This is a genomic window from Xanthobacter autotrophicus ATCC 700552 (assembly GCF_043194565.1).
Classification (GTDB): domain Bacteria; phylum Pseudomonadota; class Alphaproteobacteria; order Rhizobiales; family Xanthobacteraceae; genus Xanthobacter; species Xanthobacter autotrophicus_F.
Genome location: NZ_JBAFVS010000004.1, coordinates 51,416 through 107,788 on the forward strand (window position 1 = coordinate 51,416; position 56,373 = coordinate 107,788).

General features: G+C 68.0%; 52 protein-coding genes (2 of these 52 only partly in view). 42 read left to right on the forward strand and 10 right to left on the reverse strand.

What is annotated here, in order from left to right; genetic code table 11:
* From V5F48_RS05435 to V5F48_RS05520, 18 genes are all read left to right on the forward strand, one after another.
* Positions 1-120, forward strand: the 3' end of a protein-coding gene (locus V5F48_RS05435) for a phage tail tube protein (RefSeq protein ID WP_394257872.1). Its footprint begins 1,344 nt before the window's first position; 120 of the gene's 1,464 nt are visible here — the last part of the coding sequence; the start codon falls outside the window, past its left edge; its stop codon occupies positions 118-120.
* An 11-nt stretch (positions 121-131) separates the two neighbouring features.
* On the forward strand, positions 132-545 hold the full coding sequence (locus tag V5F48_RS05440; RefSeq protein WP_394257873.1) for a hypothetical protein: 414 nt from the start codon (positions 132-134) through the stop codon (positions 543-545).
* Positions 546-625: 80 nt separating this feature from the next.
* A complete protein-coding gene (locus V5F48_RS05445) occupies positions 626-883 on the forward strand; it encodes a phage tail assembly chaperone (protein WP_394257874.1) in 258 nt (85 codons plus the stop codon).
* A gap of 1 nt (position 884) precedes the next feature.
* Positions 885-3,698, forward strand: a complete 2,814-nt coding sequence (locus V5F48_RS05450) for a phage tail length tape measure family protein (protein ID WP_394257875.1) — start codon at positions 885-887, stop codon at positions 3,696-3,698.
* A gap of 3 nt (positions 3,699-3,701) precedes the next feature.
* The gene (locus tag V5F48_RS05455; RefSeq protein ID WP_394257876.1) at positions 3,702-5,816 is read left to right on the forward strand and encodes a phage head spike fiber domain-containing protein; all 2,115 of its coding nucleotides are present in this window, start codon (positions 3,702-3,704) and stop codon (positions 5,814-5,816) included.
* An 8-nt stretch (positions 5,817-5,824) separates the two neighbouring features.
* The gene (locus V5F48_RS05460; protein WP_394257877.1) at positions 5,825-6,160 is read left to right on the forward strand and encodes a hypothetical protein; all 336 of its coding nucleotides are present in this window, start codon (positions 5,825-5,827) and stop codon (positions 6,158-6,160) included.
* A gap of 11 nt (positions 6,161-6,171) precedes the next feature.
* Complete coding sequence (locus tag V5F48_RS05465; RefSeq protein WP_394257878.1) at positions 6,172-6,708, forward strand: DUF1833 family protein; 537 nt, start codon at positions 6,172-6,174, stop codon at positions 6,706-6,708.
* Complete coding sequence (locus V5F48_RS05470; RefSeq protein WP_394257879.1) at positions 6,705-7,115, forward strand: hypothetical protein; 411 nt, start codon at positions 6,705-6,707, stop codon at positions 7,113-7,115. The genes V5F48_RS05465 and V5F48_RS05470 overlap by 4 nt, the downstream gene beginning before the upstream one ends.
* A gap of 3 nt (positions 7,116-7,118) precedes the next feature.
* Entirely contained in the window at positions 7,119-10,403 is a 3,285-nt protein-coding gene (locus tag V5F48_RS05475) for a host specificity factor TipJ family phage tail protein (RefSeq protein ID WP_394257880.1), read from the forward strand.
* A 1-nt stretch (position 10,404) separates the two neighbouring features.
* On the forward strand, positions 10,405-12,435 hold the full coding sequence (locus V5F48_RS05480; protein WP_394257881.1) for a hypothetical protein: 2,031 nt from the start codon (positions 10,405-10,407) through the stop codon (positions 12,433-12,435).
* Between the two features lie 15 nt (positions 12,436-12,450).
* Positions 12,451-14,889, forward strand: a complete 2,439-nt coding sequence (locus V5F48_RS05485) for a DUF2793 domain-containing protein (RefSeq protein WP_394257882.1) — start codon at positions 12,451-12,453, stop codon at positions 14,887-14,889.
* Entirely contained in the window at positions 14,886-15,203 is a 318-nt protein-coding gene (locus tag V5F48_RS05490; protein WP_394257883.1) for a hypothetical protein, read from the forward strand. Before V5F48_RS05485 ends, V5F48_RS05490 begins: the two co-directional genes overlap by 4 nt.
* Positions 15,204-15,225: 22 nt before the next feature.
* Positions 15,226-16,698 (forward strand): SGNH/GDSL hydrolase family protein, encoded by a 1,473-nt coding sequence (locus tag V5F48_RS05495; protein ID WP_394257884.1) that lies wholly within the window; start codon positions 15,226-15,228, stop codon positions 16,696-16,698.
* Positions 16,699-16,782: 84 nt separating this feature from the next.
* The gene (locus V5F48_RS05500) at positions 16,783-17,970 is read left to right on the forward strand and encodes a glycosyl hydrolase 108 family protein (RefSeq protein WP_394257885.1); all 1,188 of its coding nucleotides are present in this window, start codon (positions 16,783-16,785) and stop codon (positions 17,968-17,970) included.
* Complete coding sequence (locus V5F48_RS05505) at positions 17,967-18,341, forward strand: hypothetical protein (protein ID WP_394257886.1); 375 nt, start codon at positions 17,967-17,969, stop codon at positions 18,339-18,341. Before V5F48_RS05500 ends, V5F48_RS05505 begins: the two co-directional genes overlap by 4 nt.
* A gap of 114 nt (positions 18,342-18,455) precedes the next feature.
* A complete protein-coding gene (locus V5F48_RS05510) occupies positions 18,456-18,893 on the forward strand; it encodes a hypothetical protein (RefSeq protein ID WP_394257887.1) in 438 nt (145 codons plus the stop codon).
* Between the two features lie 3 nt (positions 18,894-18,896).
* On the forward strand, positions 18,897-19,136 hold the full coding sequence (locus V5F48_RS05515) for a hypothetical protein (RefSeq protein WP_394257888.1): 240 nt from the start codon (positions 18,897-18,899) through the stop codon (positions 19,134-19,136).
* A gap of 441 nt (positions 19,137-19,577) precedes the next feature.
* Positions 19,578-20,264, forward strand: coding sequence for a hypothetical protein (locus V5F48_RS05520; protein WP_394257889.1), 687 nt, complete (start codon positions 19,578-19,580; stop codon positions 20,262-20,264).
* A gap of 484 nt (positions 20,265-20,748) precedes the next feature.
* On the opposite strand, the gene V5F48_RS05525 is transcribed toward V5F48_RS05520, so the two are convergent.
* A complete protein-coding gene (locus tag V5F48_RS05525; RefSeq protein ID WP_394257890.1) occupies positions 20,749-21,402 on the reverse strand; it encodes an SOS response-associated peptidase in 654 nt (217 codons plus the stop codon).
* 144 nt (positions 21,403-21,546) lie between these two features.
* Between V5F48_RS05525 and V5F48_RS05530 the strand changes: the two genes are divergently transcribed.
* The 6 genes from V5F48_RS05530 (at position 21,547) to V5F48_RS05555 (ending at position 25,793) form a co-directional block, all read left to right on the forward strand.
* Entirely contained in the window at positions 21,547-22,482 is a 936-nt protein-coding gene (locus tag V5F48_RS05530; protein ID WP_394257891.1) for a S1/P1 nuclease, read from the forward strand.
* A 109-nt stretch (positions 22,483-22,591) separates the two neighbouring features.
* On the forward strand, positions 22,592-22,801 hold the full coding sequence (locus V5F48_RS05535) for a hypothetical protein (RefSeq protein ID WP_394257892.1): 210 nt from the start codon (positions 22,592-22,594) through the stop codon (positions 22,799-22,801).
* Position 22,802: 1 nt separating this feature from the next.
* On the forward strand, positions 22,803-23,027 hold the full coding sequence (locus V5F48_RS05540; RefSeq protein WP_394257893.1) for a hypothetical protein: 225 nt from the start codon (positions 22,803-22,805) through the stop codon (positions 23,025-23,027).
* A 250-nt stretch (positions 23,028-23,277) separates the two neighbouring features.
* Positions 23,278-23,763: a thermonuclease family protein gene (locus V5F48_RS05545; protein ID WP_394257894.1), complete on the forward strand. Its 486-nt coding sequence runs from the start codon at positions 23,278-23,280 to the stop codon at positions 23,761-23,763.
* A 309-nt stretch (positions 23,764-24,072) separates the two neighbouring features.
* Complete coding sequence (locus V5F48_RS05550) at positions 24,073-24,549, forward strand: PEGA domain-containing protein (RefSeq protein WP_394257895.1); 477 nt, start codon at positions 24,073-24,075, stop codon at positions 24,547-24,549.
* 323 nt (positions 24,550-24,872) lie between these two features.
* On the forward strand, positions 24,873-25,793 hold the full coding sequence (locus tag V5F48_RS05555) for an SGNH/GDSL hydrolase family protein (RefSeq protein WP_394257896.1): 921 nt from the start codon (positions 24,873-24,875) through the stop codon (positions 25,791-25,793).
* 6 nt (positions 25,794-25,799) lie between these two features.
* Here V5F48_RS05555 and V5F48_RS05560 read toward each other — a convergent pair whose 3' ends face one another.
* Together V5F48_RS05560 and V5F48_RS05565 are read right to left on the reverse strand one after the other, a co-directional pair.
* Positions 25,800-26,444: an alpha/beta hydrolase gene (locus V5F48_RS05560; RefSeq protein ID WP_394257897.1), complete on the reverse strand. Its 645-nt coding sequence runs from the start codon at positions 26,442-26,444 to the stop codon at positions 25,800-25,802.
* Between the two features lie 102 nt (positions 26,445-26,546).
* A complete protein-coding gene (locus V5F48_RS05565; RefSeq protein ID WP_394257898.1) occupies positions 26,547-27,491 on the reverse strand; it encodes a ring-cleaving dioxygenase in 945 nt (314 codons plus the stop codon).
* A gap of 319 nt (positions 27,492-27,810) precedes the next feature.
* On the opposite strand from V5F48_RS05565, the gene V5F48_RS05570 reads away from it, so the two are divergent.
* The 3 genes from V5F48_RS05570 to V5F48_RS05580 all read left to right on the forward strand — a co-directional run bounded on the left by V5F48_RS05570 (position 27,811) and on the right by V5F48_RS05580 (position 30,810).
* Complete coding sequence (locus V5F48_RS05570) at positions 27,811-28,086, forward strand: hypothetical protein (protein ID WP_394107615.1); 276 nt, start codon at positions 27,811-27,813, stop codon at positions 28,084-28,086.
* Between the two features lie 348 nt (positions 28,087-28,434).
* Positions 28,435-29,799: a tetratricopeptide repeat protein gene (locus V5F48_RS05575; RefSeq protein WP_394257899.1), complete on the forward strand. Its 1,365-nt coding sequence runs from the start codon at positions 28,435-28,437 to the stop codon at positions 29,797-29,799.
* 12 nt (positions 29,800-29,811) lie between these two features.
* Positions 29,812-30,810: a FecR family protein gene (locus V5F48_RS05580; protein WP_394257900.1), complete on the forward strand. Its 999-nt coding sequence runs from the start codon at positions 29,812-29,814 to the stop codon at positions 30,808-30,810.
* 184 nt (positions 30,811-30,994) lie between these two features.
* Here V5F48_RS05580 and V5F48_RS05585 read toward each other — a convergent pair whose 3' ends face one another.
* Complete coding sequence (locus tag V5F48_RS05585) at positions 30,995-32,173, reverse strand: glycosyltransferase (protein WP_394257901.1); 1,179 nt, start codon at positions 32,171-32,173, stop codon at positions 30,995-30,997.
* A gap of 360 nt (positions 32,174-32,533) precedes the next feature.
* Here V5F48_RS05585 and V5F48_RS05590 point away from each other — a divergent pair, with 360 nt between their 5' ends.
* The 7 genes from V5F48_RS05590 (at position 32,534) to V5F48_RS05620 (ending at position 40,168) form a co-directional block, all read left to right on the forward strand.
* Positions 32,534-33,541 (forward strand): ABC transporter substrate-binding protein, encoded by a 1,008-nt coding sequence (locus tag V5F48_RS05590; RefSeq protein ID WP_394257902.1) that lies wholly within the window; start codon positions 32,534-32,536, stop codon positions 33,539-33,541.
* A 22-nt stretch (positions 33,542-33,563) separates the two neighbouring features.
* Positions 33,564-34,190: a glutathione S-transferase family protein gene (locus V5F48_RS05595; RefSeq protein ID WP_394257903.1), complete on the forward strand. Its 627-nt coding sequence runs from the start codon at positions 33,564-33,566 to the stop codon at positions 34,188-34,190.
* 42 nt (positions 34,191-34,232) lie between these two features.
* Complete coding sequence (locus V5F48_RS05600) at positions 34,233-35,015, forward strand: ABC transporter ATP-binding protein (RefSeq protein WP_394257904.1); 783 nt, start codon at positions 34,233-34,235, stop codon at positions 35,013-35,015.
* 7 nt (positions 35,016-35,022) lie between these two features.
* Entirely contained in the window at positions 35,023-35,793 is a 771-nt protein-coding gene (locus V5F48_RS05605) for an ABC transporter permease (protein WP_394107953.1), read from the forward strand.
* A 4-nt stretch (positions 35,794-35,797) separates the two neighbouring features.
* Positions 35,798-37,201 carry a xanthine dehydrogenase small subunit gene (xdhA, locus tag V5F48_RS05610; protein WP_394257905.1) on the forward strand — a complete coding sequence of 468 codons (1,404 nt, stop codon included), beginning with the start codon at positions 35,798-35,800 and terminating at the stop codon, positions 37,199-37,201.
* Positions 37,198-39,492: a xanthine dehydrogenase molybdopterin binding subunit gene (gene xdhB, locus V5F48_RS05615; RefSeq protein WP_394257906.1), complete on the forward strand. Its 2,295-nt coding sequence runs from the start codon at positions 37,198-37,200 to the stop codon at positions 39,490-39,492. Before xdhA ends, xdhB begins: the two co-directional genes overlap by 4 nt.
* A gap of 124 nt (positions 39,493-39,616) precedes the next feature.
* Positions 39,617-40,168, forward strand: coding sequence for an invasion associated locus B family protein (locus tag V5F48_RS05620; protein WP_394107607.1), 552 nt, complete (start codon positions 39,617-39,619; stop codon positions 40,166-40,168).
* A 94-nt stretch (positions 40,169-40,262) separates the two neighbouring features.
* Here V5F48_RS05620 and V5F48_RS05625 read toward each other — a convergent pair whose 3' ends face one another.
* The 6 genes from V5F48_RS05625 to V5F48_RS05650 all read right to left on the reverse strand — a co-directional run bounded on the left by V5F48_RS05625 (position 40,263) and on the right by V5F48_RS05650 (position 48,639).
* Positions 40,263-42,230, reverse strand: coding sequence for an AsmA family protein (locus tag V5F48_RS05625; protein WP_394257907.1), 1,968 nt, complete (start codon positions 42,228-42,230; stop codon positions 40,263-40,265).
* A gap of 132 nt (positions 42,231-42,362) precedes the next feature.
* A complete protein-coding gene (locus tag V5F48_RS05630) occupies positions 42,363-44,111 on the reverse strand; it encodes an ABC transporter permease (protein WP_394257908.1) in 1,749 nt (582 codons plus the stop codon).
* Positions 44,112-44,157: 46 nt separating this feature from the next.
* Positions 44,158-45,231: an extracellular solute-binding protein gene (locus V5F48_RS05635; RefSeq protein ID WP_394257909.1), complete on the reverse strand. Its 1,074-nt coding sequence runs from the start codon at positions 45,229-45,231 to the stop codon at positions 44,158-44,160.
* 424 nt (positions 45,232-45,655) lie between these two features.
* Positions 45,656-46,135, reverse strand: a complete 480-nt coding sequence (gene bfr / locus V5F48_RS05640) for a bacterioferritin (protein WP_282642417.1) — start codon at positions 46,133-46,135, stop codon at positions 45,656-45,658.
* Positions 46,136-46,278: 143 nt separating this feature from the next.
* Positions 46,279-46,515 (reverse strand): (2Fe-2S)-binding protein, encoded by a 237-nt coding sequence (locus V5F48_RS05645; RefSeq protein ID WP_394107603.1) that lies wholly within the window; start codon positions 46,513-46,515, stop codon positions 46,279-46,281.
* A 234-nt stretch (positions 46,516-46,749) separates the two neighbouring features.
* Positions 46,750-48,639, reverse strand: coding sequence for a PAS domain S-box protein (locus V5F48_RS05650; RefSeq protein WP_394258063.1), 1,890 nt, complete (start codon positions 48,637-48,639; stop codon positions 46,750-46,752).
* 710 nt (positions 48,640-49,349) lie between these two features.
* Between V5F48_RS05650 and V5F48_RS05655 the strand changes: the two genes are divergently transcribed.
* From V5F48_RS05655 to cobO, 8 genes are all read left to right on the forward strand, one after another.
* Positions 49,350-49,904, forward strand: coding sequence for a phasin family protein (locus V5F48_RS05655; protein ID WP_394107602.1), 555 nt, complete (start codon positions 49,350-49,352; stop codon positions 49,902-49,904).
* 250 nt (positions 49,905-50,154) lie between these two features.
* On the forward strand, positions 50,155-50,628 hold the full coding sequence (locus V5F48_RS05660) for a phasin (protein WP_394257910.1): 474 nt from the start codon (positions 50,155-50,157) through the stop codon (positions 50,626-50,628).
* 127 nt (positions 50,629-50,755) lie between these two features.
* A complete protein-coding gene (waaF, locus tag V5F48_RS05665) occupies positions 50,756-51,778 on the forward strand; it encodes a lipopolysaccharide heptosyltransferase II (RefSeq protein ID WP_394257911.1) in 1,023 nt (340 codons plus the stop codon).
* A complete protein-coding gene (waaC, locus tag V5F48_RS05670; protein ID WP_394257912.1) occupies positions 51,775-52,845 on the forward strand; it encodes a lipopolysaccharide heptosyltransferase I in 1,071 nt (356 codons plus the stop codon). The genes waaF and waaC overlap by 4 nt, the downstream gene beginning before the upstream one ends.
* Positions 52,846-52,919: 74 nt before the next feature.
* A complete protein-coding gene (gene rfaD, locus V5F48_RS05675) occupies positions 52,920-53,930 on the forward strand; it encodes an ADP-glyceromanno-heptose 6-epimerase (protein ID WP_394257913.1) in 1,011 nt (336 codons plus the stop codon).
* 12 nt (positions 53,931-53,942) lie between these two features.
* The gene (gene rfaE1 / locus V5F48_RS05680) at positions 53,943-55,391 is read left to right on the forward strand and encodes a D-glycero-beta-D-manno-heptose-7-phosphate kinase (RefSeq protein WP_394257914.1); all 1,449 of its coding nucleotides are present in this window, start codon (positions 53,943-53,945) and stop codon (positions 55,389-55,391) included.
* Between the two features lie 361 nt (positions 55,392-55,752).
* Positions 55,753-56,298 (forward strand): bifunctional adenosylcobinamide kinase/adenosylcobinamide-phosphate guanylyltransferase, encoded by a 546-nt coding sequence (gene cobU, locus V5F48_RS05685; RefSeq protein WP_394257915.1) that lies wholly within the window; start codon positions 55,753-55,755, stop codon positions 56,296-56,298.
* On the forward strand, positions 56,295-56,373 hold the 5' end (the start) of the coding sequence (gene cobO / locus V5F48_RS05690) for a cob(I)yrinic acid a,c-diamide adenosyltransferase (protein WP_394257916.1). It continues 554 nt past the right edge of the window; the window shows 79 of its 633 coding nt (coding positions 1-79); its start codon is at positions 56,295-56,297; its stop codon lies beyond the right edge, outside the window. Before cobU ends, cobO begins: the two co-directional genes overlap by 4 nt.

Consider the following 56,373-nt stretch of genomic DNA (forward strand, 5'->3'; position numbering starts at 1 on the left):
TCGCCGGCCGTCTCCGGCAAGAATGCCGACGTGATGCTGTCCGCCGGCTTCACGGCCATCATGGATGCTACCCTCGGCTACACCATGTCCGCCGGCCGCTTCTGGTACCTTCCTAACTGATCGGGCGACCCATGAACTTTTCCAAGATCAAGCAGGCAGGCGCGCGCATCAACGGTGGCGCGTGGGTGAAGGACATCCCGGTGGATGGCTTTGCCGACGTGGCGCTGAAGGTGCGCGGGGCGAACAATCCCGATGCCCGCCGGCTGCGGGACAGCCTCGTGCGCGAGGCGTCGGACGGCCGGAAGGGCGGTCTTTCTCCGGACCAAGCCGACGCGATCAACGGGCGGATCATCGCCGAAACCATCCTGGTGGGGTGGAACCTCACGGACGATGCCGGTGCGCCGGTTCCTGCCACGCAGGAGAATGTCGCGGAATTCCTCGCTGACCCCGATATCGGCCCGCTCCTGCGGGAGGCGGTGAGTTGGGCATCGGCCATGGTCGGCTCCCGCGGCGTGGATGAGATCGAGGCCGCCGCAAAAAACTGACGGGCGCCCTGCTCTGGCAACTGGAGTGGGGCGAGAAGGCGCCGAAGATCATCGCGGCGCACACGGCATGCGGGGGGCGGGTGGAAGACCTCCCCTTCATGGCCTCCCATGTGGAGCTTCGGGAAGACCTCGCCTTAACCTGGCGGGCCTTTCACGACCTGTCGGGAGACCGGCAGATGGGGATGACCCTCGGGCGCATCCCGTTCACCGCCATCGACCGCTATGCGGACCGTTTCGGCATCCACTCCACCGATGATTTCGAGCGCTTCATGGCCATGATCCGGGCCATGGACGTGGCGTTCGTCGAGTGGGTGGGGACGCAAGGGGAGAAGCCTTAAGATGCCCAGCGTCCAGCAAGTTCGCGAACTGATCGTCCGCGGCAAGTCCGAGGGCATGGACAAGGTGCAGGGCGACCTGAACAAGGTCGCCGATGCCCAGCGCCGTGTGTCCGAGACCGGCGAGACCATGGCGACGGTCACCGATACCACGTCCAAGCGCCAGCTTTCAGCCGCCAATGCCGTTGACCGCCTGCGCAAGGCCGTGGATGAGGAATACCGGGCGCAGCAGGCGTATCTTGCCGGCCAGCGGAGCCTCGACCGGGCGATGGCGCAGGGCATCATCACCCAGGAAGAGCACGGGCGCATTCTCGGCCAGCTCAGCACGAAATATGCCGCGGCTAAGACCTCGAACGACAATTTCGCCGAGGGCGCGGCAGGTGGCGCGAAGCTCGCGGCGCATGAGGTGCAGAACCTCACGTTCCAGCTCAATGACGCAGCCACAATGCTGGCCTCCGGTTCCAACCCGTTTCAGGTGATCGCGACGCAGGGCGGGCAGGTTTTTCAGATCCTGCAAGGGTCTGGCGGCGGTGTCGTCGGCGGCCTGAAGTCTGTCGGCTCCGGCCTTCTCGGCCTCATCACCCCCGCTCGGCTGGTGACGGCGGGCGTCGCGGCCATCGGCATTGCTGCGGCCCTGTCCTATTCGAGCTATGCCGATGGGCAGCGGCAGCTTGCGAGTTCACTCCAGGGCCTCGGCCGGTCCACCGACGCCACGGTGGCGCGGCTGGAGAGCGTCGCGGAAGCGGCGGTCTCGGCAAGCCATATCGGTGTTGGAGCGGCGCGGGGCCTGACGGCAGGGTTCGCCTCCACGGGCAAGATCGGGGCGGATGTTTATGGAGACCTGATCGAGTCCACAAAGCGCTATGCGGCGCTCACCGGCGCCGATCTGGCAGACGCAGGCAAGGAACTGACAGCCGCCTTCGCGGCGCCGGGGAAGGGCGCGCAGGACCTCGACAGCAAGCTCAACTTCCTGAACGCCGAGACCCTGAAGTACATCCGCAATCTGGATGATACGAACCAGCGTGGCCGCGCGCAGAAAGTCATGCTCGATGAATTGATCCGTAACCTGCCGGATGCGGCGGCGAACGTGACGTTGCTCGGGCGCGCATGGCGGAGCACGGCAGAATTTGCGACCGGCGCCTATTACGCGATGGGCAAGGCGGTTGCGTCGGCGTTCAGCGGGCCGGGGCTTGAGGCCGAGATTGCGCGACTGGAAAAGCTGCTCGCGCAGCAGCGCGCGGCGGCATCCGGCCCCGTCGGGCGTGGTTCCGGTACCGCCGCCGCAAATGCGCTGGTGACCGAGAAACAGCTGAACGACCTCTACGCTAAGAGGGTAAGGCAGCAGCAGGACATTACCGACGCGCAGGATCGCGCGGCTGGAAAGCAGGCCGACGCGGCATCCGAAACGCGAAACCCGCAGATCGAGCGCCTGAGGAAACTGATCGATCTCCAGGCGCAGCTCCGCGCCGGCATGGACAACCCGAAGAACAACACCGATCAGTATTTGCAGGATCTGGAAGGGATCCAGAACGAAATAGACGGCATCGCCGGCGCTGATGGAAAGTTGCTGTCGGTTGCCGAAAAGCTGCGGCGCGAGCGTGAGCTCGAATTGGCGGTGACCAAGGCATCGACGCCTGTCGCGAAGGCTGAAGCCCAGGCGGCTCTCGACGCATATCACGCCAAGGAGCGCGGTGCATCGAACGCGGCTGCTGCCGCGGAAGCGGAGAACGGAAAGATCAAGGCCCTCGCCGAGGTCTATGCCGGACTTTCCCAGGCGCAGCGCGAGCGGGCGCTTGCCGCGCAACAGGCGCAGGCGCAGCAGCAGCTGGAAATCGACCTCATCGGGAAGACGGCGGAACAGCAGTCCGTCTTGCGCGCCAATTTCCAGTCCTACTGGGAGCTTCGCAATGAGGCGGCGCAGAGTGGCACGGCCTTCAACGAAGCCGAATACGAGGCACTGAAGAAGAAAAATGCTGAGCTGGCCCGCTCGGCGAGCCTCACCAGCGAACTGAAGTTGCTGAACGACGCTGCCTTCGAGCGCAGCCAGCTTGGTCGCACCAGCGGCGACCAGCAGATCGCCTCCACGCTGCGCTCGTCTGGGCTCGCTGTGGACCTGAACTCGCCGACTGCGCAGGTGCTGAAGCTCAACCAAGCCTTGAGCGAGACCAAGAGCGTTTCGGAAAGCGCGCTGACGGGGTTCCTGTCGGATATTCGCAGCGGCGTGAGCCTGTCCGATGCGCTCACGAATGCCATGGATAAGTTTTACAGCAAGCTAATGGAAATGGCCGCAAATCAGGCGATATCCAGCCTGTTCGGGGGGTTGATCGGCGGGTCATCCGGTGGGGTGCTTCCGGCTTTGACATCCTCTGGCTTCACCACTGGCATTTTCCATTCTGGCGGCTTGATCGGGTCTGAGATGCCGTCCACCCGTTCGGTTCCTGCTGCGCTGTTCCAGGGCGCGCCGCGGTTCCACAGCGGCGGATACATCGGCTCCGACGAGGTCCCGACCATTCTCCAGCGTGGCGAAGGTGTCTTCACCGCCGGCCAGATGCGGGCGCTCGGGATGCAGGCATCCGCCGCGAAGCAGGCGTCCGCGTCGCAAATGAACAACGTGACCGTGTCCCCCACCTATCAAATCACCACCTCCGGGAGTGGGTCGAAGTCCGATGCCGAAGAAATCCAGCGGGTCCTGAAGCAGAGCAACACCGATCTCGTCCGCATGATGAAAGCCGAACTCGTGAAGGATGCACGCGAGATGGGGCCGGTCACCCGGTCCTACCAGGGCCGGTTCGCGCTCAACCCGATGCGGGGCGTGTGACGCATGAGCACGCCAGAATGGCCGTCCGCGCTCTCCTTCGCGCCGCTGGTGGGAGACTGGAATGTCGACCCCTATCGATCCCACATCGAGACAGAGATGGAAGGCGGCAACGTGCGGATCCGCCGCCGTCCGGCGCGCCTCCCGCTCGTGCAGTGGGGTCATGAGCTTGACCCTGACCAGTTCGCTGCCTTCGACGACTTTGTGGCGGATACGCTGTTCGACGGCACCGCGCGGTTCCTGATGCCGGTCACCCTTGGCGGTGCTGCTTTTCAGGTGCGGCTGGTACAGATCCAGACGGGGTCGCTGAAATTGTCGGCGCCGAGCCCCAATCAGACCCGTGTGTCGTTCGCCGTCTATGTCTTCCCGCCGTCCCTCTTCACCCTCACGGCGCCGGCGGGCCTGACGCTCTCCTATCCCTCGCCCTCGCAGGTGACGGCGGGGTGGACGGCGGAGGCCGGCGCGACCTATCGCATGGTGGCCACCCGGCTGTCCGATAACGTGGTGGTGGCGCAGGCGGATGTGACGGCTTCGGGCGCCACGGCCTCGGCGACCTTCGCCTTCGGCGATGGCGGCCTCAAGGTCTCGGTGGTGCGGCTGATCGGCGGGTTCGCGGGGCCGGCGTCCGAGGTGACGGTGGACACCACGGCGCCGGCGCCGGCCTCCGCGGCCTGGGTCTCGTCGTCCAGCAACGACATTCGCGCGAGCTTTGCCTCCGTGCCGGGCGCGAGCTATCGCGTCGTCAACCTGTCGGTGCTGGATGCTTCCACCCTGAGCACGACGGACGTGGTTGCCGCCGGTGCCAGCACCACGTGGGATTTCACGGCCGCACAGCAGGTGGCGGCCTATGGGCAGGTCGCGCGGTTCATCGATGTGCAGATCAACCGCCTCTACGGCGCGGTGCCCAGCCGGACCGCGACGCTGCTCTACGACATGCTCACCCCGCAGGCGTTGGATGGGGTGGTGCCCTCGCTGGCCCTCGACATCCCGCGCGACCGGCTGTTCTTCGGCACCGGTGGTGGCGGCGTCGCCCTGTCCAGCGTGCTCACGCGCACCGGCGGCAGCAAGGTGGTGGTGGGCAGCACCGGCGCGCTGGAGACGGTGGCGACGAACACGCTCGCCTACGACTATTCCAGCGGGCGGAAGAAGCTGCTGCTGGAGGGCAATGCGACGAACCTGATGTTGCGGTCGCAGGAGTTTGGAACCGGGCCGTGGGTGAGCAGCATGACGGTCACGTCCAACGTGATCGCCGCGCCAGACGGCACCATGACGGCGGACATGCTGACCCTGCCGGGGACGGCTACCCCGGGTCACTACCAGACCGCGACTGTCACGGCCTCGACAGCCTATGTGTTCTCGGTGTGGGTCCGCTTGGGGACCCTTGCGGCCGCCGATTTCAAGCTCGCCTTCCGCGATGACACGGCCGGGGTTTTTATCGCCGCGGACATCGTGCCGACCGTGTTGCCCACGGCGGACGGGTGGACGCGCATTTCGTATGCGCTGACGACGCCGGCCGGCTGCGTGGCCCTGCGCTGCTACCCTTATCGCCACAGCGGGTCGCCGACCGGGACGTTCTATTTGTGGGGTGCCCAGCTGGAACTGGGGTCCCGCCCCACCTCCTACATCGCCACCACCACGGCGACGGTGACCCGGGGCGTGGACCTGTGCCAGCTTTCGGCCGGTGCCGCGGCCCTGTTCGCGGTGGCAGCGGCGACGGTCGCGATGCGGGCCAGCCAGGGCAGCACTGTGGGCTCCGGCGGCGCCAATCTTTACCTGATCGGCACCAGGTACGGGGCTGGGTCCAATGGCGCGATTTGCCGTGGCAGCACCGCCAACGTTCAGATGATGGATGGCGCGGGTGGGAACTATGTGACCATCGGCACCGGTTTGCCCGGCAACGTAGGCATCGCCATCGGCTGGGATGCTGCGGGCCGGCGCGGCTCTGCGGGCGGGGTCGCGCCGGCCACGAGTGCGGTGCCCATGACAACGCCAACGGCGGTCTATCTCGGGGCTGGCTACAGCCTCATCGGCGGCCAGTGGATCGAGCTTGACGAACTGGTGGTGTGGCCGGTCAAGGGCTCCAGCGCCGGGGTGCAGGCGCAGGCGCGGGTCTGGCAGTAGGAGCCCCCATGGCACAGACGATCTACCTGCGGTGCACGTCGCTGGGCGAGGCGGTGCTCCTGCTTGCGGCCGTCCTCGGCTACGGTCCCGAGCATGACCTCGACACCGGCCGGGAAATCTGGCCCGGCGCCGGGGTGCACGACGGCACCCGCTACGACGTGGACTTCGTGGGCGCCATTCGCGTGCCCACGGGGGAGATGATCGAGACCGATGAGGGGCCGACGCCGGTCCTGGCGCCGGTCGAGGGCTATCACGTCAACATCCTGTGGTGGGGCGACACCCCGCCGGACTTCGGCGTCGCCGTCGTGACGCCGGCCACGCCGTCGCGCACCTTCGCCATCTGAGGGCATCCCACATGAGTGATCCATGGACCGACGCCTGGGCGGAGGCCGAAGCTTCGTGCCCGGTGTCGGCGCTGATCTTCGAGACGATCGAGCTGCAGCACCCGGCATTTCTGCAGGACGGCATCGTGATCCCGCTCCGCTTCGTGCTCGATGTGGAGCCGCGCACCTTCGGCATCGAAGACGGCGCGCTCTTCGATGCCGGCGAGATGGTCGAGTTCACCCCCATCGCATTCGAGGCCGACATGCCGACCTTTTCCGAGGGGCAGCTGCCGCAATGCCGGGTGCGGGTGGACAACGTGGCGCGCGAGCTGATGCCCTACCTTGAAGCCGCCGTGCTGGTGCGGGCCGACATGAAGGTCCTCCACCGGCAGTATCGCGAGGACGATCTGTCCGAGCCGGCCTATGGGCCCGTGGAATACATGCTGCGCGCCGTGAAGGTGAGCGGCAGCACCGTGGAGGGCACGGCCTCTTTCGCGGACCTCACCAACTGGAAATTCCCCAGCCGCGTCTACACGCGCAAGGAATTCACCTCGCTGGCTTCGGCATGACCGACCGGGCCGCCTACCTCACCGCTCTCATCGGCCGGCCGTGGTCGCCTGCGGAGTCATGCTGGCACCTTGTCCGGCAGGTGCAACGCGACCTGTTCGGCCGGGACCTCCCCGAAGTGGAGGTGCCCGCCGATCCTTCGTGGCAGTGGATCGTCGACGCCTTCGTCGGCCACCCGGAGGAATACGCCCGCTGGCGGCTGATCCCGGAAACCTCCGGCATCATCACCGCGGCGGGTGGCGCCCTGGTGCTCATGAGCCGCGCCCGCCGCGCCGCCCACATCGGGGTGTGGCTCCGCTCGCCTGCGGGCGTCATCCACGCCGATCCGGTTGCCGGGGTGGTGCTGGACAGTCCCGTTGCCCTCCGCGCCCGTGGCTGGGCGCGCCTGCATTTCTACGAGCCGGCCTGATCCATGACCGAAGCCGTCCACCTTATCCTGCCGGGTCACGAGATCGGGCGGGCGCCGCTGCTCGCCGGCGAGACCGTGAGCGGGTTCCTGGCGCGGGCCGGCTGGAGCACCACCACACTGCCCACCATCTGCGTGGTCAACGGCGCGCCGGTGATGCGGGCGGAGTGGGATGCCCGCCCGCTCGATGCCGAGGACCGGCTGGTGTTCCTGAGCCGGCCGCTGGGCGGCGGCAGCGCCTCCACCAAGCAGGTGCTCGGGCTGGTGGCGATGATCGGCCTCTCGGTGCTGGCGCCGGGCGTGGGCACGGCGCTGGGCGGCGGGCTGCTGGGCGCCCTGGGGCAGTTCGCGTTCATGGCCGGCGGCGCCTATGCGGTCTCGACGATGGTGAAGGCCAAGGCCTCCGACGAGAGTTCGGAGACCGAGACGGTCTATTCGTTCGGGCAGCAGTCCAACAGCGCCAAGCTTCTGGCGACGATCCCCACCAGCTACGGCCGGATCAAGAAGACGCCGGACTATGCTGCTGTTCCATGGGCCGAATACATCGGGGACGATCAATATCTGAACGTCCTGCTGTGCCAAGGCTGCGGCAAGTATAGCGCCGAAGCTATCTATGTGGACGACACCGTGCTGTGGACTGCCGCCGATGGCGTGAGCGACAGCTTCGACGGGGTGGATATCCAGTTCTACGAGCCGGGCCAGCCGGTCACCCTGTTCGACGTGAACGTGGCGACCTCGGCCGAGGTGTCGGGGCAGGAGATCACCGGCGACTGGGCCGGCGGGTTCGTGGTGGCCGCCGCCGGCACCACCACCACGGCGCTCGCCATCGACGTGGCGGCGCCGGGCGGGCTCTATTACACCTCCGACGATGGGACGGTGACCGCCTATTACGTGCAGCTGCATGCCGAGTACCGGCCGGTCGACGGCCTGGGCCTGCCCACCGGCTCGTGGACATCGCTCACCGATCCGGCGATCGGCGCGGCAAGCAAGAAGGCGCGTCGCTGGTCGTTCAAGGTGGCGGTGACGCCGGGCCGGTACGAGGTCCGGCTCAAGCGCGACGTGAACCCGCTGGACAGTGACACCAAGACCGTATCCACGCTGGTGTGGATGGGCCTGCGAGCCTTCCTCAACGGCGGCGACAGCTTCGCCTCCGTCAGCACCATCGCCATCCGGATGAAGGCGACGCAGCAGCTCACGGACGCCTCGGCGCGCAACATCAAGGTGATCGACACCCGCATCCTGCCGGTCTTCAACGGTACGGCGTGGGTCGAGCAGCCGACCCGCAATCCGGCCTGGGCGTTCTGGGATATGGCCGTGAACACCGACTATGGTGCGCGCCGCGCCGCCGGCAAGGTGGATGCCCAGGCGGCCTACAGCCTCGCCACGCTGGCCGCGAGCCGGGGAGATTTCTTCGACTATGAGTTCTCGTCTGCCGTGTCGGCGCTGGAGGCCTTCGACACCGCCCTTGCGGCGGTGCGCGCCAAGCACCGCTGGAGCGGGGATGTGCTCACCCTGGTGCGCGACGAATGGAGCGCGGTGCCGTCCATGCTGGTGACGGATCGCGAGATGATCCGCGGCAGCTTTACGACCGACTACGATTTCATGCCCTCGGACGGCACCGATGCGGTGATCCTCCAATATGTGGACGAGACCACATGGCGCGGTGAGGAAGTGCAATACCCGGCGGACTATGACGCCCTGTACCCCAAGCGCCTCACCATCCCCGGCGTCGTGCAGCGGGCGCATGCCTACCGCGAGGCGGGGTTCCACTATCGGCAGAACCTATACCGCCGGGTGAAGCCATCCTTCGACATGGAGCATGACGGGCGCTTGGTTTCGCTCGGCACGCAGCTGCTGGTGCAGTCGGACATGCCCGGTAAGTGGGGCTCCGCCGGCATGGTGGTGGGGCGGACGGGCGTGGCACTCACGCTGGAGCCGGCGCCGACGTGGGTGAGCGGGTCGAACCACTATATCGGCCTGCGCACGCGCACCGGCGGGCTGTTCGGGCCGGTCCTGTGCGAGCGCTACGGGGATGACGCGATCTGCGCCCTCAACGCCGGGGACCTCGCCAGCGTCGAGGCGGGGCAGGGGATGACGCTGGACGATGCTCTGGCGCGCATGGAGAGCGCGGAGCTGCCGTCCTATGCCTTCGGGGTTGGCACCGCGTGGCAGCGCCGCTGCATCGCGCTCACCGGCGCGCCGAGCGGCAACCGGGTGAGCCTGTCGCTGGTGGTGGATGATCCGCGCGTGCACGATGACGACGGCGCGCCGGACGCGCTGCCGAGCCTGCCGCCGCTCAGCATGGAGAGGGCTCCGACCGTCACCGGCCTGATTGCCCAGCTGGAACAGAACGTGCTGGAGCCGGTGCTCACGGCGAGCTGGTATGCCGCCTCTGGCGCGTCCTACTACATGGCGCGCATCTCCTATGACGCCGGCGACACCTGGACCGCGCTGCCGGACACCACGGCGACGGAATTGTCCATGGTGGTGCAGCCGGCGGCGCTGCGCCTGGCGGTGGCGGCGGTGGGATCGAGCCGGGGCGCGTGGGCCTATGTGGACCTCGCCGCGCCCACCATCGATGCCGGCAACATCCCGGTGACGACGGGGAATTTCACCGACGAGACCTATGACCGCGTCATCACGCAGATGCAGGGCGCGGTCGACGTGCTCAACGACGGGCTCAGCCGGCTCTCGCTCATTGCTGCAGATATCAGCGCGGCGGGCGAACTGAACCGCCAGGACCTCACCCGCGCCATCTCGGTGCAGGTGGGATCGGCCCGCGCCTCCTTCGCTGAGCAGATCACGGTGCTCGCCGACGAGACGACGGCCATCGCTTCGCAGGTGACGGACCTGGAAGCTGCGATGGCGAATGTGGATGCCAGCCTCAAGGCGCGCTTCGTGGTGGCGGTGACGCCGGCCGGGGCCATCGCAGCCTATGAGTTGCAGGCCACGGCGGAAAACGCATCGGCCGGCCTCCGGGTCATCGCCCAGGACGACGGCGCTGGGAATGCCATCGGGCAGGTCTCGATCAACGCCGACCGGTTCTTCATCACGGGGAGCGAGGAGATCGGCACCGCCGTGTTCCTGGTGGACAACACCGGCCCGACGCCGGTGGTCTATCTCAACGGGGACCTGGTGGCGGCGGGAACGATCACCGCCGACAAGCTGGCCGTGGCGGAGCTGTCCGCCATCGTGGCGAACCTCGGCGAGGTCGTCGCCGGCATCTTCCGCAGCGACGACAGTCGGTTCTACATCAACGCGGATGACGGCTACCTTCTGGTGACCTCCTGACATGGCGAGCGGCGGTGTCATCCTTGGCCGGTTCGACGGCACACCCCGGCTCCGCGTGGCGCGGCCCGGCTTCGACGTGACCGATCCGGGTCTGGTCGACCAGCAGCTTGCGTTCGATAGCGCCTGGCCGGAAATACTCACGGTGCTGGACGCCAACTGGAACCTGCTGGGCACCATTTCCACCGAGGCGTGGACCTATAACGGGGCGACGATCAACCGCTATTACCGGACGGTTTCGTTCGCCACGCTGCCGTGGGAGCCGATCTGCATCGGCTGGCATCGGGCGGTCAATGGTTCGGGACAGGTGTGGTACCAGCAGACGGTCTGTTCATCGCACGTCGACCACTGCACATTCCGGACGCTGAACTTCGCGCATAGCACGACGGGCACGGCCTATATCATCTTCGCGAACCCCCTGACCGCCGCCGACACGCGCGAGGCGGATCTGGACGGTTCGCATGGGGTGCTTCTCGGCAACCATCCCACGCGGGGGCCGGGGCTCTACGTGTCGCGCAAGGGGGCCGACGTGCTCACCTGCGCGGATGCGGACCTGCGCTTTTCAACGGCAGCCCAGATCTTCCAGATGGCCGAAACCGGGGCCGTGTGGGGGACGCCGGTGACGGGCTCCGGCACTTCCGCCATCTCGGTCACGATCACCCTGCAGGGCAGCTATCCGAACTTCCCGCCGGTCCTGCTTCTCGGGGGCTCGGATACGGCCGGGGTCTGGAGTGCACAGATCACGTGGCTGTCCGCGAGCAGCTTTTCCGTCCTGATGACCACCAGCGTGGCGCAGGCGATTCAGTACATCATCCCGGCCTACGATCCGACCTATGCCGGCGGAGCGGACACCGTGGCCACGCCGCGCGTCCGTCTGGACGCCGATGACGGGCTCAAGATCAGCAAGCGCAACGTCAACGTCAACACGGCGGCGGCCTCCCAACTGCTGCTCGACACCTCAAAGTCCGTGCTGCATGTGCAGCAGCGGGTCGCTCACGACGCCATCACCGCGTTCACCGGCACGCAATCGACAGACCTGACCGGCAACACCGCCGGCCCGCCGCTCGGCTTCTATGCCGGCTACCGCTATGGCCGCTGGTGGTGCGCCGGCGGCGCGCTCCACACCGCCGAGGGGCCGATCGGAAATGTGGTCGGGCTCCCGCTCCCCGACCCGTGGGGCACCGAGATGGCGGCCTGGTCAGGCGCGGATCGCAAAGCCTGGTCGATCTGGGGGAGCGGGCATTCGACCACGTCGTTTCGCGCCGCCATCGTGGACCATTCCGCGACATATGCGGGAGAGGATGACCTGTATTCTGGGGCGGCGACGGCCGAGACGAGCACCTACACGGACTTCGGCACGGCCACGGTGGGCAGCGCACCGGCCGGGTGGACCACGCGGCAGGAGCTTCATTCTGCCGGTGGGGCGGCCAGCACGCTCCGGGTGGACACCGTGGCCGACGCGACCTCCGGCAAGGCGGTGCGGGCCTATAATTCGACCTCTCCGACGGTCAATGAGCTGCAGAGCACGTTCGATGCCGCGGGCGTGATCGGGGACTGCGATATCCTTGTCGGCTTCAAGATGGTGAACGGGCCGGACACCTATCCTCTGCAGGTCATGTTCAAGTGGGGCAGCACCACCGACTTCCAAGTCGGCGGTGTACGGTGTGACGTGTCCGGAGGTGTCGCGCAGAACAGCCGCATCTATTACGGCTACGATAACTGGACGGACATCCTTATCGCTGGCGGCACCATCGGCTCTGCCACCCACAATGTCGGCTCTTATGGCGTGCGGCTGTACCCGTGGGCTTACGACACCTGGTACTGGCTGCGGATGAACCTGCAGGCTGGCTACCGCCGCCTGAAGGTGTGGCCCCGCGGCAGCGCTGAACCGCAGGGCTGGACGCTGGCCTTTGCCGGCCCTGGCGTCACGACCGGGCGCGTCGGCTTCCACATGCCCGGAACCCCAACAGCCAAAACCTATGTCGATTTCTACTCGGTGTGCGCATCTGGCCGCCCCGCCTATGGCCCCGTCTGACCCTTCGGAGCACCCATGACCTTCAGCGCCTTCTACGCGACCGGGACGGCCTCCGTCCCGGCGGCCGGCACCACTGTGACCGGCACCGGCACGCTGTGGAGCGGGCTGGTCCAGCCGGGCGACACCTTCGAGGCGGCCGGGCTGTCCGTGCGCATCGCCGCCGTGGTGGACGACACCCACCTGACGCTGCTCTATGGGTGGCCGGGCGCCACCCTGTCGGCGTCCGCCTATGTGGCGATCTACAATGCCCCGTCCCGGTCCTACGGCACCTATGTGGCGGAGCGGGCGACCGAGCTGGTGGAGCGCGCCCGCATCCTCACCGATGGCCGCGTGATCTATGTGGTGGCCGGGGTCAACGTCGACACGCCGCCCTCGTCCCCGGCGCCTGATGACCTCTATGTGGTGGGCACGGCGCCCACCGGCGCATGGGCCGGCTATCCCGGCTATCTCGCCATCGCGACCGATGCGGGCACCTGGCGCTTCACGGCGCCGGACCACGGCATGCACGTCTTCGCTCTGGCCACGGATCAGGTCTGGTCGCGCCTGGCGTCGAGCTGGGCCCAGACCGCAGGCCTTGCGCCGGCCGGCACCAACGGCTGGAGCCCGCAGTTCGGCATCGTGACGGACGGCACCCGGCGCGTGCTGCAGGTGACCGGGTGGACCGGCGGCACCGGGGCCGCGCCGACCTCAGGGCAATATGTGGGCGCCACGGGGCTGGTCACGCCCATCGCCAGCGCCATCGACATCCGGGGGCCGGCCGGCGCCGATGGCGCGGGCGTCGGCGACATGACCAAGGCGATCTACGACGCGGGCAACGATGGCCGCATCGACGTGGCGGCTGGCGGCACCGGCGCGGTGGACGCGGCCGGGGCGCGCACCAACCTGGAACTGCAGCAGCTTCTCACCAAGGTGGCCGCCGTCGAGCTGGGCGGCGCGCTCACCGGCGACCGGTCGATCTATTTCGATTTCCACGCCAAGGACGGGACCGATTACGAGGCCCGCCTCATCCGCTCGGCCGGTACGGATGGCCACCTGTCGCTGATCCAGACCGGCGCCGGCGAGCTGCAGATCCAGCACACCGGCACCGGCCCGGTGCGGATCGCCTCCGCCGGCAGCGGCCTCGTCATCACCACGGCGGTCGGGGCCGCCGCCACCATCAACGGTAACGCCATCTGGCACACCGGGCGGACGCAGGACCTGCCCACGGCGGACAAGGCGGTGGCGCATTACGTGGCCAGCGCACAGGACGGCATCGCCGCGGCCCGGTTTACCTACTCCGAGGCGGCCTTCTACACGCCGTCGCGGATCGCCTCCACCTCCTCGGTGGCGTTCGGGACCGGCAGCAAGACGTTCACGGTGGCGGCGGGCTCCACCCTGCTGGTGGCCGGAAAGGTGGTGACCATCCGCTCGGCGGCCTCGGCCACCAGCTACATGGTGGGCACGGTCACCAGCTATTCGGGCACCACGCTGGTGGTCAACATCACGGCCAGCGTCGGGAGCGGATCGGCGGCCGACTGGACCATTCAGGTGGCCTATGACCGCTATGCCGCGCATATCTCCAACCGCGCGTGGGCGGCAGGCTCCGGCCACTATGCCGAGACCAGCTATGCGCTGGGCCTCTCCAACATCAAGCCGGACCTGTCGCAGGAGGGGCAGGTCGGGTGCCTCAACCTGTTCGCGCTTGGCGGCTACACCGGCACGCGGGACTATGTGGCGGCGGGCTACTCGGCCGGCGACATGTCCCCCCTCATGGGGCAAGCGTGGCTGGTGGGCGACCTCAAAAGCTTCGTGGCATGGGAGGAGGCCCGCACCGTCATCAATGCGGGTGGCGGCACGCCGGTGACGGGGTCTGGGACCTGGGCCGCGGCGCGGGTGCAGACCCTCGCCGGGCGCTGGAACGGGCTCACGGACTTCTTCGGCGGCAAATTGAACGGCGTCCAGTGCATCGCCGAGGAGCTGCCGAACATGGGCGTCGCCTTCTACGCCCACAACGGCACGGCGGGCTCATGGACTTACGCCTTAGGCACGTCGGCCGGCGCCAGCATCACCATGAACGGCGCCGTCAACGCGGTGTCGGACCCGGACAGCAAGGAGGCGCTGGCTGTGATGCCGGCGGCCTCGAAGATGCTGGACGTGGTGAAGGGCACCGACGTGTGCTCCTGGGTCTACAAGTCCGAGCGAGCGCACGGCGTGCTGGCCACGCGCATCGGCGTCTCGTCGCGCAACACCGGCGGCATCAAGGGCCTGTCCGAGGCCATGACCGTGCATGGCTTTGACCCCGCCCTCGCCGTGACGCGCCACGACAACCGAGCCGAGCCGACCGCCCGTGACCGCTACGGCATGGGCGCGCGCCCGGCCTCGGTGGAGACCGTCTCTCTCAACGCCCAGGTGGGCATCCTCTGGGGCGCCGTGCAGGCGCTCGCAACCCAACTCGACCAAAGGACCGCGACATGAAAATCGACACCAGTGCCGTGCTGATCGGCGTGTGGGGTGAGGCGCTCCGGGTGCCGCCGGCGGTGGGGGCGACCGAAGGCGCCGTCATCACGGTCGGTGATGCCTGCATCATCCCGCTGATCGCGGACCATCCCGAGGATCGGCAGGAGCGCCTGGATGTGAAGCTGCGGCGCTTCACCCTGGCGTGCGCCCTGCGCGCCGGCGGCGAGGTGGACCTCAAGGCCGACGACATCGTGCTGATCAAGGAAATGGCCAACCGCATCTGGACGGTGTCCGTCCTCGGGCCGCTCGTGGCTGCCATCGATCCGGCCTGACCTCCGCACAGGGAGAAAGCAAATGCCCTTCAACCCTTCGACGTTTGTCCGGTTCGCGGCGAGCCAATACTCCTACCGCACGTCCGACCTTGGCGGGGAGGTGCAGGCTCCCAGCTATTTCAATGCCGCCCGCGATCTGTCCCTCAGCGTCGGGGATCTGATCCATGCGACGGTGGCGATCGGGGCCGGCGCCGAAACGCGGCGCCTGGTGGTCACCCAGACCAGCCCGAACGTGGTGACCGTGATCGCAAGCAATGCTGATATTGCCCGCGCATCCGCTCTCCTCGATGCACCCGAGAAGGTCATCCAAGGGACGTGGGTCGGGATCGGTCAGCGTGCGATCGGCTTCACAGGTGCGGGTGACAGCGCCGGCGCCAATGAGGATTCCACGAACAATTCGTTCAACAACTACAATCGCTTCTTCATCCCGACCGGGCGCCGCGTCCGTGCGCTCAAGGTTGTCTACTCGCGCAGCGATGTCTATTACACCGGCGAGCAGGACCGCGCCCAAGCCGTGACCAGCCTCAGCGCGTCGGTGGATATCAACGGCGCGGTGCGGCAGTTCTTCTTCGGCGGCCAGGCATCCGTCACGCTCTCGCCCGGGCGCGGCCAGCTTGAAAGCGACGTGCTGTGGGTGGACAGCGGCGCCGCTACCGACTTCGTGTTGCGCGGCTACGGCGCCTGGACCGGGGGCCTCAAGCTCGCCACCACGGCCGACAGCACCATCGTCCTGACCGGCGAGGGCTGCAATCGTGGATCGAGCCTGGCCAGCGTGCTCATGGCTGCCTCCGGGGCGGCGGGGCCTGCGAACTCCGGCAGCGGCTATTTCCCGCCGGCCGGTGTCTATGCTCTGTTGGACGCGGAGACGCCGGTTGTCGCCCTGCTGGGGGACAGCCACTGGCGCGGGACGGGAGACAGCAGCCCGACGGCCAATTACGGATGGAAGGGGTTTGCGCAAAAGCAGCTCGGCAATGCGTTGCCATGGATCTACGCCGCCCGTGGCGGCATGAAGGCATCCGACTATGTGACGCGGGACGACGCGCCCCGGTCGTTGATCATGGGCGGCGGCGCCACCCATTTGCCGATGTCGCTCGGGACCAATGACTTGTGGCAGGGGCGCACGGCGGCGCAGATCAGGGACGATATCCTGACCATCTCCTCGCGATACTGGTTCCTCGGGGTCAAGACCTATCCAGCCACGATCCCGCCGCGTACCACGGGAACCTACACCTCGGCGGCGGGGCAGACGCTCTACGATGCGGCGAAGGAGCCCGGGCGGCTGGCATACAATGACGACCTCCGCAAAAATTGGGAGGCCTACGGGCACTCCGGCGTGATCGACATGGCTGCCGTCGATGAAGACCCGGCGGCGCCCGGCAAGTGGGTGTCGTCCGGCGGCATCGCCCGCACCAATGACGGCGTGCATGCCAACACCTCCGGGACCAACGGTCGCATCAACGCGGGCCTGATGGCCTCGTCCATGTTCACGCTCTGATCCGACCCATCCCCCACCACAACCTGCGCCGGCCCGCCTCTCGTCAGGGAGCGCGGGGCCGTGCGCGCATGCGAGGACCAATCCATGGCACGTGAGAATTTCGAGGCGGCCCTCGCGGCCGTGCTGGTGCACGAAGGCGGCTATTCCAACCATCCTGACGATCCCGGCGGCCCGACCATGAAGGGCATCATCAAGCGGGTCTATGACGACTATCGCCGGAGCAAGGGCCTGCCGATCCGCGACGTGCGCAAGATCACGAAGGCCGAGATCGGGGACATCTACAAGACCCGCTATTGGGACCTGGCCCGCTGCGACGACCTGCCCACCGGTCTGGATTATGTCGTCTTCGACGGCGCCGTGAACTCCGGCGTCGGGCAGGCAGCGAAGTGGCTCCAGCGCGCCCTTGGCGTCGAGGTGACGGCCAAGGTCAACGCCTCCACGATCAAGGCGGCGCAGCAGGCGCCCGATGTCGACGCCATCGTGACGGGCGTGCAGTATCGCCGGCTTGCCATGCTCAAGGGCCTGCGCACGTGGCCGGTATTCGGCAAGGGCTGGGGGCGCCGTGTCGCCGAGGTCCGCCGCCTGGGCCTCGCCCTCGCCGCCGGCTCGCAGAACCTCCCGATGCCGAAGGACACCGCCAGCGGCAAGGCCTATGCCGAGGCGGTGATGGACCGCGGCGAGGCAGAAGAACCGCCTATCGACGCGCCGGCGGCCGATGCTCCGGCGCCGGCAGAGATCAACCCCGACGACGGGCTGTCGGAGGGCGAGATCAAGGAAATCCAGCGGCTCCTCCGGGCGAAGAGCATCTATAGCGTTGGGCGAGTCGATGGGCTGTGGGGCCGTAGGACGGTCGGCGCGCTGTCCGAGTTTCAGGCCGCCGCCGGCCTCCCGGAGAACGTGACGCTGGAGCGCGTGTGGGTGGACCGGGCCACGATCGCGACACTCGCCACCTCACCCCAGCTGCCCGTGGCTCCGGAGCGCGCCGCGACGACGGCCAAGGAGCTTCGGAAGGCCGGCGACGCTGTCGCAGTGAATACCTTCCGGAGCCGGATCGCGGCCGGGCTGACTGGTGTCTCCGCCCTTGTCGTCGGCATCGTCAAGGAGGCGGGCGGCGTCGCCGGTTATGTGAGTGGCGTCATCGATGGCGTGCCGCCGCTTGCCTATGCAGGCATCGTCGTCGTCGGAGCTGCGGCCTTCTGGTGGTGGAACAGCAAGGCGGAGCGCGCCGCCGTGGATGCCGTCCGCTCCGGCCGGGATGCGGGGCCGGCATGAGCGCGCTCATCACCATGGCACTCGCCTCCGCCTGGGTCATCCCGGCTGCCACGGCGGCCCTCGCCGGCATCGTTGCCGGCTGGTTCGGCGGGGACTGGGCCCTTGCCCTCATCGCCGCCCTGACGGTGGGGGCCGCCGTCCTCGCCTATCGCCGCCTCGGCCTCAAGGGCGCGCTCGCCGTGCTCTCCGCCGGGGCGGCAATCTTCGCCTACCGATCCGGGGAGCGTCGCGGCGCCGCCGGCCAAGCCGCCAAGGAGAAAGCCGATGCCGACCGTTCCGTTGATCGGGCGCAGCGCGCTCGCGCTGATGCTGACCGCCGCAATGCTGACCCTAAGCGCCTGCGCGACGACGACGGGTTCCGGAGGGACTGACGTGTTTTGCCGGAGCGCGGTCCCCATCCGGTGGTCTGCCGCCGACACCGATGAAACGATCCGGCAGGCCAAGGCGCACAACGCCATTGGCCGCCGCCTGTGCGGGTGGGGCCGATGACCTGGGCCTTCAACATCCTGCGCCACAACGCCGACCGCTCGATCGAGTGGTTCAGCTCTATCGTCATGCTCAACTGGGCCTTCATCCTCAGCCTGCCGGGCGAGACGATGGCGGTGGAAGGCACCTTTTCCGAGTTCAACCACTATGGCCTCGGCGAGGAGCGGCTTGCCGTGGTCCTCGCCCTGGTGGGCGCCGTCCGGATCGTGGTCCTCTGGATCAATGGCCGGTGGCCGCGCGGCCCGCTCCTGCGAATCGGTGGATGCGTGGTCGGCGCCATGATCTGGGGGCAGATCGCGTGGCTCATGGCGCTAGGCACCATCGTCGACCGGGGGATCGTGGCTACGGGCACCGGCGTCTACGCCATGCTCGCCATTGCCGAAATCCTGTCCATCTACAAGGCCGCATTCGACGCGCGTTACGAACGGGGGCGGTAGGACATGCTGGGGATCACGGTGGCCGACAGCGTCTTGGTCGGCACGCTCATCCTATCGCTCGCTGCCTTTTGGCAGGGCAAGAAGGACGGGGCGACCGCGGCGAAGGCCGGGCCGCAGGTGGATGGGATGAAGGATCTCGCGATGGCCCTGCGCGAGCTGACAGAGACCATCCGCGAGGGAAACGACGCGAAGGAGGTGCATGCCCTCCGCGAGCGCCTTGAGCGGCTGGAGCGCCCGCGATGATCCACCTCCGGATAGACTGGGACGGAGACGGAGCCGATGCCACGGTGAACCACCGGTCGTGCACATCCGATGAGATCACCTCATTTGTACTCTCACGGACCAAGCTTAGCCTTGATACGATGAGGTTCGTTCTGCATTATTTGACAATCTTGAGAATGCGGCTGAGCGCCTCAAGGACCAAAAATGGAGGGCGGAATGGCTCACAGGCGGTTCGGATTGCTCTACGTACTGACATTTTCGTTAGTTACATTCTGTCAAGCCTCTGCGCAGCCATATGATGCTTCGAGAGTTCCGCCGGGTGTGCGGGATGGGAGGAGTGGTCGCGGACCCGTACCGGCGTACCAAATTCCCGAGATCAGAGAGGGGAGAGATAGATTAATTCCAGGAGGAAAACAATTTGAGTACTGTGATCTTGTGGCCACGTTCTTCTATGATGGAAGAATGTTCAAAAATGAAAGTATTAATAAAACATGTCTTAAGTCAAATGAATGTAGTTATTCAACAGAAAAATTGAGAAATGGAGTTCTTTCAGTTATTGAATCTTCAGTAATGTGCCATGAATCGGCTGGCGCTCGTTACAATTTGATCATTGAAAGGCTAGAAAAATACTATTTCAAATATATTGATATGGCAAAAAATAAATCAATATATGTTATTGATCAGCAAGATATTTGGCCTTCTCGGAAGCCATCATTCAAGGGGATGAGGATTGTTTCAGCATTATATCGACCTGAAAAGTACAATCTCAATTATCAAACGGCGGCGGAGGACCTAGCATTATCTGATTCGACTCCCGCCTCACCTTCCGGTGGAAATTTGCCAGCACAATCGCGCCCGACACCATCGAGTGGGAATCTTCCGGCACAACCTGGGCCGGCGCCGTCGATGGCGTGCATTGTAACCCTGCCGGGAACAATGACGCTCAATAGTTTATTCAATCGATCATTTTCAAAATATCAAAACAATTGCCAATCTTGTGCCAAACTTACAGTACAGTTTGTTCATTGCGGTAATAATATTACGCAAGAAATATCAATCGGATCTGGATTTACAGGGGAGGTGAGTTTTCCAGCAAACCCAAGTTGCGGAAATGCCATACATATGGTAAGGCTAGTCTCTAGATGCTAGCCTAATAATATATATTTCCGAATTTGGCGCCTGTTCGATGGTTGCAGGGCGGTGGGCGTCGCGCATTTATGTCATTGAAATCCATGGGTTGTGTACGAGAATGCCTTGCGGCAGAATTCCGGGAGGGATCGATGGTGAAGTGTCTATGCGCGATGGCGCTTTGTGCCCTAATGCTATCTTCGGCAACTGTCGGTGCGGAGTCTCTTATAAGTCGAAATATAAATTACTCTCCGATTCGGGAAAATAATAGCCAATCAGGGGTTGGAAATAAAAATCGGGCTACCAACAATAAATTGCAGTTGGCATGCGGAAAGGTAGACGACTTTTGTAACAATTCTACGCCGTGCTGTCCTGGCTACAAATGTGTAGCCGCCGGGCAGTATGGTGGCCTGTGCGAGAAAAACTGACTGGCTGGTCGTCGAAAGGGCGATGCTCTAATGCCATTCGCCCCGCTCTACTTCGGAGGGCGGGGTGTTTTTGCGTTTCAGACTCCATCCCTGCGGTCACCGCGCGCGACGACCCGGAGAGCGACGGCGGCGAGAGGTCGTTGCAGTGCTTTCGCCTCGTCCCACGGCGCAAGCATCCATGCCTCGAACTCGGCGGGCTCCGTAAGCACCACGGGCATGGCCTTCGGATGGATGGCGGCCACTGGTTCGCTGGGCTCGCAGGTGAGGAAGCCGTAGAGATCGGTTGTCACCTCGCCCTCGGCCTTCTTCCGAACGCTGGTCCAATTGGTCCATAGTCCAGCGAAGAAGGCGAGGGGCCGCTCCTCGGACAATGCGAACCACACCGGCACCTTCTTGCCGTCCACGGTGTCGTACTCGCTGAAGCTGGTGAAGGGCACCAGGCAGCGGTGCGCCGGGCCCAGCCAGCGGCGCCAGTGCGGCGAGGCGACGTTGCGGATGTTCGTGACGCCCGAATCGGTGGTGCGACCCTTGAGCACGAACTGCGGCGACGGCATCCCCCAGCGCGCCATGGCGAGTTCCCGCTCACCATCCTGCCCCGTCCGCACGATGGGCGCGGAATAGTCCGGAAAAATGTCCGGCTGCGGGGGCAGGTTTCCCGTCAGGTTCCGCGTCGCGCGCACCAGGTCGATGATCGCCTGCACGTTGGATGTGTGGCTGTAGAGGTTGCACATGTGCCGACGCTAGCTGCAGGTTTGGCCGCGCGCCAGACCGCTTCCCTCGAATGGGCGATGCATCCCTTCCGTTGCGGTGCGCCTATCACGCCAGCTTCATGCGCTCGGGCGATGATACCGGGCGGTTCCTTGCGGGAGATGGCAATGCGCAAATGGCTCTTCGCCGGATTCTTCGCCACCATTCTCTCCGGCCCGGCCGCGGCTTGGTGGGATGGCGGACACATGCAGATTGCCTATGTCGCCTACAAGCACCTGGATGCGCCGGTAAAGGACAAGGTCGACGCGCTCCTTCGCCTCAATCCGGACTATGGGAAGTGGACCGCCGCAGCTCCGGACCCTGCTACGGCGAAGCTCTACGCCTTCGTGCACGCCGCGACCTGGGCCGACGACATCAAGACGAAGCCATATGGCTACACTCGGGACAGGGTGACGGGTCCTGCGGCCGCGCAGAACATCGGCTACGCCGACCACAACCAGCACACCTATTGGCACTATAAGGACGTGCTGTATTCCCCCGACGGCTCGCTGTTGCCCCAGCCCGACCCGGTTGATGCGGTCACGCAGCTGAAGCTCATGATCGCCGCGCTGCCACCTGCATCCGGGGCCTCGGACGACGTGCGGTCCTACGATCTGGTGTGGATGCTGCACCTGGTCGGCGATCTGCACCAGCCCCTGCACGCTGTCGGGCGCCACACGCGCGAGATTCCTGATGGCGACGCTGGTGGCAACGCGGAGAGCGTCATTCCGGCGACAGGCGAGGTCATCGCGCTGCACGCCTACTGGGACCGTATCCTCGGCGGCTACGTCTCGCCGGCCGGCGCGGTGTTCGACGCGGACAATGACGGGATCGCGGATATCAAGGTAAGTCCCGCGGCGGCACAGGTCATCGATCCCGAGGCCTGGGCGCAGGAGAGCTTCGAGGTCGCCAAGCAGTTCGCCTATGCACCCCCGGTCGGAAATGGGCCGAATGCCGTTCCGATTTCCCGGGAGTACGAGACCAACGCCCGCAACATTGCGCGCGCCCAGGCGGCCCTCGCGGCCGCCCGTCTCGCGAACGTCATCAATGCGGAGCTGAGGTAGCTGGGTCTCAGCGCACTCCTTTGTGGGCGGGCGAGCCACAACATCTCGTGGCTTGTTCTCTTTCTGTTCTCATGGAATCCATAAGGGCAGATCAGCACCGGAGACGACCATGCCGAGCGAGCCCGCGCCCGCCGCCCGATCCCCTTTTGACATCTCGGAGGCGGAGGTCGACCAGGCCCTTGCGGCCTGTGAGGGTGACCCTCGCTCCACGATCCGCGCACTTCTCGTCGGCCAGGCTTTCCTTGAACACGAGATGTCGAAGCTCAAGGCGGATGCATCCGTTGGTTTCAGGCGTCGGCGGCAGCGGGTCGACGACTGAGATGGTTCAGCGGACGAAGCGGGGATGGTCAGAGGCCGATGCGGCTCAGTTCATCGCGACGGTGATGGCCGCCCGCAACAGCGTTTTCCAACTGCTCGCCCGGGCGCCGATCGGTTCGCCCGAGTACCGCGCGCTTTCGGCGTACCTCGATGCGATCCACCAGGCTGCGATTTTCCTCGGGCGCGACTGGACCGCATCGGAGCCGAGCCGAGCACAGCCGAAATGAGTGGGTGCGGCGAGATGCCCTTAGGGAGCTTTGTAGCTGGACAACCAACCTTATGGTGCACAACCATAATGCGGTGAAACACGGTGGGGTGTGATTTGCGGTGCTTCCTAATTGCCATGATGATCATGGTGGCGGCCTCTCCTGCGCTGGCAAAGAACAAGCCATGCTCCGGTAAGAAGGGCGGTGTCTCCCATTGCAGCGGCGAGAAGTTCGTGTGCAAGGACGGCTCGACGAGTGCGTCGAAGCAAAAATGCTCGGCCAGCTCCTCGGAGTAAGCGCGGTCCTCTGCGCTATATGGTCTCCGCTCGCTGCAGAGCCGATCGCCGGGCGCGCCTCGGTGATCGATGGAGACACCATCGAAATCCACGGAACGCGCATCCGACTAGAGGGAATCGATGCTCCCGAAAGCCGGCAGACCTGCACCGAGCGGGAAACGGGCGAGCCGGTCCGCTGCGGGCAGAAGGCAGCATTTTTCCTCGCGGACATGCTGGGCGAGCACAATGTCGCCTGTATCGAGAATGGCCGCGACCGATACCGGCGGATCCTCGCCCACTGCCAGGTGGACGGTGAAGACGTGGGCGCAGCGATGGTACGGGCCGGCTGGGCGCTCGCCTTCGTTCGGTACAGCAGGGAATATGAGGCTCAGGAAGTCGAGGCGAAGGCCGCGGGCGCCGGCCTGTGGGCAACCGAGTTCGTGGCCCCCTGGGAATGGCGCGCGGCACGACGGGCGAAATGATGCATGAGCCGTGGACTTCACCGGATGCGCCGTGGTGGAAGCGGGCTCTCGCCAACGTCGTCCTCGTGGGCGGCGGGCTCTTGCTGACGGGCCTTGCGTTCGCCGATCCAGTGATCCGCTTGTGGCGCGCGGCAGCGAGCTTCTTTGCCCCTTGACGAGCCGAAGCAGCGATCGCGCAGTGTTCAGGCCTACAGCCTATGCGTGTTGCACTCCCGCAACGTGAAGCGAGATACGATGCTGCATCGCAAATTCGACTCGACACGAGCTTGAGCGATGCTGAGCATGCCTCCGTAAGGTCAGGGGGGCATTATGGGGGTAGTTTTTCGTGCGACCGCGCTGCTCGGCGCGGCGACGCTTCTTGCCGGCTGCGCCACGGTCACGCGCGGCCTCGATTCGCAAATTCAAGTCAGATCAGAGCCGTCCGGGGCAGAGGTGCGCACGTCGCTCTCGCAGACCTGCACAACGCCCTGCACCTTGAAGGTGTCTCGCAAGGATGAGTTCTCGGTCCTGATTTCCAAGGATGGCTTCAAGCCGGTCGAGGTGGAGGTCAAGAATCGGATCGCGGGCGAGGGAGCGGCCGGGTTCGCCGGGAACGTGTTGGTCGGTGGGGTCATCGGCATGGGCGTGGATGCCGCAACGGGCGCGACCCTCGAGCATTATCCGAATCCGATCGACGTGACCTTGGAGCCCTTGCCGCGGAATGAGCCGGCGCCGGCTCGGAAACCTCGCCAGCCGCCCAGGGCGCCGACGACCGCCCCAGCCCCTTCAACGAGCCCGTCCTCCTGATGCGCACCTGTGACACTTTCGGTAATTAAGGCCCAATTTCCCCAGCTTAAAAGTGTCACGTCGCATTATGAATGTTCATCATCATCCGGCCTGTCACGCCGGAGGTCGCGGGTTCGAGCCCCGTCACTCCCGCCACCTATGCCAAGATCAGCGTCCAATTTCCTGCATCTCATTTCCTGCACACATCCTGGCCCCGGTGCGCGCTTTCGCGTCGTTTCCAACGCTGCAACTCCGCATCCGCATGTCGGCGCTGTGGCCAGGCCTTGCGTTCCGCCGGTGAGACGACGCACTTTGGGCGCCCACTTTCCCACGACGTCCGATCCATGACCCGCCCCCGATCGTTGTTCCGTCTCTCCCGGCTGGGCGTCGTGCCGCGCTGGCGTGCGGGCTTGCCCGTCCTGCTGATGCTCGGCGCTGCCTTCCTCTGCGCGCCCCTCATCTTCGCCCCCCACCTCGGCGCCGCTGCCATCGCCTGTCCGGATGATGTGCGTCCAGCCCCGCCCCTGGTGCTGACCCAGGCCGCCAAGGCGCGTGCCGAGGGGCGGCCGCTGCGCATCCTGGCCATCGGCTCGTCCACCACTGTCGGGACGGGGGCCTCCAGCACCGCCACCAATTATCCGAGCCAGCTTGCCCTCCGGCTGGATGCGGCGCTGGGAGAGGGGCGTGTCGAGATCACCAATGCCGGCGTCAACGGCGAGAGCGCGCAGGCCACGCTGAGCCGGCTCGAACTGTTCCTGCAAGCCCCGCCGGTGCCCGATCTGGTTTTGTGGCAGGTGGGAACCAACGACGTCATCTTCGGCGGCCATCCGGAGCGGCTGAAGCAACTGGTCGGAAAGGGCCTCGACGCCATCGCGGCCGCGGGGGCGGCGGTGCTGGTGATCGACCAGCAATATTATCCGGCGATCCTCGACCTCGACCGCTACGAAAGCTTCGTCGCCGCCGTGGGCGCGGCTGCTGCCGAGCGCGGTGTGTCGCTGCTGCCGCGCTATCTGATGATGAAGCAATGGGCGGCGCAGGATCCGGCGGGCCTGCGCGCGGCGCTGTCCTGGGACCGCTTCCATTCGAACGACAAGGGCTATGCCTGCCTCGCCGACCTGCTGGCGCCGGCCATCGCGGCGGCCATGGCGGAGCCTGCGCCGGTGCCACCAAGTCCACCGCAGGCCAAGGCGCCCCCCGCCAAGGAGGCGCCCCCGGCCAAGGCGGCGCCCTCGAAACAGCCGGCGCCCGCTCCCGCCCTGCGCTGAGGGCCGTCACACCTTGCCGATGCGGGCGATAAAGTCCTGGGCGGCGGTCAGGTCGGCGGAGGTGAGGCCGTGGCCGGCCGGCAGGGTCCTGTGCTCCACCTGCGCGCCGCGCGCCGAAAGCAGGGTCGCGAGCCGGGCGGCGTTCTCGGCGGGCACGATGGGGTCCATGGCGCCGGAGAGCATCAGCACGGGCGTTCCGGGCAGTTCACCCGCAGGTGGGTTGGAAAGCGGCACCATGGCGCGCAGCAGCACCGCGCCGGCGAGCGCCTCGGGCCGCAGCAGCATCAGAGCCGCGGCGATGTTGGCGCCGTTGGAGAAGCCCACCGCTACCGGCGCAGCCAGGCCATGGGCGGCGCGGGCGGCGGCGATGAAGTCCGCCAGATCATGGGCGCGGCGCACCACGTCCTGTTCGTCGAACACGCCTTCCGCGAGGCGGCGGAAGAAGCGCGGCATGCCCCCCTCGCTCACCTGCCCGCGCGGCGACAGCAGGGCCGCGCCGGGGGCGATCATGCGGCCGAGGGGCAACAGGTCGGCTTCGTCGCCTCCGGTGCCGTGGAGCAGCAGCAGCGGCGCCGCGCCGGCATCGGTGGCGGGCTCGAAGCGATGGGTGAAGGCGAGGGCGGGCGGGTCCCGGGTGAGGGTGGAAGCCATGGGAGGTACCTCGCGGCTGGTCCGATCCGATCGGCAGCGCAGCCGTCTTTCAGGCAAAGGGGACAGGCACCCGGCCGCGCAGGGCGGCCGGATGAGTTCGGGTCAGGCGACGGCGGGCAGCGTCGCCTCGATCTCGGCGCGATGGGCCTCGTACTGGGCCGGCAGCTTCAGGGCCTCGCCGAGGCTTTCGGGGGCCTCGTCCACCGCGAAGCCGGGATCATCGGTGGCGATCTCGAACAGCACGCCGCCCGGCTCGCGGAAATAGACCGAGCGGAAGTAATTGCGGTCCCGCTGGCCGGTGACGCGGGCGCCGTGATGGGCGGTGAGGCGCTCGACCATTGCGGCCTGGGCGGCATCGTCGGCGGCGCGGAAGGCGATGTGGTGCACGCTGCCGCGCCCCTGCCGGCCCGACAGGAAGCCGCCGGCCTCGCGGATATCCACGATGGTGCCGATCTGGCCGTCGCCCTCCGTCCCCGCCGCGGTGAAGCGGATGCGGGTGCCCTCACGGCCGGTTTCGACAAAGCCGAACACGTCGGTGAGGATGGCGGCGGTGGGACCGGCCTCCTTGAGCAGCAGGGTCACCGAGTGCAGGCCGCGAATGGCATGCTCCGCCGGCACCTCGCCGCCGCTCCAGGCGGGCTCCGCGTCGATGCCGGGCACCCCCACGAGGGCGAGGCGCATGCCGTCCGGGTCCTTGAAGCCGACGACCGAGGCGCCGAAGCGCTTCTCCGGCAGTTCCGGGGCCAGGCCGCGGGCGATCAGGCGACCGGTCCAGTAGCCGATGGAGGCCTCCGGGATGCGGAACGCCGTCTCCTGGGCCTCGCCGACGCCGGCGCGGCCCGCGTCGGCCTGCTCCCACGGGAAGAAGGTGAGGATGGAGCCGGGGCGGCCGGCGTCGTCGCCGAAGTAGAAATGGTAGGTGCCGGGATCGTCGAAATTGACGGTCTTCTTCACCAGCCGCAGCCCGAGGATGGCGGTGTAGAAATCGAGATTGCGCCGGGCCGAGCCGGCGATGGCGGTGACGTGATGAAGGCCCTTGCTGGTCATGATGCCGATCTCCTGGCCGGTGGCGTCCGGCGTTGGAGCTAATTTAAGCAATGAACTTGTGATAAAAAGTACGACTTCATTGCACGCATGCAATATAGGTGTGCGTTGCTGGCGCTTTCGGCAAGGCTTTGGTGGCTTCAGCGGAAAGGACGAGAAGCCGCTGGTTGCTTTTCCGCGGGAGCGGCGCCCAATGCCGGGAAGACTCGCGATCGGGTGCGGGAGAGCTTGGATGGGTTGCCTCGCGAGCCCGGCAATGCGGTCTTGACGGAACAAGCCGCTCTCCGGCGGTTTCAAGCCGGGCGGCAATGGGGAGGGTCCAATGACGACATTCAAGGCAAATGCGGTCCGGCTCGCCGTTCTCGGCGCGCTGGCGGGCGCAGGGCTCATGGCGACCGCGGGCACCAGCGAGGCGGTGGTCTATTGCAGGACCGTGGGCTACCCGAAGGGCTGCGTCGCGCGGGCACCCGCCGCCGTGGTGGTGCGCCCGGCGCCGGCTGTCGTGGTGGCGCCAGCCGCCGGAGCCGTTGTGGTGGCGCCGCGCCGGGTCATCTATTGCAGCCGTCCGGGCTATCCCCGCGGCTGCGTGGTGCGCTGAGCGCGCATGGCGGACGTCGTGTTGCGTCCGAGGTGACGCGGCGTCCGCACGGTTCTAACTGCGATTCTTGATCAATCCGGCCCGCGCAGAGATGCGGCGGTAGCAAGGTGACGCACGCCAGACGTGCCTGTGACAAAAATGCTCTTCCTGACAGGAAATGTTCAGTATGTTGGACGTTTCCGGCCGCTCCGGAATCCCTTTTCCCGGGGTGAAGTGTTAAGGAGCACTTAAGGGCAAGGGGCGGGGCCTTGCCAGCAAACGCCGGAGAGATCAGGCATGCTGGTAGTGCGGATACATGCGGACATCAGGAAGCGATCGGTCGCGCTGGCGACGGGTCTCAGGCGCGCCATGGGGGCCCTTGCGGTGGGCGCCCTGACCGTCGGGGCTATGACCGTCGGGGTCCTGACGCTGAGTGGCGTGCCGGGCATCGGCGTCGAGCGCGCCTATGCGCAGCAGACGGCTGTCGCCAATGCCGACCCCGAGTTCAACACCCTGTTTCACCAGTCCATGAAGCGCCCGGCCGACGTGGACCTCGCCTTCCGGCTGGCGCGGCGCGCCATCGAGGTGGGTGACTACGAGGCGGCCATCGGCGTCTACGAGCGCATCCTGTTCTACAATCCCAATCTGGTGCGGGTGAAGCTGGAACTGGCGCGCCTCTATTACCGGCTCGGCGCCTACGAATCCGCCCGTTCCTATTTCGAGCCCATCGCCGAGGCCCCGGTGCTCACCAGTGCCGAGCGGGACAATATCGCCGCCTATCTGGTGGAGATTTCCCGGCGGCTCGATCCCAACCAGATCACCGTCTATGCCCAGGTGGGCGTGCGCTACCAGTCCAACGCCAATTACGGCCCTTCGAGCCGCCTCGTGCTCGGGCAGGACCTGACGGCGCTCTTGCCGCCCGGCGCCACCAAGCAGGCGGACGGCAACGCCTTCGCCCTCGCCACGGTCCGCCACGTCTACGACTTCGGCAACCAGCGCGGCGATGTCTGGGAAAGCAACGCCAACCTTTACTATTCCCAGCAGTTCCAGCTGGAGAACCTCAATCTCGGCTATGCCGAATTCAACACCGGCCCGCGCTTCGCGCTTTTGCCGGACCAGTTGCCCGGCTCCTCGGTGCGGGCCTATGTGATCGCCGGCGGCATCGCGCTGGGCGGCGACAGCTATCTTGGCACCTATGGCGCGGGCGTGTCGCTCTATGCGCCGTTCAGCATGTATTTCGCCGTCGAGCCGTTCGCCGAGGTGCGCCAGCGCGAGTACCAGAACTCGCGGGACTATCCCACGGCCAGCCTGCAGAGCGGCGACATGTGGACCCTCGGCGCCAACCTCTCCGGCCGGCTCACGGACGCCTCCGGCTGGCGCGCGCGCCTGGCCTACAACAATGCCAGCGGCGACCTGCCCTGGTATTCCTACGACAATCTCGCCTTCGACCTTGCCGCCCCGGTGGAATTCCAGGGCCTGTGGGGCGTGCGGCGGTGGGTGGCGATCCCGAGCGTCGGCTATTCGCGCTACAGCTATGACGCGCCGAACCCGTTCATCAACAGCTTCATCACCCAGCAGGATAACCAGTATCGCGTGGGTCTCGCCCTCGACGTGCCGGTCCACGAGCAATGGGGCCTGCTGACGCAGGTCCAGTACAGCTGGTCGCAGTCGACGCTGCCGAACTACGGGTTCGACAATTTCAGCGTCACCGTCGGCCCGAACGTCCGGTTCTGAGGAGCGACGCCCATGCCCATCAGCACCCCTGCGCGGCTTCTGGCTTCCGTCGCCTCCCTCGCCCTCATCGCCGCCACCGGCCCGGTCCTGGCCCAGAGCCCGTCGGTGGGCACCGCCGCCGCGGTCAACCCGCGCTCCACCGGCTCGGGCACGCGCACGCTGGAGCTTGGCTCCAACATCGTTCATCGCGAGCGCATCGAGACCAGCGCCTCCGGCAGCGTCCAGGTCCTGTTCGTGGACAAGACCACCCTGAACATCGGCCCCAATTCCAACCTCCTGATCGACGAATTCGTCTACGACCCCAACGCCAAGAAGGGGTCCATGGCCATTTCCCTCACCAAGGGCGCGGTGCGCTTCGTGGGCGGCAATGCCAGCCATACGGACGGGGCGGAGGTGAAGACCCCGGTGGCCACCATCGGCATCCGCGGCGGCGTCGCCGCGATCCTCCATCGCGATGGCGAGACGCAGGCCATCCTGCAGTTCGGCACGCTGACCATCGTCGGCCCCTCGGGCGAGACAGTGGTGGTGCGCCGGCCCGGCTTCATGGTCACCGTCAGCCGCGCCGGCATCGCCGGGCCGACCCGCGTGCCGCAGGGCCAGATCGACGCCATCATCGCCCAGACCCGCAGCCGCACCGGCCAGAACGGCGGCCGGCCCGAGCCGACGCCCGACGTGACCGGCATCGACCGCGGCTCCAGCCATCCCTGCTCCATCCCGGTGCAGGGCCAGACCACGATGGACCTTGCCGCCGCCTCCTGCCGCTATGTGAACACCGACCTGAAGGGCGAGGCGGACCTCATCGCCCAGCAGGCGGCGCAGCAGAACCAGGGCAACGTGCTGATCCCCCTCGTTCCGCAGAATCCGTGCCCGCCCTACAGCTATGGGTGTGGAGGTGGCGGCGGCTATTTGGCGGCGGCACCGCTGGTGCCGCAGCTGCCGCAGCCGCCGCAGGGCGGTCCCACCGCGCCGGGGGGCTTCGGCGGCCCCCGGGGGCCGCGCGGCGGCTTCTGAGGGCGCAATCCGGTCTCTGGTCGTCCGGACCGGTCGATCTGACGGCAGATCCGGTTCGGGAGAGCGCCTCCCGCACCCACACTGACGGCAGGCATACCACCGCGCAGGCGCGCCGGACCCGGCCTCCCGCGCGGTGCGGTGCTGTTTCCGCGCGGCGGGATGCGGCTTTGAGGTCGCGCTTATTTCAGAGCAGGGCGAGGCAGCGCCGGGTCAGCACGTCGAGGGGATCTTCGGCCAGCATCGCCCGGTGCATGCGCCCCGCCGCCTCGGCCATGAGGTGGACATCCTCGTCCTCGTGCATGGTCCGGATGGTCTCCGCTGCGACCCGCACCCGGGGATCGAACAGCGGCAGGTTGAGGCCGAGGCCGGCGGCGGCAAGGCATTCGCCATTCAGGTAATGCTCGCCGTGGACGCAGAGCGTCACCTGGGGCACGCCGGCGAGGAGCGCCTCGGTGGCGACGCCCGCGCTGCCCTGGTGCAGCACCAGCCGGCTGCGGGCGAGAACCTCGGCCATGGGTGCCGGCCGCGCGTGGACGCGCGCGCCCGCCGTGCGCAGCGGCTCCATCAGGCCCGGCTCGGCGCCGGGAACATAGATCTCCAGCTGTGGCCCAAGGGCGCGCAGGGCCTCCATGACGTCGGGCCGGCCGGCGACCTGGGGGTGGAGATAGGCGAAGATGCCGCGCGCATCGGATCGCGCCGGCCCGATCTTTTCCCCGAGGATCGGCCCTTCCGCCTGCCTGTCCCGCAGGTCGGCATAGGGATCGATGAGCGGGAAGGTGCGCACGAACACGTCGTCCCCCGCGAACAGCGCGCCGATGCGCTCCAGCGGCGCCATGCCCTCGTCGGCCAAGGCGGCATTGACGCTTGCCAGCAGGTCGCGGTCGTGGTGGAGGGGAGGCGCGAAATCGTGCAGCGCGGGCATCTCCTCCAGGTCCGACGGCGGCAGGCAATAGGCGGTGCCGACCTGCATGATGGCGCAGCGCCCCCGCGCGGCCGGGGCGGCGAGGGGGGCGTAGTCGCACACCATGAGGTCGGGCTGCTCGGCATCAAGGATGACGCGCCAGCCCCTCAGGGCCGTCCGCACGCTGGCGGTGTCGCGCAGCCCGGCGCGCCCGAGGCTGTCGCACAGGGTGGCGGATGCGGGGCGGGTGTCGTCCGGCCGCTGCACCGGGGGTGGCCAGATCGGCGACTGCATCACCCTGATGCCCGCCTCGGCGAGGGGCGCCGACAGCTGCAGATAGCGGACCGCCGCCGCCACCTCGACCCCTTCGGCCATAAGCCGGCGGCCGAGGCGCGCAAGCTGGGTCGTATGGCCGAATCCGGCGCCCTGCTCCCAGGCCATCAGCACGCGCCTTGCCCGCATGGTCCGCTGCCTCCCCGGCCGCTTCTTCCGGATCTCCGGTGTCCGGGATGGCCGAGGCAGGCTGACTTGTCCAGCGCGTCGCAATGCGCAGGATCATTGCGCGGCACTGCGACAGATGCTCAATGTATAAGCACGCGGGAGCGTTGACCTGCGATGCGTGCAGCCGACCTTCCGGAGGGCAAGCCTGCTGGCGCGGGCAGGGGCTGTTGCGGCGCCGGGAACGCGCCATTGGTTCGCAGCTTGGCACGCCGGTTGCTGCTCCGGCGGCAGGCGTGCGGGACACGCCGCGTCGCCCGGGTCGGGCGCGATGGACGGGTGCCGACGAAGCAACAGGACCGGGATCCCCGGGAGGAGCCTTGCATGACGCCGTTGCGTACTCTTCTGGCCGCCGCGCTCACCCTTCTCGCGGTGGCGCCGGCCGTGGCCGAGACCGACGTGAAATTCGCCCTCGACTGGAAGTTCGAGGGGCCGTCCGCGCCCTATTTCGTGGCGCTGGACAAGGGCTACTACAAGGCCGAGGGGCTCAACGTCACCATCGATTCGGGTCCCGGCTCGGTGGCCGGCATCGCGCGGGTGGCGGCGGGCACCTATCCCATCGGCTTCTTCGACATCAATTCGCTGATGAAGTTCCGCGACCAGAATCCGGACAAGAAGGTCATGGCCGTGCTCATGGTCTATGACGAGCCGCCGTTTTCCATCGTCACCCTGAAGAAGACCGGCATCGCCAAGCCGAAGGACCTGGAGGGCAAGACCCTGGGGGCGCCCGCGCCCGACGGCGCCTTCGCCCAGTGGAAGGCCTTCGTGAAGGAGAACGGCATCGACGCCGACAAGGTGAAGATCGAGAACGTCGGCTTCCCGGTGCGCGAGCCCATGCTGGCGGCGGGGCAGGTGGACGCCATCACCGGCTTCTCCTTCTCCTCCTTCTTCAACCTGCGGCAGAAGGGCGTGCCCGCCGACGACATCGTGGTGATGCTCATGTCCAAATACGGGCTGGTGCTCTACGGCAACGCCATCATGGTGAATCCGGACTATGCCAAGGCCCATCCGGAGGTGGTGAAGGGCTTCGTGAAGGCCACCATCAAGGGCATCATCGAGACCGCGCGGGACCCCAAGGCCGCCATCGCCTCGGTGATGAAGCGCAACGAGACGGCGGACGAGGCCATCGAGCTGGCGCGCCTGGAAATGGCCCTGCGCGACAACATCGTCACCGCATGGGTGAAGGCCAACGGCGTCGGCGACGTGGACCCGGCGCGGCTCGCCAAATCCATCGACCAGGTGGCCGTCACCTACGACTTCAAGGCCAAGCCCACGGCGGCGGACATCTTCACCGGCGCATACCTGCCGCCGGCCGCCGAGCGGAAGATGTGAGGCGGGAGCGATCGGATCGGCCATGCGCATCTACGGCATGAACGGGTCGGGCAATTGCTGGAAGGCGGCGCAGATTCTCAGCCTCACCGGCCACGCCTTCGAGTGGGTGGAGACGATGAGCGGCGCCGCCGGCACCCGCTCGGCGGACTTCCTCGCCCTCAATCCCGTGGGCAAGGTTCCCGTCGTCGTGCTGGATGACGGGACGGCGCTCAGGGAAAGCAACGCCATCCTGCTGCACTTCGCGGAAGGCACGCCGTGGCTGCCGCCGCCGGGCCTTCGCCGCACCCGCGTGCACGAGTGGCTGTTCTTCGAGCAGTACAGCCACGAGCCCTATATCGCGGTGGCGCGCTATCTGAAGTCGTGGCTGCGGCAGGCCCATCTCCACGAGGCGCGGCTGGCGGACTGCGCCATCCGCGGTGCCGCCGCGCTGGATGTCATGGAGCAGTACCTCGCGGGCCAGTCCTGGCTGGTGGGCGAGGGGCCGACCATCGCCGATCTCGCCCTGTTCGCCTACACCCACCGCGCCGAGGAGGCGGACTTCGACCTCGCGCAGTGGCCGGCGGTGCGCGCCTGGGTGGAGCGGGTCGCCGCGCTGCCGGGCATCGCCGTCATCCCGCCGCTCGCCGAAATCCTGCCCCGCGCCAGTTGACGATGGCGGCTGCGCGGCCGCTCCAGATCCGAAAGGCACGTCGTGATCGCCCTCGACAACGTGACCCTCACCTATCCCGGCCGCACCGGCCCGGTGACGGCGCTGGCCGGCACCACGCTCCATGTGCGGCGGGGCGAGTTTGCTGCCGTGGTGGGGCCATCCGGCTGCGGCAAGTCCACGCTCATGAAGCTGGTGACGGGCCTCATCCGGCCCACCTCCGGCACCGTGGCGGTGGAGGGCAAGCCGGTCACCGGCCCGGTGAAGCTCGCCGGCATGGCGTTCCAGAACGCCAACCTGCTGCCGTGGCGCACCGTGCTCGCCAACGTGATGCTGCCGCTGGAGATCGTGCCGCCCTACCGCCAGCGCTTCTCCCGCGACAAGGCTGCGTTCCAGGACAAGGCCATGGCGCTGCTCAACGTGGTGGGCCTCGGCGCCTTCGCGGACCGGTTTCCGTGGGAGATGTCGGGCGGCATGCAGCAGCGCGCCTCGCTCTGCCGCGCCCTCATCCACGAGCCGGCGCTCCTGATGCTGGACGAGCCATTCGCGGCGCTGGACGCCTTCACCCGCGAGGAATTGTGGTGCGTGCTGCGCGACCTCTGGCAGAAGCTCGGCTTCACGGTGATCCTGGTGACCCACGATTTGCGCGAGGCCGGCTTCCTCGCCGACACCATCCATGTGATGAGCGCGCGCCCCGGCCGCATCGTCGAGACGCGGACCGTGGACTTCCCGCGCCCGCGGGACCTCGATGTCTGCTACACGCCGGACTTCACCCAGCTGGTGCACGAGCTGCGCGGCAAGATCGCCGAAGCCCGGCAGGCGGCCTGAGATGAAGATGAAGCTCTCCGCCGAGGATATGGCCCCTGTCGCCTTCACCGTGGCCCTGTTCGTGATCTGGGAGGCGGCCTGCCGCCTGTTCAGGATCGACACCTTCATCCTGCCCGCGCCCACGGATATCTTCGCCGCTATGGGCAAGTACTGGTGGCCGCTGCTCAAGAATTCCTTCGTCACCTTGTGGACCACCATGGCCGGCTTTGCCATCGCGGTGGTATTCGGCATTGCGCTGGGCATCGTGGTGGGCTGGTCGCGCACCATCTATCGCGGGCTTTATCCGGTGATGATCGGCTTCAACTCGGTGCCCAAGGTGGCGGTGGTACCCATCCTCATCATGTGGTTCGGCATCGGCGAAATCCCGGCCATCCTCACCGCCTTCCTCATCTCCTTCTTCCCCATCGTGGTGAACGTGGCCACCGGCCTTGCCACCACCGAGCCGGAACTGGAAGATGTGCTGCGGGCGCTGGGCGCCTCCAAGCTCGACATCATGCGCAAGGTGGGCATCCCGCGCACCGGGCCCTATCTGTTCGGGGCGCTGAAGGTGGGCATCACGCTGGCTTTCGTCGGCGCGGTGGTGTCGGAGACCATCGGCGCCAATGCGGGGGTGGGCCATCTCATGGTGCAGGCGGGCTCCAACTTCCAGATGCCGCTGGTGTTCGCCGGCCTGATGGCACTCGCGATCCAGGGCATCCTCATGTACGCCGTCTTCGCCGCGTTCGAGCGCCGCATGGTGGCCTGGGCGTTCCGCTCCTCCACCGGCGCGGGAGGATGACGGGGTGGCCATCGCCTTCCTGCTGAACGGCGAGAGCGTGCGGGAGGCAGCCGCCGCCCCCTCCATGACCGTGCTCGATTATCTGCGCACCCGCCGTCATCTCACCGGCACCAAGGAAGGCTGCGCCGAGGGCGATTGCGGCGCCTGCACCATTGCCATCGGCCGGGCGGAGGGGCAGGGGGTGCGCTGGCAGGCGGCCAATGCCTGCCTCATGCTGCTGTCGCAGCTCGACGGCGCGCTGGTGAAGACGGTGGAGGGGCTGGGGCAGGGCGATGCGCTGCATCCGGTGCAGCAGGTGCTTGCCGAGAGCGACGGTACCCAATGCGGCTTCTGCACGCCAGGCATCGTCATGTCGCTCTATGTGCTCCAGCAGGATGGCGCGCCGGACGATGCGGCCATTCACGAGGCGCTGGCGGGCAATCTGTGCCGCTGCACCGGCTATCGCCCCATCGTGGACGCCGCCCGCGCGCTGTGCTCTGCGCCGCGACCCGCCGCGCCGGCTATCACCCTGCCGCCATCGAGCACGGCCCATGGGGCTGCGGGCGAACTGCATCTGTTCCCGGACAATCTGGCCGATCTCGTCGCCCTGCGCGCCACCCACCCCGATGCGGTGCTGATCGCGGGGGCGACCGACCTCGGTCTTATTCCCTCGAAGCAGCGGCGGGGCTTTCCCCTCGCCCTCTCCACCACACGCGTGGCCGAGCTGAAGCGCATCGCGCGGGAAGAGGGCGCCCTCGTCCTCGGCGCGGCGGTGACCTATGCGGACGCGCTCCCGGCGGTGGACGCGGCCTTCCCGGCCTTCGGCGCGCTCATCCGGCGCATCGGCTCGCGGCAGATCCGGGCGCTGGGCACCTTCGGCGGCAATCTCGGCACCGCCTCTCCGGTGGGCGACACGCTGCCGGTGCTCATCGCCCTCGATGCGCAGGTGGAACTGGTCGGCCCGGCTGGTTCACGCTGGATGAAGGTGGATGATTTCCTCACCGGCTATCGCGCCACGGCGCTCGGGCCGGACGAGGTGATTGCCGCCATTCGCCTGCCATACCTCGCCGAGGGCGAGCAGGTGTTCATCTGGAAGCTGTCCAAGCGCCACGACCAGGATATCTCAACGGTGCTCGCCGCCTTCCGGGTGCGGATCGCCGATGGCGTGCTGGTGTCGCTCACCGCCGCGTTCGGCGGCATGGCCGAGCGGGCGAAGCGGGCGCGGGCGCTGGAAGCCGTCCTCACCGGCGCGCCCTGGGCCGAAGCTCCGCCGGAGGGCATCGCGGAGGCGCTCGCCTCCGATTTCGCCCCGCTGTCCGATCACCGCGCCAGCGCCGCCTATCGCCGGACGGCAGCGGCCAATCTGGTGCGGCGGCTCCATCTCGCCACCACTCGGCCGGACGTGGCGCTGGAGGTCCATACCCTATGAGCCGCACGGTCCACGTCCCGGCCCGGCACGAGAGCGCCAGCGCCCATGTGAGCGGGCGCGCGCTCTATCTCGACGACATGCCGGAGCCGCCGGGCCTGCTCCACGGCGCGCTGGTGCTGAGCCCGCACCCCCATGCGCGCATCGTTTCCATCGATCTTTCCGCCGCCCGCGCCCTGCCCGGCGTGGTGGCGGTGGCGGCGGGCGACGTGCCCGGCGTCAACGACATCGCCCCCATCCGCTCCGGTGAGCCGGTGCTGGCGCAGGGCGTGGTCGAATATGTGGGCCACCCGGTGGCCGCAGTGGCCGCGCCGACGCTGGATGAAGCCCGCGCCGCCGCCGCGCTGGTGAAGATCGAATACGAAAAGCTGCCCGCGCTCCTCGATCTCGACGACGCCCTCGCCGCCGGCGCCCGCGTCGCGCCGGACCAGATGGTGGGCCGGGGCGATGTGGATGCCTCGCTTGCCACCGCGGCCCATCGCATCACCGGGGAGGTGCGCTGCGGCGGGCAGGACCATTTCTATCTCGAAGGCCAGATCGCCATCGCCGTGCCGGGGGAGGACCGCGACATGCAGGTCTATTCCTCCACCCAGCACCCCACGGAAGCCCAGCACCGGGTCGCCCATGTGCTTGGCCTGCCGTTCGCCGCCGTCACGGTGGAGGTGCGGCGCATGGGCGGGGCGTTCGGCGGCAAGGAGAGCCAGGCCACCATCATCGCCGCCATCGCCGCGCTGCTCGCCCATCACTCGGGAAAGCCGGTGAAGCTGCGCCTGCCCCGCGACGTGGACATGGAGGCCACCGGCAAGCGCCACCCCTTCCGCATCCGCTGGGACGCGGGCTTCGATGCGGAGGGGCGGCTCGCCGGCCTCGACCTGGAACTGGCCGCCGATTGCGGCAACGTGGCGGACCTCTCTCCGGCGGTGGTCTCGCGCGCCCTGTGCCATGCGGACAATTGCTATTTCATCCCGGCGGCGCGCTATCGCGGGCTGCTGGTGAAGACCAACACCGTCTCCAACACCGCCTTCCGCGGCTTCGGCGCGCCCCAGGGCATGTTCGCCATCGAGGCGGTGATGGAGGCCATCGCCCGCCATCTGGGCCGTCCCATCGATGAGGTGCGGGCGGCGAATTTCTATGGCGCCGCGCCGCGCAACATCACCCCTTACGGGCAGGAGGTGGAGGACAACATCATCGCCGAGGTGGTCGCCGAGCTTGACGGCAGGGCGGACCTCGCGGCTTGGCGGGGCGACATCGCGGCCTTCAACGCGGCAAGCCCGGTGATCCGCAAGGGCCTCGCCACCATGCCCATCAAGTTCGGCGTGTCCTTCAATCTCACCACGCTCAACCAGGCCGGGGCGCTGGTGCATGTCTACACCGACGGCTCGGTGCAGTTGAACCACGGCGGCACGGAGATGGGGCAAGGCCTGTTCGTGAAGGTGGCGCAGGTGGTGGCGGACGCCTTCGGCATTCCCCTCGATCATGTGCGGGTCTCTGCCACCAGCACCGCCAAGGTGCCCAACACATCGCCTACCGCCGCCTCGTCCGGTTCCGATCTCAACGGCATGGCGGCGCTCATCGCCGCCCAGGAGATCCGGGGCCGCATGGCGGGGGTGGTGGGCACCCGTTTCGGCGTGCCGGCGGAGGAGGTGGTGTTCGCCGACGGGAGGGTCAGCGCGGGCAACCAGAGCCTGTCTTTCAGGGAAGCGGCGAAGCTGGCGTGGCAGGAGCGGGTGCAGCTCTCCGCCGCCGGCTTCTACAGGACGCCCAAGATCCATTTCGACCTCGCCACGGCGCAAGGTCGGCCCTTCTACTATTATACCTATGGCGCGGCGGCGGCCGAGGTGGCGGTGGATACGCTCACCGGGGAGGTGCGGGTGCTGCGGGCCGAGATCGTGCAGGATTGCGGGCGCTCCCTGAACCCGGCCATCGATCTGGGCCAGGTGGAAGGCGCCTTCGTGCAGGGCCTCGGCTGGCTCACCTGCGAGGAGCTGAAATGGGACGCTGCGGGCCGCCTCGCCACCCGCGGCCCCTCCACCTACAAGATCCCCGGCTCGCGCGACGTGCCGCCGGATTTCCGCGTCCACCTGCTCGACCGGCCCAACCGGGAGGAGACGGTGCTGCGCTCCAAGGCGGTGGGCGAACCGCCCTTGATGCTGGCCATCTCGGTCTGGCTCGCCATCCGCGACGCCATCGCCAGCCTTGGCGGGGAAGGACCCATCCGCCTCGATGCGCCGGCGACGCCGGAGCGGGTGCTGGCGGCGGTGGCGGTCCGCAGGGGCCATGCCGGGGCCGGATAAGCCTCGGACCCGAATGATTCCCGTTGCCTCCTGCGCCCCGCGTCGGATATCTCCCCCGATGCCCCGCGCCACAGGCCGGCGAGAGGACGCGACGCAAATGACGAAACCGATGGGGACGAAACCGATGGCGCTTTTCGATCTGCTCCCCGCCTTCCGCCTGTCCGGGATGTCCGCGCTGGTCGTGTCGGCCGTCGCGTTCGCCGCGCCCGCGGCCGCCCAGACCGCCGCTGCGCCCTCCACCGACGCCCCGCCCACCGTGACCCGCTCGGTCCACGATGACTGGACGGTGCGCTGTGCGGGCGAAGCGGAGAAGCGCGCCTGCGAGGCGGTGCAGACCCTTCAGCCCACCGGCGGCACGGGCATCCTCGCCCATATCGCCGTGCGGGCGGATAAAAGCGGCCCGGTGCGCCTCATCGTCCTGACCCCGCCCGGCGTGTGGCTGCCCTCGAACGTGGCCCTCAAGGTGGCGGGTGTCGCCGACGTGGTGCTGACCTTCAAGCGCTGCGGCCAGCATTGCGTGGCCTCCACCGAGCTGGGCAAGGACCAGCTTGCCGCGCTGAAGGCGAGTTCTGGCACCGGCGATCTGGTGTTCGAGGACGGCTCGCGCCATCCCATCGTGCTGCCCCTGTCGTTCAAGGGCCTCGGCGCGGCCATGGAAGCCAGCCTGAAGGGCTGAGGCGGCGTTCTTCCCGCATGGGTCAAGCCCGCGCGGCGATTGAGCCTACCCTCTTGGCACCGGTCGAAGAGGTCGAAGACCGGGGCCGTCGGTATCAGTTGGCGGGCGGCGTCGTCGGCGGCGCGGCCTTATGTCCGGCACCGCCCTCCATGGCCGGCACCGCAGCGGCGGTTCCGGCACGGCCCTTTACCGCCTCAAGCAGAGGCAGGGCGGCGCCCGAACGCTCGATGAGGCTCAGGGGATCGGCCATCACCATGGGCCTGTCCCACGGCCCGCGCACGCTGAAGGGCAGGTCCACGCCGCCGGTCGCCCCCTTGCTGGACGCGGGAATCAGCGAGGCATGGCCGGCAAGGTCGAGGGAGCGCTCGGCGATGGAGATGGTGCCCTCCATGCCCAGGCGCACCTGCTTGCCCTGAAGCTGCATCTCTTCCACCGTCCCCACTCCATCCGTGATGGCGATGCGGCCGGACAGGTCGGTGAAGGCGGTGCGCCCGCCGCGGGCGTCGCTGCCGGCGGAAAGCGGCCGTCGCTCGATGCGCTGGAGCACCTGCGCGGCGTCGAGCCCTGCGAGATAGCCGTTGGCTGCGGAGATGGAGGCGCTGCCCGCGAGGGTGCGGGCGATCCCGGCGACGCTGGCGCCGGCACCCGAAACCTCCACCTGGAGCGTCCCGGTGCCTTCGATGCGGCGCATGCCGGCGATGTCGTCGAGGGACCGGCCGAGGTCCACGTCGGTGGCTTCGGCCTCCAGCCGCACCTCGGCGCCGGTGGCGCGCCGGTAGGGCAGCGCCGGATCCGGCGGGCCGGGCGCAAGGCTGAGCGACGCGCGCAGGAGGCCGCCCCAGCCGGTGGCTTCGCCCAGCACCATGACCAGGCGGCCGCTTGTGAGCACGGCGCTCGCCGCCACCGTGTTCAGCGTGGTCTCGTCCGCCACCACGCGGCCGGCGGACATGCGCAGATCGAGGTCGAAGCCCTCCAGCACCGAAAGGTCGATGGGGTCACGGTCCCAGTTGCGGCCATCGTCGGCGGTCAGGTGGATGCCGCCATAGGGCGTGAGGGTGATCCGATCGGCGGCGAATGTGCCTTGCATCACCGGGCGGCCCTGAACGAGCTTCAGGAGAAAGGCGCCGTCGCCGCGGTTGCCATCCAGTTCCAGCGTGGCGTCGGTCAGGGAGAGCCCGCCATCCTCCAGCGCGAGGTGGGTCGACAGGGCGAACGGGCCGAGCCCGCCGCGGGTCGGCGCCTCGATCCCCGCCCAGTCGAGCAGGTCGCGCAGGGAATCGGCTTCTGCCGACAGGGCGCCGGTGAGGACCGGTGAGGTCCCGAGCGCGGCGCGGCCCTGGAAGCGGGCCTCGGCGCCCGTGGCGGCAAGACTGACTCGTGTCGGAGCGGGGGTGCCGCCGATGAAGCCTGCGGCGTCATCCAGGACCAGGCTTGCGGTGACGCGCTCGTCGCGCCAGTCGAAGGCGACCCCAAGGGAGATGCCGCGTCCGTCCGCCACCCGGTCGAGATTGGCGGTGAGGCCGCTGACCAGCTCCCGCGTCAGGCCGCCGTCGGAGCGCCAGGCGATGGTGCCGTCGACGATCCGAAGCTCCGGCCATTGGGCGGCGGCAAACATGGGGGCCACGGCGAGGGCCGGCGTGAGGCCGTCTCCGGTCAGAACCAGGGTCGGGTGATGGACGATCACATCCTTCACCTCCACCCGGCCGGTGAGGAGCCGCCAGATGTCGAGCCGCGTCACCACGTTTTCGGCGTCGAGGGACTGACCTGAGGGCAAGGGGAAGGAGACCTTGCCGAGCACCACGCGCGGGGAGGGGAAGAGCCGCAGGGCGGGCTCGCCGAGGATCACCACCTTCTGACCGGTGGAGCCGGCGAGCGCATGCACGGCGATGCGGCGCAGCTCGGCGCCCGGCACCACCAGCGGCAAGGCAGCGGTGACCGCCAGCAGCGCAGCCATGACGGCACCGAATACGATCGCCGCCACCACGCCGGCACGGCGGGCATTTTTTCCAAAGCGCAGCATGAAGATCTTGATGGCTCCGATGGCGAAGGGCGCCGCCCGCATACGCCGCCTTCGACCTCGATACGGAGCGGAACCATCCAAGCCCTCTGTGTCGCTTTGATGGCTCCAACGGATGTGAGCGCGGCCCACGTTCGGACGACCGCGCCGCGATTGCCGCCATTCCCTGCCGCTGCGTCAGTCTGCCCCGGAGGGGGAGGCATATTCGGGCGAGGCCGGGCTGCTGCTGCGCACCCGCCCCGCCGAGGAGCGCAAGGCGGAAGCAGACATGCGGGCCAGGAGAATCACCGGTCCCAGCCCGACCAGGAGGATGACGAGGGCGGCCAGGGCCCCGTCCTCATAGGTGCCGCGGGCGGCCTCGCCATAGACGTGGGTGGCGAGGGTCTCCAGCCCCAGGGGGCGCAGGAGCAGGGTGGCCGGCAATTCCTTCATGGCGTCCACGAACACCAGCAGCGCGGCGGTGGCCAGCGCCGGGCGCAGCAGCGGCAGGTGGATGCGCCGCACCGTGCGCGGCTTGGAGGAGCCGAGGCTGCGGGCCGCCATGTCGAGGTGCAGGGACAGCTTGGCGTAGCCCGCCTCGATGCCGCCGATGGGGATGGCGAGGAAGCGGATGGCCAGCGCCAGCACCAGTGCCGCCCCGGAGCCGGAGATCAGCAGCCCGGTGGAGATGCCGAAGGTCTGGCGCAGGGCGTGGTCCAGCGCATTGTCGAAGCCCGCCAGCGGGCTCAGCAGCCCCACCGCCAGAACCGTGCCCGGCACCGCATAGCCCAGGCTCGCGAGGCGGGCGAAGCCGGATGCCAGCGGCGCGCGGGTGAGTCGCTGCGCCAGCGTCACCACGAGGCCCAGCGACAAGGCGAGCGTGGTGGCGGCCAATGCGATGAGCGCGGTGGTGGCGGCCTCGCCGAAGATGCGCTCGGGAAAGCCGGTCTCGACCATCCGCCGCGCGGCGGAAATGGAGAGGTGAACGAAGGGCACGACGAACCCCAGCGTCACCGGCACGGCACAGAACAGCGCCGCGCCGAGGCCGGAAAGGCCGGTGAGCCGGGTGGGGGCCTGCGGGCGGGCCGATCCGGGGGCGACGAAGCGCTTGGCCCGCCGCGCGGCCCGCTCCACCAGGATGAGGGCGAGCACGAGGGTGAGCATCACCAGGGCGATCTGCGCCGCGCCGGGCAGGTTCGAGCGGTTCACCCAGGTGGTGTAGATGGACACGGTGAGCGTGCGCACCCCAAGGAACTCGGACGCGCCGATATCCCCCAGCGTCTCCAGCAGCACCAGGGTGAGGCCGGCGACGATGGCGGGCCGGGCCAGCGGCAGGCCGACCTTCAGGAAGGCGCGCAGGCGGCTTGCCCCCAGCGTGCGGGCCACTTCCAGCGCCGCCGCCGACTGGAGCACGAAGCTCGCCCGCGCCGAGAGGTAGACATAGGGATAGAGCACCGCCGACAGCACCAGGATGCAGCCGCCGGTGGAGCGCACATCCGGCAGGCGCAGGTCGCGCGGGCTGGCGATGCCGAGGACGGCCCGCAGCGCCTCCTGCACCGGGCCGAGCGGATGCAGCACGTCGAGATAGGAGAAGGCGACGATATAGCCCGGCACGGCCAGGGGCAGCAGCAGCGCCCATTCGAGCACCGCGCGGCCGGGGAAGGTGCAGGTGGCCACCAGCCACGCGCAGGGCACCGCGACGGCGAGCGTCACCAGGCCGACGCCGAGCAGCAGCAGCCCGGTCTCCATCAGCGCATTGGGCAGCACCGTGGCGATGAGGTGGGGCCACATGTCCCCCGAGCCTTCCGCCGCGATCGCGCCAAGCGCGATCAGCGGCAGCAGGACCACCAGTGCCACCAGCCCGGCGGCCAGCAGGAGCGGGGAGAACCGCGCCGGCAGGGCCAAGCGGGCCGGTCGCGGTTCCGGGGTGAGGACGGCGTCGGCCACTTCAGCCCCGCTTTTCAGTGTCTGTCGCGCTTTCGGTCTGGCTCCGTCAGTTGTCGAAGCCCACCTTGTCGATCAGCTCGCTGGCGCGCTTGCGGTTCTTGGCGATGTCCACCAGCGAGATGGTGTCCACCTTCAGCGGGCCGAGGTCGGCGATCACCGGATCGATGGTGGCGGTGGCGAGCACCGGATATTCGAGGTTCTGCTGGGCATAGACCGCCTGCATGGCGGGGGAGACGGCGAACTCCAGCAGCTTCAACGCCTCGGCCTTGTGGGGTGCATTCCTGGCCACGGCGGCGCCGGACACGTTCACATGGGTGCCGCCGCCCTGGAAGGTGGGCAGGAGCACGCCGATGCCATCGCCCCACTTCTTCTGGTCGGGGCCGCCCTTGCCGGAGCGCATGAGGCCCACATAATAGGAATTGCCCACCGCCAGATCGCAGATGCCGCCGAGGATGTCGCGCGCGCCCTCGCGGTCGCCGCCGGCCGCCTTGCGGGCGAGGTTGGCCTTCACGCCGCGCAGCCATTCCTCGGTCTTCGCCTCGCCGTGGTGGACGAGATAGGCGGCCACCAGCGCCACATTGTAGGAGTGCTGGCCGGAGCGGATGCAGATCTTGCCCTTCCACTTGGGGTCGGCGAGATCCTCATAGGTGATGGCCGAGAGCTTCACCACGTCCTTGGCGGTATAGACCAGCCGGGCGCGCAGGGAGAGCGCATACCAGTTGCCGTCGGGATCGCGCAAATTGGCGGGGACGGCGGCGGTGAGCGCGGGCGAGGTGACGGGCTGGGTGACGCCGGCATCCACCACGTCGAGCAAATTGCCCACGTCTACGGTCATCAGCACGTCGGCAGGCGAGCTGGCGCCCTCCGCCTTCACCCGCTCGGCGAGGCCATCCTTGATGTAGACGCTCTTCACCTCGATGCCGGTGGCCTTGGTGAAGGCCTCGAACAGGGGAGCGGCGAGGCCGGGCTCACGGGTGGTGTAGACGTTCACCACCTGTTGCGCGCTTGCGGCGTGGGGGGCCAGAAGCGGGCTCGCCAGAAGAAGCGCACCACCGGCAAAAAGGCTGCGCGCGAAGAGATCGCGTGAAAACATGCGGCGCAACGGACGAAACGTGGCCATTGAAATCCCTCTGTGCTTCGGCCGTCGCGAGGCGACGGGAACACGATGGGATTGTGGCTAACCTTTCGCTTTGCGTTCCGTCAACGAAGAAGAAAGCGAGGCGAAAACATTGGAAAGCGTCTAACTCTTCTTTCAAATCATTCCAATTCTAACATGATCCTTCGCCGTCCTGCCGCAGCGTCCGTCTGAGCCTTCGAAGGCGTCGGCATCGGTTGCTGTGACGGCTCCGCGGATCCGTGCCGCCGACCTTGATCCCGGACCTTGATCCCCGGCCTGCGAGGGGCTCCAGATGGCGGCGAAAACGAAAAGGCGGCGGAAACGAAAAGGCGGCGGAAACGAAAAAGCCCGGCGCGAGGCCGGGCTTTTGATTTGTCTATTTGCCTGTCCTGCCTTGCGCCATGGCGCCAGCAGAGTCGCCGGCGACTCAGTCGTCCAGTTCGCCGATGTGGTGCTGGGCGTAGAGCTGGAGGCCGAGCTTGGAAACGAGGTCCAGCTGGGTCTCAAGGAAGTCGATGTGGCCTTCCTCGTCCGCCATCAGTTCCTCGAAGAGGTCGCGGCTCGGGTAGTCCTTCACCGAGTGGCAGTAGGTGGCGGCTTCCTGATAGAGCGCCCGCGCGTCCAGTTCGGCCGCGAGGTCGCAATCGAGGATTTCCTTCACGTCCTGCCCGATCCGCAGCGGATCGAGCACCTGCATGTTCGGGAAGCCGTCGAGGAACAGGATGCGGTCGGTGAACTTGTCCGCGTGCACCATCTCCTCGATGGACTCGGCGCGCCACTTCTTGGCGAGGGCCTTGTAGCCCCAATTGTCGAGCATGCGGTAGTGGAGCCAGTACTGGTTGATGGCGGTCAGCTCCGAGCGCAGCCCCCTATTGAGGTACTCGATAACCTTTGCATCACCCTTCATATTTTGCTCCTGAGGCCTGATGGCATCTTGTTTGGATTCGTTGTTAGACTAATTCTAATCTCGATGCAACACTGGTGAGTGAATACCCGCGCGATTTCAGTCCGCGGCGGAAGCAGGTGAGTTCGAGACTTGAGGTTGAGCCGTTACTCCGCCGCCACCATGCCGGTGATGGCCGCGACCGGACAGTCGTCAGCGCAGGAGCCGCAATTGTGCGCCTGCACCTGGTCCATCAGCGCGCGGATGGTGCGGGCGCAGCGCCCGCACTGGGGGGAGCAACCGAGACAGCGATAAACCTCGCCGGGGGTGCGCAATCCCTGGGATCCGGCAAGAGCATCGAGCACTTGACGGTCTGAAAAGACGTTGCATGAACAAACGATCATGGCCAAGCTCGGAAATGATGAATTTGGAAAACTTCTAAAAACTTGTTTCTATTACATTTTTCGCAGGAAAGGGCGGCGTTCGTCAACTCCGTAGAAGTGCGACATGGTGCTTTTGTCGTCGCCACAACGCTCTACGGGAAGAAGAATGGAACAATTCCATTTCTCTGGCCCCGCCGGTGCGGTGCCTGACCACCGCACGGCCGGGGCATCCTACCAGCGGCGACGGTCTTGATGCTATCGCGGCGGAAGGCGCAGACGCGCGATCATGCCGCGCGCGGGCTCCGGGGCCACCTCGAAATCACCGCCCAGCGCCTCTGCCTCCCGGATCAGGCGTGCCAGCCGCAGGGGGCGGCCCGCTGCGATAAAGCGGTCGGCGGACGGGGCGGGACCGGGCGCGAGCGGATCGCGGGCCGCCGCCTGAGCCACCTCGTCCAGCGCCGCACCGCCGTCGCTGACCTGAAGGCAGGCGCCGGCAGGCCCGTCGTTGATCACCGAGACGCTGACGCTGCTGCCCGCCGGCGTGGCCGCGAGTGCCTCTTCCAGCATCAGACGCGCCAGCCGGGTCACCTGCGGGCGCGAGGTTGTCACCATCACCGTTTCCGACGCATCCAGCCGGAGCGCGATGCCCCGCCGCCGGGCTGCGGGCGCCAGAGCCGCCACCGTGGTGGTCACCAGCCCGGCAAGGTCGCACCGTTCGGAGGTGGCCTCATCCGCTTCGGTCTCAAGGGATGCGAGGTCGTCGAGGGTCGCGGCGACGGCGGCGAATGCGTCGCGCGCCGGCTCGGGCAGGGCGGCGGGCGGCCGGGCGCCGGAGAGGCGCGCCAGAGGCGCGGCCAGGGCCTGCCGCAGCCGGCTGGCGAATCGGGGCAGAAGGTCGGGCGTCTCAATGGCCGCCGCTGGAACTGCCGGCGCATCGGGATCCACCACCACGCACAGCATCTGGTCGTCGGCGCCGGCGCGGGTGATACCGGCGCGGGCCGGCGAAAGGGTGCCGGAGCGGTCGCGCAGGGCGAGCGTGACCTGTTCGCTGGCCGCGCCCGCCGCCACCCGGTCGAGGGCGGCCACCACGGCGGAGCGGTCCTCCGGCGCCACGGCGACGATAAACGGCTCGCCGGCAAGATCCAGGGCGGAAAAGCCGGTTCGTTCGGCGGCGGCCCGGTTGGCGAGGCGGATGGTGCCTTCCGGTTCCAGCAGGAAGACCGGCCACGGCACCATGTCGAGCGCATCGCGGCGGGTGATGGCGCGGGCCTCGCGGCCTTCTGCCTCGCTCAGGGGACGAATGACATGGACCAGCGCCGGCCGGCCGAGGAAGGGCGCCGCCACCAGGCGCACCTCCACCGGAAGGCGCGTGCCGGCGGCCGTGGCGAGATGCAGGCTGGCGCCGTCGCGTACCAGCAGGGTGTCGAGCCCGCCCGCCGCCGCGATGTCGGCCAGGTCCGCCCATCCGGTCAGGGTCAGCAGGGTGCGATTGGCATAGGTCGCCGCGCCGTCCTGCTGCACCAGCAACCCCAGGGGCAGGCGGTCGATGAGGTCGAGGTCGTCGGCTGCGGCGGGATGCTCGGATGGGGGCGGCGCGTCGGGTTCGGGGCGGTCGTCCCCATCCGGCAGCGCGGGGATCTGGCGGTCACCGAGGGGCGATCGGGGCTCGCGCGCGTCCAGATGTTGCGGATTCTGCTGCGGATCGAGGTGCTGCGCGTCGGGACGGGGCAGATCGTTTCGGGGTTTTGGCCAGTCCTCGATGGCGGCGGCGAGCGTGCGGGCGATCTCGCGGAAGGCCGAGCGCTCCTGCGGCGACAGGGTGCCGGAGCGCAGCGGCACCACATTCTCGCCGAAGCCGCCCGGTTCGGAGGCCGGCGGGGGCGGGAGCGTCGGCCGCGTCTGCACGACGGGGGGTGGCGCTGCGGCCGCGCCCAGCACGCCGAAACCGCGGAGGCCCTGGCGCCGGCGCGCGGCGTCGAACACAGGCGCGCCGCCGAGGGAGAGGTCGAGCGCCGTCTCGTCCGGTGTCGCGGCAGGAACGTGCGTCCTCACATCGCTGAAGCTGCCGCCGGCGACCGCATCGGCCACGGCGCCGCCGGACGCGATGACGCCCTCGTCTTCCAGTCCGGCGAAGGTCGCGCCCATGAAGAGGCCGGCCCGGGTCCCGAGGGCCTGGGCGAATACCGGCGAGAGCGCGCGGATGCGGCCCTCGGCGTCTGTCTCGAAGGTGATGCGCACCGGCTGGGCGAACAAAGGCTGCAGCGCCACGGGGATGGCGGGCGCGTCCGGCGTCTCGGCGCCCGGTACGGCCCCGGCTGCGGGCGCGAAGGCCGCCGGATCGGCGAACAGCACTGCGGTGCCGGAGGGCAGGGCGAGCGGCGCGTAGCGGAACAGGCGCGGGACAAAGCTGCCGGGCAGGCGCAGGCGCGCGTAGCCGAACCGCGCCAGCGTCAGGCGGGACAGCTCGAGCGCCGCCTTTGCCGCGGTCCGGGGGGCCGGCGCACCGGCTACGACGCCAAGTGCCGCGCAGGCCGGTGTGGCCTCCAGCACGCGGGCCGACGGCACGCCGACCAGGAACGACGGCAGGTCCCGCCGCAGCAGTGGCGCGAGGGCGAGATCCATTCCGGGATATGAGCGTGCGCTGGTCTGCGTCATGGGCTGCCGAGGGTCCATTCCGCCGCGTGCGGGCCGATTCTGCAAGGCGGAGCACTGCCCATAGTCATGACGATTGATTAACGTCAGTGCAATCGGCGCGCTTTTTCGGCATTCATATTGGCGAAGCGTGCGTGCGCCATATTAGAATTGGCCGGTGCGGTTCAGGTGCGCCGCCCGAAAACCCCGAAGGAGAGACGGCCATGACGACGAAGTTCGGTCCGGATCTGGAGTTGCCCGCCGAGATGCGGGCCATTGCCGAAAAGAATGTGGCCCAGGCCCGTCAGGCATTTGAGACCTTGTTTCAGAATGCCCGCGAGTCGGTCGGCGACACCGAGGGGCATTTCGAGGACGTGCGCACCGGCATCAAGGACCTGCGCCAGAAGGCGATTGGCCTCATGGAAGCCAATGTGGAGGCCAGCTTCGATTTCCTGCACCGCCTCGTGGCGGCGAAAAGCCCGCAGGAAATGATGAGCCTGCAGGCCGAGTTCCTGAGCAGCCAGATGAAGTCGGTTGCCGAGCAGGCCAAGAGCCTGGGCGTCGATGCCAAGTCCCTCGGCGAGACCACCGTCCGCAGTCTCGACGAGCACGCCCGCACCCTCGCCGAGCGGCTGAAGACGCTGGCTGCCGCCGCCACCGAGAGCGCCCAGGCCACGGCCCAGGATTTCAAGGCTGCGAGCGAAAAGGCGATCCGCGACGCCAAGGCCGCCGCCGAGCATGCCGCCTCCACGGTGAGCGATCCCAACCAGTCGCACTGAGGTATCGGGCGGCGTAGATCAGTCGCTCGGATTTATTAAGTGACTAAAGATCCTCAAACTTTACTTGTGCAGCGCAGAAATTCTTTTTGCGCTGCACGCTTTGTTAGGATACTATCTATAAGTCGGGGTTTATCAGCCGCTGCCGCTCTTGTCCGAAGGTCTGACGTGGGCGTTTCGCCCGCGTTCTCCTCGCAGGTTCGGGATTGTACCTCGGCACACGGACCACGCCGCCCGTATCACTGAGGATGACATGAACGACACCTTCATCAAGGCCTATCAGGATCAGGTCGAAACCGCCCAGAAGGCTTTTTCGAGCCAGTCCGTTCCCGCACTGGAAGTGCCGCCCGCGGTGCGCGAGATCGCGGAGAAGGGTCTCGCGACCTGCCGCGAAAACTATGCCAAGCTCAAGGACACCGCCGAGCACGTGAACGCGGCGTTCGAGGATACCTGCACCGCCGCCAGCAAGGGCGTGGCGCAGTATAATTCCAAGGTGATCGAGGCGTTTCAGTCGAACGTGAACGCCACGTTCGATTACTTCAATTCGCTGCTCGCCACCAAGACGGTGACCGAGGCTGTGGAACTGTCCACCGGCCACGCCCGCAAGCAGTTTGAGGTGCTCACCTCCCAGGCGAAGGATTTGTCCGCCCTCGCCCAGAAGGTGGCCTCGGATTCGTCCGAGCCGCTGAAGTCTTCGGTCGAGAAGACCTTCCGCCCCGCGGCCTGAGGCGCGCTTCGGTCCGGCCTGCCGGACCGTCCGCCGAACCTGCTCCCCCGCCGCGCGCGTCGCTTGACGCTTGACGCGGCGGGTTCGCCTTGCAATGACGCGGGCGTTCCACCCCGCGAGCGTTCGTATGCGTGCCCTTGGTTCCGTTTCGCCCCTGCTGGTTGTCGGCCCTTCGTGGGTCGGCGACATGGTCATGGCGGCGAGCCTCGTCGAGGTGCTGCGCCTGCGTGAGCCTGGCCGTCCCATCGACGTGCTGGCGCCGCCCGCCGCGGTGCCCATCGCCCGCATGATCCCCGGTGTCCGCCGCGCCATTCCCCTTGGCCTTGGCCATGGCGAGCTTGGCCTCATGGCCCGCTGGCGGGCCGGGCGGGCACTGCGCAACGAGGGCTACGGCAAGGCCATCATCCTGCCCCGCGCCTTCAAGGCCGCCATCGTGCCGCTCGCAGCCGGCATTCCCGAGCGCGTCGGCTACAGGGCGGAACTGCGCAGCCTGCTGCTCACCGACGCCCGGCCCGATCCCGACCGCAAGACCGCCCGCACCCTCGACCGCTTCGTGGCACTGGGCCTGCCGGAGGGTTCCACTGCCCGCCCGCCGCGCCCGCGCCTGATGCTGCCCGACGGCGCGGTGGATGTGGCCGCCGCCAAGTTCCCGCTTTCCGGCGAAGGCCCGGTGATGGTGCTGTGCCCCGGCGCCGAATACGGCCCCGCCAAGCGCTGGCCGGCAGCCAAGTTCGCCGCCCTCGCCGGGTTGGCCGTCGCCGCCGGCTATCGCATCCGCATCCTCGGTTCGCCGAAGGACCAGGAAGCGGCCGACGCCATTGCGGCAGGCGCCGGCGTGCCGGTGGACAATCTGGTGGGCCGCACCAGCCTGATCGAAGCCGCCGCCATCCTCGCCGGCGCGGACGTGGTGATTTCCAACGATTCCGGCCTGATGCATGTGGCCGGCGCCTTCGACCGGCGGCTGGTGGTGCTCTACGGCGCCTCCTCGGAGAAGATGACGCCGCCGGCCTCGCCGTTTGCCCGGGTGATGGCGCGCGAGCTGCCGTGCCGGCCCTGCCACAAGCGGGAATGCCCGCTGGGAACCCTCGCCTGCCTCGAAGGCATCGCCCCCGGGGAGGTTCTCGCCGCCGCCGAGCAGATGCGCCGATGAAGGTGCTGCTGGTGAAGCTGTCCTCGCTGGGCGACGTGGTGCACACGTTTCCGGCGCTGACGGACGCCATGGCCGCGCACCCGGACCTTCAGCTCGACTGGGCGGTGGAAGAGGCCTTCGCCCCGGTGGCGCGCCTGCATCCGGCGGTGGGGCGCACCATCGTCGTGCCGCTGCGGCGCATGCTGCGCAAGCCGCTCAAGGCCCTGCGTTCCGGCGAGGCCGGGCGCGTGCGGGCGGCGCTGGGCGCCGCGCGCTACGACATCGTCATCGATGCCCAGGGCCTGATGAAGAGCGCGGCGGTGGCGGCGCTCGCCCATGGGCAGCGCCACGGCTTCGACCGCGCCAGCGCGCGGGAGGGCCTTGCCGCGCTCACCTACCATCGGCGCCATCATGTGCCGGAGGTGGAGCATATGGCGGTGCGCATCCGCAAGCTGTTCGCCGCGGCGCTGGGCTACAGCCTCGACGGCCGGCCGGCGGATGCGGGGCTTTTGCCGACGGCTCCGGTCTTCGACCTGCGCCGAGAGGGCTTCGCTCAGGCGCCGCGCGGGGTTGAAGCAACACGCGATGCCGACGCGCCCTATCTGGTCTTCCTGCACGGCACCACCTGGCCCACCAAGACCTGGACCCGTGCCGGCTGGCGGGCTTTGGCGGAACAGGCTGGCGCGGCCGGCCTCGACATCCGCCTGTTCGCCCATGGGGAGACCGAGCGCGCCCGCGCCGAGGCCATCGCGAACGGCCTGCCCAACGTCCACCTGTTGCCGCCGCAGACGCTGGAGACCCTGGCCCCGGTGATCGCCAATGCGGCGGGCGTGGTCAGCGCGGATACCGGCCTTGGCCATCTGGCGGCGGCCTATGGGGTGCCGACGGTGGGTCTTTACGGCCCCACCGACCCGCGCCTCACCGGCCTTTACGGCCCCCGTGCGGTGGAGCTGAAGGCGACCCGCGGCTGTGCCCCGTGTGAAAAGGCGCGCTGCCGCATCGCGCCGGATGTAACGGAAGGTCCGCCCTGCCTTGCCGATATTTCCGCCGCAGCGGTGTGGCGGGCACTGGCGGCGCTCAGGGCCTGAGCGGCGCCGAACATGGACAAAAGGTGAGCTGGCGTGGCACACCCTGCGCCCGACCTGAAGATGGGATGTTCCACATGACCCGATCGGTGGCGCTCAGCCGCGACCTCCTCCTTGTCACGGGCGGGGCGGGCTTCATCGGCTCCAACATCGCCCGCGCCGCCGCCGAGGATGGCTACCGCGTGGTGGTGGCCGACTGGCTGGAGGACGGCCCCAAATGGCGCAACATCGCCGATATCGCGCTGCATGACGTGATCCGCCCGGAAACGGTGAACGCCTTCGTGGAGAAGGAGGGCGGACGCCTTGCCGCCGTGGTGCACATGGGCGCCATCTCCGCCACCACCGAGCGCGACGCGGACAAGATCGTCGCCCGCAACATCCGCTCGACGCTGGATCTGTGGGAGCTGTGCGCGCGCAAAGCGCTGGGCCTGGTCTACGCCTCCTCGGCCGCGACCTATGGCGACGGCACCTCCGGCTTCCAGGATTCGGAGGAGGAGGCCGACCTTGCCACCCTCGCGCCGCTGAATCCCTATGGCTGGTCGAAGCTGTTCGTGGACCGCCGCATCATGGCGGACGTGGCCGAGGGCCGGCCGCGCCCGCCGCAGTTCGCCGGCCTGCGCTTCTTCAACGTCTACGGCCCCGGCGAGGGCCACAAGGGCGACATGCGCTCGGTGGTGCACAAGATCTATCCTGCCGCCGCGGCCGGGGAGGATGTGACCCTCTTCAAGTCCCACGATCCGCGCTACGAGGACGGCGGCCAATTGCGCGACTTCGTCCATGTGGGGGATTGCGTGGAGGTGGTGCGCTGGCTGCTGGAGAGCCCGGACGTGTCCGGCCTCTTCAATGTGGGCACCGGCCAGGCGCGCTCGTTCGCCGATCTCGCCAAGGCGGTGTTCTCGGCGCTGGGGGAAGAGCCGCGCATCTCCTACGTGGACATGCCGGAAAGCCTGCAGAAGGCCTACCAGTATTTCACCCAGGCCGATGTCTCGAAGCTGCGCGCGGCGGGCTTCACGCGTCCCTTCACCTCGCTGGAGGATGGGGTCGCATCCTATGTGAACGGCCATCTGAAGCCGCGTAACGCGGCGTGAGGACAGAGCATCATGGCGGGTAAAGGCGCGGCAGGCGCGGTGGGTCCCATCGCCGTCATCGGCGACGTGATGGTGGATCGCTATATCGTCGGTTCGGTTTCGCGCATCTCGCCGGAAGCGCCGGTGCCGGTGCTGGTGCATGGCGCCGAGCGCATCGTGCCGGGCGGCGCCGCCAACGTGGCCGCCAATGCGGCGGCGCTGGGCGCGCAGGTCATCCTGGTGGGCCTCACGGGGGCGGACCCGGAGGCCGAGGCGCTGAAGGGCGCGCTTGCCGCCTATCGCGACATCGATCTGATGAGCCTCGTGGCGGACGCCGGCCGGCCCACCATCACCAAGACGCGGGTGATGAGCGGGCGCCAGCAGATCGTCCGCATCGACGCCGAGATCCTGACCCCGCCGGCCGACGACACCGTAGCGCGCCTCGTGGCCACGGTGGAGGAGGCGGTGGGGCGCAGCTCCGTGGTGGTGCTCTCCGACTATGCCAAGGGCGTGCTCTCGGACGTGGTCATCGGCGCCGCTATCGCGGCGGCGCAGGCGAGGGGCGTGCCGGTGATCGTCGATCCCAAGCGCCGCACCTTCGAGGCCTATCGCGGCGCGACGCTGGTCACCCCCAACCGGCTGGAGCTGGCCGCCGCCACCGGCCTGCCCGATACCACCGACGCCGAGGCGGCGCTGGCGGCCGAGGCGGCCTCGCGCCAGTTCGGCGGCGACGTGCTGGTGACCCGCGCCGAGAAGGGCATGACGTTGTGGCGGCGCGGCGGGCAGGTGCTGCATGTGCCGGCGCAAGCCCGCGAGGTGTTCGATGTGTCGGGCGCCGGGGATACGGCGCTGGCGGCGCTGGCCGTCTCCCTCGCCTCCGGGCATTCGCTGGAGACCAGCATGCATTTCGCCAATGCCGCCGCCGCCGTGGCGGTGGGCAAGATCGGCACCGCGGTGGTCACGCGGGCGGAGCTGAACGCGGCCCTCGACGCCAGCGTGCCCGAGGGCGCCACGCCCGGCGCGCTGGTGGATCGCACCCGCGCCGCCGCCGTCATCGCCGGCTGGCAGGCCGCGGGCGCCCGCGTGGTCTTCACCAACGGCTGCTTCGATCTGGTCCATCCCGGCCATGTCGCCATTCTGGAGGCGGCGGCGCGGGAGGGCGACCGGCTGGTGGTGGCGCTGAACACGGATGCCTCGGTGCAGCGGCTGAAGGGTCCCACCCGTCCGGTGCAGGACGAGGCGGCCCGCGCCCGCGTCATCGGCGCGCTGCGCTGCGTGGATCTGGTGGTGCTGTTCGAGGAGGACACGCCGCTGGAGATCATCACCGCGCTGGGTCCGGACGTGCTGGTGAAGGGCGCCGATTACCGCGAGGATGAGGTGGTGGGAGGCGCTGTGGTGAAGGCTCGCGGCGGGCGCGTCGCCCTGATCCCGCTGGTGGAAGGGCGCTCCACTTCCGCCCTGGTGGCAAAGGCGAAAGGGTAGGGGAGCGGGCGGCTGCGAATTGGCTGCCTGCCGGATCTACTACATGAAGTCGGCTTGAATAATATATAACTATCAATAGCTTGTTTGTGCTTCTTAAAGCCCTGAAGTGCGACATTAAGAGGTGTCTTGTCACCTCTGCTTGCAGCTGCACGGAGAAGATGCGTGTTGAGCCCGCGGGCTCGAATCCCATGGGTCGCCCATTTCGGGCGCCCTCTTCGGACCTGCCCAGCGCACCCTCGGAGGGAGGGTTGAAAGGACCCGCCATGACGCGCCACCACCGCCGCCCGGAGACCGCATACTGTCGAGCCGGTGTCGATCGCGCCGGGTTGTCCGTTTCGCCCATCCCGTTCCGGATACCGCCTTGCGCCAACATGCGGTCGGTCGCTTGAGCGGCGGGCTCGTCCTGGTCCTCGGCGGCGCGCGCTCCGGCAAGAGCCGGTTCGCCGAGGCCGAGGTCCGGCGCCAGCCGGCGCCCTGGGCCTATATCGCCACCGCCGAGCCCCGCGACGGCGAGATGGAGGCGCGCATCGCCCTGCACCGCGCCCGGCGCGGGGAGGGGTGGCAGACCCATGAGGCCCCCCTCGACCTCGCCGGCTGCCTCACGGCGCTGCCGCCCGAACAGCCGGTGTTGGTGGATTGCCTGACCCTGTGGCTCACCAACCACCTTTTGGCCGAGCACGACCTCGACGCCGAGGGCGCGGCCCTGGAGAGTGCCCTTGCGGCACGCGCTGGCCTCACCGTCTGCGTCGCCAACGAGGTGGGCTTCGGCATCGTGCCGGACAATGCGCTGGCCCGGCGCTTCCGCGACGCCGCCGGCCTGCTCAACCAGCGCCTCGCCGCCCGCGCGCGGCAGGTGGTTCTGGTGGTGGCGGGCCTACCTCTGATTGTGAAGGACGAAACGCCGTGAGCGAGCCGGTTTTGCCCCCCGCCGTGGATGACGCCGAAGCCGCCCGCCATCGCGCCAAGATGGAGAAGCGCAAGG

What these genes read in the sequence shown, in the direction of transcription:
- V5F48_RS05440 (WP_394257873.1), top strand. Translation starts at nt 132, where the DNA reads ATGAACTTTTCCAAGATCAAGCAGGCAGGCGCGCGCATCAACGGTGGC.
- V5F48_RS05450 (WP_394257875.1), top strand. Translation starts at nt 885, where the DNA reads ATGCCCAGCGTCCAGCAAGTTCGCGAACTGATCGTCCGCGGCAAGTCC.
- V5F48_RS05455 (WP_394257876.1), top strand. Translation starts at nt 3,702, where the DNA reads ATGAGCACGCCAGAATGGCCGTCCGCGCTCTCCTTCGCGCCGCTGGTG.
- V5F48_RS05460 (WP_394257877.1), top strand. Translation starts at nt 5,825, where the DNA reads ATGGCACAGACGATCTACCTGCGGTGCACGTCGCTGGGCGAGGCGGTG.
- V5F48_RS05465 (WP_394257878.1), top strand. Translation starts at nt 6,172, where the DNA reads ATGAGTGATCCATGGACCGACGCCTGGGCGGAGGCCGAAGCTTCGTGC.
- V5F48_RS05470 (WP_394257879.1), top strand. Translation starts at nt 6,705, where the DNA reads ATGACCGACCGGGCCGCCTACCTCACCGCTCTCATCGGCCGGCCGTGG.
- V5F48_RS05475 (WP_394257880.1), top strand. Translation starts at nt 7,119, where the DNA reads ATGACCGAAGCCGTCCACCTTATCCTGCCGGGTCACGAGATCGGGCGG.
- V5F48_RS05480 (WP_394257881.1), top strand. Translation starts at nt 10,405, where the DNA reads ATGGCGAGCGGCGGTGTCATCCTTGGCCGGTTCGACGGCACACCCCGG.
- V5F48_RS05485 (WP_394257882.1), top strand. Translation starts at nt 12,451, where the DNA reads ATGACCTTCAGCGCCTTCTACGCGACCGGGACGGCCTCCGTCCCGGCG.
- V5F48_RS05490 (WP_394257883.1), top strand. Translation starts at nt 14,886, where the DNA reads ATGAAAATCGACACCAGTGCCGTGCTGATCGGCGTGTGGGGTGAGGCG.
- V5F48_RS05495 (WP_394257884.1), top strand. Translation starts at nt 15,226, where the DNA reads ATGCCCTTCAACCCTTCGACGTTTGTCCGGTTCGCGGCGAGCCAATAC.
- V5F48_RS05500 (WP_394257885.1), top strand. Translation starts at nt 16,783, where the DNA reads ATGGCACGTGAGAATTTCGAGGCGGCCCTCGCGGCCGTGCTGGTGCAC.
- V5F48_RS05505 (WP_394257886.1), top strand. Translation starts at nt 17,967, where the DNA reads ATGAGCGCGCTCATCACCATGGCACTCGCCTCCGCCTGGGTCATCCCG.
- V5F48_RS05510 (WP_394257887.1), top strand. Translation starts at nt 18,456, where the DNA reads ATGACCTGGGCCTTCAACATCCTGCGCCACAACGCCGACCGCTCGATC.
- V5F48_RS05515 (WP_394257888.1), top strand. Translation starts at nt 18,897, where the DNA reads ATGCTGGGGATCACGGTGGCCGACAGCGTCTTGGTCGGCACGCTCATC.
- V5F48_RS05520 (WP_394257889.1), top strand. Translation starts at nt 19,578, where the DNA reads ATGTTCAAAAATGAAAGTATTAATAAAACATGTCTTAAGTCAAATGAA.
- V5F48_RS05525 (WP_394257890.1), bottom strand. Translation starts at nt 21,402, where the DNA reads ATGTGCAACCTCTACAGCCACACATCCAACGTGCAGGCGATCATCGAC.
- V5F48_RS05530 (WP_394257891.1), top strand. Translation starts at nt 21,547, where the DNA reads ATGCGCAAATGGCTCTTCGCCGGATTCTTCGCCACCATTCTCTCCGGC.
- V5F48_RS05535 (WP_394257892.1), top strand. Translation starts at nt 22,592, where the DNA reads ATGCCGAGCGAGCCCGCGCCCGCCGCCCGATCCCCTTTTGACATCTCG.
- V5F48_RS05540 (WP_394257893.1), top strand. Translation starts at nt 22,803, where the DNA reads ATGGTTCAGCGGACGAAGCGGGGATGGTCAGAGGCCGATGCGGCTCAG.
- V5F48_RS05545 (WP_394257894.1), top strand. Translation starts at nt 23,278, where the DNA reads ATGCTCGGCCAGCTCCTCGGAGTAAGCGCGGTCCTCTGCGCTATATGG.
- V5F48_RS05550 (WP_394257895.1), top strand. Translation starts at nt 24,073, where the DNA reads ATGGGGGTAGTTTTTCGTGCGACCGCGCTGCTCGGCGCGGCGACGCTT.
- V5F48_RS05555 (WP_394257896.1), top strand. Translation starts at nt 24,873, where the DNA reads ATGACCCGCCCCCGATCGTTGTTCCGTCTCTCCCGGCTGGGCGTCGTG.
- V5F48_RS05560 (WP_394257897.1), bottom strand. Translation starts at nt 26,444, where the DNA reads ATGGCTTCCACCCTCACCCGGGACCCGCCCGCCCTCGCCTTCACCCAT.
- V5F48_RS05565 (WP_394257898.1), bottom strand. Translation starts at nt 27,491, where the DNA reads ATGACCAGCAAGGGCCTTCATCACGTCACCGCCATCGCCGGCTCGGCC.
- V5F48_RS05570 (WP_394107615.1), top strand. Translation starts at nt 27,811, where the DNA reads ATGACGACATTCAAGGCAAATGCGGTCCGGCTCGCCGTTCTCGGCGCG.
- V5F48_RS05575 (WP_394257899.1), top strand. Translation starts at nt 28,435, where the DNA reads ATGGGGGCCCTTGCGGTGGGCGCCCTGACCGTCGGGGCTATGACCGTC.
- V5F48_RS05580 (WP_394257900.1), top strand. Translation starts at nt 29,812, where the DNA reads ATGCCCATCAGCACCCCTGCGCGGCTTCTGGCTTCCGTCGCCTCCCTC.
- V5F48_RS05585 (WP_394257901.1), bottom strand. Translation starts at nt 32,173, where the DNA reads ATGCGGGCAAGGCGCGTGCTGATGGCCTGGGAGCAGGGCGCCGGATTC.
- V5F48_RS05590 (WP_394257902.1), top strand. Translation starts at nt 32,534, where the DNA reads ATGACGCCGTTGCGTACTCTTCTGGCCGCCGCGCTCACCCTTCTCGCG.
- V5F48_RS05595 (WP_394257903.1), top strand. Translation starts at nt 33,564, where the DNA reads ATGCGCATCTACGGCATGAACGGGTCGGGCAATTGCTGGAAGGCGGCG.
- V5F48_RS05605 (WP_394107953.1), top strand. Translation starts at nt 35,023, where the DNA reads ATGAAGCTCTCCGCCGAGGATATGGCCCCTGTCGCCTTCACCGTGGCC.
- xdhB (WP_394257906.1), top strand. Translation starts at nt 37,198, where the DNA reads ATGAGCCGCACGGTCCACGTCCCGGCCCGGCACGAGAGCGCCAGCGCC.
- V5F48_RS05620 (WP_394107607.1), top strand. Translation starts at nt 39,617, where the DNA reads ATGGCGCTTTTCGATCTGCTCCCCGCCTTCCGCCTGTCCGGGATGTCC.
- V5F48_RS05625 (WP_394257907.1), bottom strand. Translation starts at nt 42,230, where the DNA reads ATGCGGGCGGCGCCCTTCGCCATCGGAGCCATCAAGATCTTCATGCTG.
- V5F48_RS05635 (WP_394257909.1), bottom strand. Translation starts at nt 45,231, where the DNA reads ATGGCCACGTTTCGTCCGTTGCGCCGCATGTTTTCACGCGATCTCTTC.
- bfr (WP_282642417.1), bottom strand. Translation starts at nt 46,135, where the DNA reads ATGAAGGGTGATGCAAAGGTTATCGAGTACCTCAATAGGGGGCTGCGC.
- V5F48_RS05645 (WP_394107603.1), bottom strand. Translation starts at nt 46,515, where the DNA reads ATGATCGTTTGTTCATGCAACGTCTTTTCAGACCGTCAAGTGCTCGAT.
- V5F48_RS05650 (WP_394258063.1), bottom strand. Translation starts at nt 48,639, where the DNA reads ATGGGCGCGACCTTCGCCGGACTGGAAGACGAGGGCGTCATCGCGTCC.
- V5F48_RS05655 (WP_394107602.1), top strand. Translation starts at nt 49,350, where the DNA reads ATGACGACGAAGTTCGGTCCGGATCTGGAGTTGCCCGCCGAGATGCGG.
- V5F48_RS05660 (WP_394257910.1), top strand. Translation starts at nt 50,155, where the DNA reads ATGAACGACACCTTCATCAAGGCCTATCAGGATCAGGTCGAAACCGCC.
- waaF (WP_394257911.1), top strand. Translation starts at nt 50,756, where the DNA reads ATGCGTGCCCTTGGTTCCGTTTCGCCCCTGCTGGTTGTCGGCCCTTCG.
- waaC (WP_394257912.1), top strand. Translation starts at nt 51,775, where the DNA reads ATGAAGGTGCTGCTGGTGAAGCTGTCCTCGCTGGGCGACGTGGTGCAC.
- rfaD (WP_394257913.1), top strand. Translation starts at nt 52,920, where the DNA reads ATGACCCGATCGGTGGCGCTCAGCCGCGACCTCCTCCTTGTCACGGGC.
- rfaE1 (WP_394257914.1), top strand. Translation starts at nt 53,943, where the DNA reads ATGGCGGGTAAAGGCGCGGCAGGCGCGGTGGGTCCCATCGCCGTCATC.